52 protein-coding genes (2 of these 52 only partly in view) are annotated in these 57,138 nt (G+C 64.8%); 34 read left to right on the top strand and 18 right to left on the bottom strand.

Annotated elements, in window-relative coordinates; translation table 11 throughout:
- A protein-coding gene (locus PDM29_RS15485; RefSeq protein WP_311190962.1) for an ATP-binding cassette domain-containing protein crosses the window boundary here: on the top strand, positions 1–734 show its end. The gene continues 1,153 nt to the left of window position 1, outside the view; the window shows 734 of its 1,887 coding nt (coding positions 1,154–1,887); its start codon lies beyond the left edge, outside the window; its stop codon occupies positions 732–734.
- A 164-nt stretch (positions 735–898) separates the two neighbouring features.
- Here the strand turns inward: PDM29_RS15485 and PDM29_RS15490 are convergent, their stop codons facing one another.
- Both PDM29_RS15490 and PDM29_RS15495 read right to left on the bottom strand, forming a co-directional pair.
- On the bottom strand, positions 899–1,360 hold the full coding sequence (locus tag PDM29_RS15490) for a c-type cytochrome (RefSeq protein ID WP_282296246.1): 462 nt from the start codon (positions 1,358–1,360) through the stop codon (positions 899–901).
- A gap of 8 nt (positions 1,361–1,368) precedes the next feature.
- Entirely contained in the window at positions 1,369–1,767 is a 399-nt protein-coding gene (locus PDM29_RS15495) for a c-type cytochrome (RefSeq protein ID WP_311190963.1), read from the bottom strand.
- Positions 1,768–1,970: 203 nt separating this feature from the next.
- On the opposite strand from PDM29_RS15495, the gene PDM29_RS15500 reads away from it, so the two are divergent.
- Genes PDM29_RS15500 through PDM29_RS15510 form a run of 3 tightly spaced genes read left to right on the top strand, consistent with a single transcriptional unit; the run spans position 1,971 to position 9,717 of the window.
- Positions 1,971–3,116, top strand: a complete 1,146-nt coding sequence (locus PDM29_RS15500; protein ID WP_311190964.1) for an efflux RND transporter periplasmic adaptor subunit — start codon at positions 1,971–1,973, stop codon at positions 3,114–3,116.
- Positions 3,113–6,625 (top strand): efflux RND transporter permease subunit, encoded by a 3,513-nt coding sequence (locus PDM29_RS15505; protein ID WP_311190965.1) that lies wholly within the window; start codon positions 3,113–3,115, stop codon positions 6,623–6,625. The genes PDM29_RS15500 and PDM29_RS15505 overlap by 4 nt, the downstream gene beginning before the upstream one ends.
- Entirely contained in the window at positions 6,622–9,717 is a 3,096-nt protein-coding gene (locus PDM29_RS15510; protein ID WP_311190966.1) for an efflux RND transporter permease subunit, read from the top strand. Before PDM29_RS15505 ends, PDM29_RS15510 begins: the two co-directional genes overlap by 4 nt.
- A gap of 78 nt (positions 9,718–9,795) precedes the next feature.
- Here the strand turns inward: PDM29_RS15510 and PDM29_RS15515 are convergent, their stop codons facing one another.
- The 6 genes from PDM29_RS15515 to ykgO all read right to left on the bottom strand — a co-directional run bounded on the left by PDM29_RS15515 (position 9,796) and on the right by ykgO (position 14,674).
- Complete coding sequence (locus tag PDM29_RS15515) at positions 9,796–11,016, bottom strand: TraB/GumN family protein (protein WP_311190967.1); 1,221 nt, start codon at positions 11,014–11,016, stop codon at positions 9,796–9,798.
- 4 nt (positions 11,017–11,020) lie between these two features.
- The gene (locus PDM29_RS15520; protein ID WP_311190968.1) at positions 11,021–11,551 is read right to left on the bottom strand and encodes a GNAT family N-acetyltransferase; all 531 of its coding nucleotides are present in this window, start codon (positions 11,549–11,551) and stop codon (positions 11,021–11,023) included.
- A gap of 20 nt (positions 11,552–11,571) precedes the next feature.
- The gene (locus tag PDM29_RS15525; protein WP_311190969.1) at positions 11,572–12,459 is read right to left on the bottom strand and encodes a carbon-nitrogen hydrolase; all 888 of its coding nucleotides are present in this window, start codon (positions 12,457–12,459) and stop codon (positions 11,572–11,574) included.
- A 559-nt stretch (positions 12,460–13,018) separates the two neighbouring features.
- The gene (locus PDM29_RS15530) at positions 13,019–14,056 is read right to left on the bottom strand and encodes an agmatine deiminase family protein (protein ID WP_311190970.1); all 1,038 of its coding nucleotides are present in this window, start codon (positions 14,054–14,056) and stop codon (positions 13,019–13,021) included.
- A 44-nt stretch (positions 14,057–14,100) separates the two neighbouring features.
- Positions 14,101–14,427 carry a hypothetical protein gene (locus tag PDM29_RS15535; RefSeq protein WP_311190971.1) on the bottom strand — a complete coding sequence of 109 codons (327 nt, stop codon included), beginning with the start codon at positions 14,425–14,427 and terminating at the stop codon, positions 14,101–14,103.
- Positions 14,428–14,548: 121 nt separating this feature from the next.
- Entirely contained in the window at positions 14,549–14,674 is a 126-nt protein-coding gene (gene ykgO, locus PDM29_RS15540) for a type B 50S ribosomal protein L36 (protein WP_005409283.1), read from the bottom strand.
- A gap of 193 nt (positions 14,675–14,867) precedes the next feature.
- Between ykgO and cmk the strand changes: the two genes are divergently transcribed.
- The 8 genes from cmk (at position 14,868) to galU (ending at position 23,177) form a co-directional block, all read left to right on the top strand.
- On the top strand, positions 14,868–15,548 hold the full coding sequence (gene cmk / locus PDM29_RS15545) for a (d)CMP kinase (protein WP_125360536.1): 681 nt from the start codon (positions 14,868–14,870) through the stop codon (positions 15,546–15,548).
- 198 nt (positions 15,549–15,746) lie between these two features.
- On the top strand, positions 15,747–17,432 hold the full coding sequence (gene rpsA, locus PDM29_RS15550) for a 30S ribosomal protein S1 (RefSeq protein WP_311190972.1): 1,686 nt from the start codon (positions 15,747–15,749) through the stop codon (positions 17,430–17,432).
- 89 nt (positions 17,433–17,521) lie between these two features.
- Positions 17,522–17,827 (top strand): integration host factor subunit beta, encoded by a 306-nt coding sequence (locus PDM29_RS15555; RefSeq protein ID WP_125360534.1) that lies wholly within the window; start codon positions 17,522–17,524, stop codon positions 17,825–17,827.
- An 84-nt stretch (positions 17,828–17,911) separates the two neighbouring features.
- Entirely contained in the window at positions 17,912–18,202 is a 291-nt protein-coding gene (locus tag PDM29_RS15560) for a LapA family protein (protein ID WP_311190973.1), read from the top strand.
- A gap of 6 nt (positions 18,203–18,208) precedes the next feature.
- Positions 18,209–19,387: a lipopolysaccharide assembly protein LapB gene (gene lapB / locus PDM29_RS15565; RefSeq protein ID WP_311190974.1), complete on the top strand. Its 1,179-nt coding sequence runs from the start codon at positions 18,209–18,211 to the stop codon at positions 19,385–19,387.
- A 3-nt stretch (positions 19,388–19,390) separates the two neighbouring features.
- Complete coding sequence (locus PDM29_RS15570; RefSeq protein WP_311190975.1) at positions 19,391–20,365, top strand: MraY family glycosyltransferase; 975 nt, start codon at positions 19,391–19,393, stop codon at positions 20,363–20,365.
- Between the two features lie 17 nt (positions 20,366–20,382).
- Positions 20,383–22,290: a polysaccharide biosynthesis protein gene (locus tag PDM29_RS15575; protein WP_311190976.1), complete on the top strand. Its 1,908-nt coding sequence runs from the start codon at positions 20,383–20,385 to the stop codon at positions 22,288–22,290.
- Positions 22,287–23,177, top strand: coding sequence for a UTP--glucose-1-phosphate uridylyltransferase GalU (galU, locus tag PDM29_RS15580; RefSeq protein WP_311190977.1), 891 nt, complete (start codon positions 22,287–22,289; stop codon positions 23,175–23,177). The genes PDM29_RS15575 and galU overlap by 4 nt, the downstream gene beginning before the upstream one ends.
- Before the next feature lie 136 nt (positions 23,178–23,313).
- On the opposite strand, the gene PDM29_RS15585 is transcribed toward galU, so the two are convergent.
- The 3 genes from PDM29_RS15585 to PDM29_RS15595 are packed head-to-tail and all read right to left on the bottom strand — an operon-like array spanning position 23,314 to position 27,609.
- Positions 23,314–24,522, bottom strand: coding sequence for an acetyl-CoA C-acyltransferase (locus PDM29_RS15585; RefSeq protein WP_282297742.1), 1,209 nt, complete (start codon positions 24,520–24,522; stop codon positions 23,314–23,316).
- A 16-nt stretch (positions 24,523–24,538) separates the two neighbouring features.
- On the bottom strand, positions 24,539–26,911 hold the full coding sequence (locus tag PDM29_RS15590) for a 3-hydroxyacyl-CoA dehydrogenase/enoyl-CoA hydratase family protein (protein ID WP_311190978.1): 2,373 nt from the start codon (positions 26,909–26,911) through the stop codon (positions 24,539–24,541).
- 47 nt (positions 26,912–26,958) lie between these two features.
- Complete coding sequence (locus PDM29_RS15595) at positions 26,959–27,609, bottom strand: TetR/AcrR family transcriptional regulator (RefSeq protein ID WP_311190979.1); 651 nt, start codon at positions 27,607–27,609, stop codon at positions 26,959–26,961.
- 278 nt (positions 27,610–27,887) lie between these two features.
- On the opposite strand from PDM29_RS15595, the gene ndk reads away from it, so the two are divergent.
- The 12 genes from ndk to guaA all read left to right on the top strand — a co-directional run bounded on the left by ndk (position 27,888) and on the right by guaA (position 42,012).
- The gene (gene ndk / locus PDM29_RS15600; protein WP_311190980.1) at positions 27,888–28,313 is read left to right on the top strand and encodes a nucleoside-diphosphate kinase; all 426 of its coding nucleotides are present in this window, start codon (positions 27,888–27,890) and stop codon (positions 28,311–28,313) included.
- Positions 28,314–28,323: 10 nt separating this feature from the next.
- Entirely contained in the window at positions 28,324–29,529 is a 1,206-nt protein-coding gene (gene rlmN, locus PDM29_RS15605) for a dual-specificity RNA methyltransferase RlmN (RefSeq protein ID WP_311190981.1), read from the top strand.
- Positions 29,516–30,313: a tetratricopeptide repeat protein gene (locus tag PDM29_RS15610; RefSeq protein ID WP_311190982.1), complete on the top strand. Its 798-nt coding sequence runs from the start codon at positions 29,516–29,518 to the stop codon at positions 30,311–30,313. Before rlmN ends, PDM29_RS15610 begins: the two co-directional genes overlap by 14 nt.
- A 6-nt stretch (positions 30,314–30,319) precedes the next feature.
- Positions 30,320–31,195, top strand: coding sequence for a helix-turn-helix domain-containing protein (locus PDM29_RS15615; RefSeq protein ID WP_311190983.1), 876 nt, complete (start codon positions 30,320–30,322; stop codon positions 31,193–31,195).
- Positions 31,196–31,254: 59 nt separating this feature from the next.
- Positions 31,255–31,893 (top strand): YfgM family protein, encoded by a 639-nt coding sequence (locus PDM29_RS15620; protein WP_311190984.1) that lies wholly within the window; start codon positions 31,255–31,257, stop codon positions 31,891–31,893.
- Entirely contained in the window at positions 31,893–33,101 is a 1,209-nt protein-coding gene (gene bamB, locus PDM29_RS15625; protein WP_311190985.1) for an outer membrane protein assembly factor BamB, read from the top strand. Before PDM29_RS15620 ends, bamB begins: the two co-directional genes overlap by 1 nt.
- A gap of 12 nt (positions 33,102–33,113) precedes the next feature.
- The gene (gene der / locus PDM29_RS15630; RefSeq protein WP_311190986.1) at positions 33,114–34,511 is read left to right on the top strand and encodes a ribosome biogenesis GTPase Der; all 1,398 of its coding nucleotides are present in this window, start codon (positions 33,114–33,116) and stop codon (positions 34,509–34,511) included.
- A gap of 188 nt (positions 34,512–34,699) precedes the next feature.
- A complete protein-coding gene (moeB, locus tag PDM29_RS15635; protein ID WP_311193803.1) occupies positions 34,700–35,833 on the top strand; it encodes a molybdopterin-synthase adenylyltransferase MoeB in 1,134 nt (377 codons plus the stop codon).
- Between the two features lie 200 nt (positions 35,834–36,033).
- Positions 36,034–37,866: a monovalent cation:proton antiporter-2 (CPA2) family protein gene (locus PDM29_RS15640; RefSeq protein ID WP_311190987.1), complete on the top strand. Its 1,833-nt coding sequence runs from the start codon at positions 36,034–36,036 to the stop codon at positions 37,864–37,866.
- A 64-nt stretch (positions 37,867–37,930) separates the two neighbouring features.
- Positions 37,931–38,809 carry a bifunctional methylenetetrahydrofolate dehydrogenase/methenyltetrahydrofolate cyclohydrolase FolD gene (gene folD, locus PDM29_RS15645; protein WP_311190988.1) on the top strand — a complete coding sequence of 293 codons (879 nt, stop codon included), beginning with the start codon at positions 37,931–37,933 and terminating at the stop codon, positions 38,807–38,809.
- A 183-nt stretch (positions 38,810–38,992) separates the two neighbouring features.
- Positions 38,993–40,450 (top strand): IMP dehydrogenase, encoded by a 1,458-nt coding sequence (guaB, locus tag PDM29_RS15650; protein ID WP_311190989.1) that lies wholly within the window; start codon positions 38,993–38,995, stop codon positions 40,448–40,450.
- The gene (gene guaA / locus PDM29_RS15655) at positions 40,447–42,012 is read left to right on the top strand and encodes a glutamine-hydrolyzing GMP synthase (protein WP_282296561.1); all 1,566 of its coding nucleotides are present in this window, start codon (positions 40,447–40,449) and stop codon (positions 42,010–42,012) included. Before guaB ends, guaA begins: the two co-directional genes overlap by 4 nt.
- A 75-nt stretch (positions 42,013–42,087) precedes the next feature.
- Here the strand turns inward: guaA and PDM29_RS15660 are convergent, their stop codons facing one another.
- The gene (locus PDM29_RS15660; protein WP_311190990.1) at positions 42,088–42,489 is read right to left on the bottom strand and encodes a type II toxin-antitoxin system RelE/ParE family toxin; all 402 of its coding nucleotides are present in this window, start codon (positions 42,487–42,489) and stop codon (positions 42,088–42,090) included.
- Positions 42,490–42,492: 3 nt separating this feature from the next.
- Positions 42,493–42,792, bottom strand: a complete 300-nt coding sequence (locus PDM29_RS15665; RefSeq protein WP_311190991.1) for a type II toxin-antitoxin system Phd/YefM family antitoxin — start codon at positions 42,790–42,792, stop codon at positions 42,493–42,495.
- A gap of 109 nt (positions 42,793–42,901) precedes the next feature.
- On the opposite strand from PDM29_RS15665, the gene PDM29_RS15670 reads away from it, so the two are divergent.
- The 4 genes from PDM29_RS15670 (at position 42,902) to PDM29_RS15685 (ending at position 45,263) form a co-directional block, all read left to right on the top strand.
- Entirely contained in the window at positions 42,902–43,489 is a 588-nt protein-coding gene (locus PDM29_RS15670; RefSeq protein ID WP_311190992.1) for a TetR/AcrR family transcriptional regulator, read from the top strand.
- Between the two features lie 89 nt (positions 43,490–43,578).
- Positions 43,579–44,070, top strand: a complete 492-nt coding sequence (locus PDM29_RS15675) for a hypothetical protein (protein ID WP_311190993.1) — start codon at positions 43,579–43,581, stop codon at positions 44,068–44,070.
- Between the two features lie 74 nt (positions 44,071–44,144).
- Positions 44,145–44,636 (top strand): helix-turn-helix domain-containing protein, encoded by a 492-nt coding sequence (locus tag PDM29_RS15680; RefSeq protein ID WP_311190994.1) that lies wholly within the window; start codon positions 44,145–44,147, stop codon positions 44,634–44,636.
- A gap of 30 nt (positions 44,637–44,666) precedes the next feature.
- Entirely contained in the window at positions 44,667–45,263 is a 597-nt protein-coding gene (locus PDM29_RS15685) for a nucleotidyl transferase AbiEii/AbiGii toxin family protein (RefSeq protein ID WP_311190995.1), read from the top strand.
- An 87-nt stretch (positions 45,264–45,350) separates the two neighbouring features.
- On the opposite strand, the gene PDM29_RS15690 is transcribed toward PDM29_RS15685, so the two are convergent.
- From PDM29_RS15690 to PDM29_RS15710, 5 genes are all read right to left on the bottom strand, one after another.
- The gene (locus PDM29_RS15690) at positions 45,351–48,092 is read right to left on the bottom strand and encodes a zeta toxin family protein (protein ID WP_311190996.1); all 2,742 of its coding nucleotides are present in this window, start codon (positions 48,090–48,092) and stop codon (positions 45,351–45,353) included.
- Complete coding sequence (locus tag PDM29_RS15695; RefSeq protein ID WP_311190997.1) at positions 48,089–48,433, bottom strand: hypothetical protein; 345 nt, start codon at positions 48,431–48,433, stop codon at positions 48,089–48,091. The genes PDM29_RS15690 and PDM29_RS15695 overlap by 4 nt, the downstream gene beginning before the upstream one ends.
- Before the next feature lie 121 nt (positions 48,434–48,554).
- Positions 48,555–48,899, bottom strand: coding sequence for a hypothetical protein (locus tag PDM29_RS15700; RefSeq protein WP_311190998.1), 345 nt, complete (start codon positions 48,897–48,899; stop codon positions 48,555–48,557).
- A 355-nt stretch (positions 48,900–49,254) separates the two neighbouring features.
- Complete coding sequence (locus PDM29_RS15705) at positions 49,255–49,449, bottom strand: hypothetical protein (protein ID WP_125359860.1); 195 nt, start codon at positions 49,447–49,449, stop codon at positions 49,255–49,257.
- A 92-nt stretch (positions 49,450–49,541) separates the two neighbouring features.
- Positions 49,542–49,811 (bottom strand): hypothetical protein, encoded by a 270-nt coding sequence (locus PDM29_RS15710; protein ID WP_311190999.1) that lies wholly within the window; start codon positions 49,809–49,811, stop codon positions 49,542–49,544.
- 653 nt (positions 49,812–50,464) lie between these two features.
- Here PDM29_RS15710 and PDM29_RS15715 point away from each other — a divergent pair.
- The 6 genes from PDM29_RS15715 to PDM29_RS15740 form a co-directional block, all read left to right on the top strand.
- A complete protein-coding gene (locus PDM29_RS15715; protein ID WP_311191000.1) occupies positions 50,465–50,710 on the top strand; it encodes a hypothetical protein in 246 nt (81 codons plus the stop codon).
- Positions 50,711–51,151: 441 nt separating this feature from the next.
- Positions 51,152–51,676, top strand: a complete 525-nt coding sequence (locus PDM29_RS15720; protein WP_311191001.1) for a DUF3592 domain-containing protein — start codon at positions 51,152–51,154, stop codon at positions 51,674–51,676.
- A gap of 90 nt (positions 51,677–51,766) precedes the next feature.
- Entirely contained in the window at positions 51,767–52,984 is a 1,218-nt protein-coding gene (locus PDM29_RS15725; RefSeq protein WP_311191002.1) for a hypothetical protein, read from the top strand.
- Positions 52,981–55,176 (top strand): hypothetical protein, encoded by a 2,196-nt coding sequence (locus PDM29_RS15730; RefSeq protein WP_311191003.1) that lies wholly within the window; start codon positions 52,981–52,983, stop codon positions 55,174–55,176. Before PDM29_RS15725 ends, PDM29_RS15730 begins: the two co-directional genes overlap by 4 nt.
- 67 nt (positions 55,177–55,243) lie before the next feature.
- Positions 55,244–56,278 (top strand): aminoglycoside phosphotransferase family protein, encoded by a 1,035-nt coding sequence (locus PDM29_RS15735; RefSeq protein WP_311191004.1) that lies wholly within the window; start codon positions 55,244–55,246, stop codon positions 56,276–56,278.
- A gap of 9 nt (positions 56,279–56,287) precedes the next feature.
- Positions 56,288–57,138 carry the 5' portion of a serine hydrolase gene (locus PDM29_RS15740; RefSeq protein WP_311191005.1) on the top strand. Its footprint extends 598 nt past the window's final position, so 851 of the gene's 1,449 nt are visible here — the first part of the coding sequence; it begins with the start codon at positions 56,288–56,290; its stop codon lies off the right edge, out of view.

Raw genomic sequence — 57,138 nt, forward strand, 5'->3', positions numbered from 1 at the left:
ACCGTGCGGTGCTGCGCGAAGACTGGACCGCGATTGAAAACGTGGCTGAAGGCCGCGATTTCCTCGAGTTCAACGGCAAGCGCAAGCATGTGCATGCCTACCTGCAGGACTTCCTGTTCACCCCCGAGCGCGCGCGTGCGCCGATCACCCGTCTGAGCGGCGGCGAGCGCAACCGGCTGCTGCTGGCCAAGCTGTTCGCGCAGCCATCCAACCTGCTGGTGATGGACGAACCGACCAACGACCTGGACGTGGAAACGCTGGAGCTGCTGGAAGAGCTGCTGGCCGATTACACCGGCACGCTGCTGCTGGTCAGCCACGACCGTGACTTCCTCGACAACGTGGTGACCTCCACCATGGTGATGGAAGGCGAGGGTGTGGTGGGTGAGTACGTGGGCGGTTACAGCGACTGGCAGCGTTATGCCGCGCAACGCGCCGCGCAGGCGGTTGCCCCGGTGGCGGCCAAGCCGACCACGCCGGTACCGGCTGCCGCCGTCGCCGCGCCGGCAACGCCGGCCAAGCGCAAGCTCAGCTTCAAGGACCAGCGCGAGCTGGAACAGCTGCCGGCGAAGATCGAGCAGCTGGAAAAGGACGTGGAAGGGTTGACCGCCGCCATGAACGACCCCGCGTTCTACCAGCGCAGCGCGCCGGACATGGCCGCGCACACGCAGAAGCTGACCGCCGTGCAGAACGAGCTGGATGCCGCGTACAAGCGCTGGGAAGAACTGGATAGCTGACCCTGCGAACGGGGCGGCATTCCGCTGGACGCGCATGGCGCGTCCCTACGCGGCGATGCACGGGGCGGTGGGATTCCGTTGGACGCGCATGGCGCGTCACTACGGGGGCGATGGGATGCGTAGTGACGCGCCATGCGCGTCATCGACACACCCACCCCGGGCGATCATTTCAACCCGTGCAGATCCCGCAGCTGGCTCGGCCGCGAACCGAAATACGCGGCCAGGTCCGCAATATCCTGATCGCTCAGATCCTTGGCCTGCGGCGTCATCAGCGCATGCTCGCGATCACCGGCCCGGTAGGCCTGCAACGCATGCGCCAGATAATCCCCGTACTGCCCACCCAGCTTCGGGTAGGTCGGGTCGATCGGGTTGTTGCCGTCGGCTCCGTGGCAGTCGATGCAGCTCTGGTTGGTCGCCTTGCCCTTGACCTGGGCACGCGCCTCACCGGCGGCAATACGGCCGGCAGGCAGGCCGGCGGACGAGCTGGAGCCGTGTTCGCCACTGGCATGGCCAGGGTCGGCGGCGGAATCTGTGCTGTTTTCAACCTGCGACTGCGAACAGGCAGCCATCAGCAGGGCAACGGACAGAGCGATGGCGTGACGCTTGAAGGGCGCGGCTTTCGTCATGAGCGTGCTTATTTGGCGGTGGACAGGTAAACAGCGAGATCGGCGATCTCCTGTTCGCTGAAACTCATCGACTGCGCCTGCATCGTCGGATGCCGGCGCTTGCCCTGGCGGTACTCGGTCAGCGCTTGGGTCAGGTACTGCGCCGACTGCCCGCCAATCTTGGGCACCCGGTAGCTGGGGTAGGCGTTTTTGTAGCCGGTGATGCCATGGCACCCCTGGCAGGTATAGGCCAGGGTGCGCCCGTTGTCGAAATTCCCGGAGGGAGCGGCAGGGGCGGCCGGTGCGGCGGCCGGAGCCGGGGCAGCGGGTACGGCTGGAACAGCAGAAGCAGGTGCGGCCTGGGCGGCAACCCCGAAGGGCAGGAGGACGGCCAGAGCAAGACAAGCGGCGAGCGGCTGCGGGCGCATGATGTCTCCGATAAACGGTTTCTGGTCGTTCCGGCGTGGGGTACGGAACTGTCCGGAGTATAGCCTGCGTTTTCATCTAGCTGAAATCGGAGCGCTTTCAAGACTGACTCTGGTCACCATGACCTTTGGGATATGGTGTTGTCGTGACGTGGTGCATTACTTTGCTACCACACCTGCCCACGCACCTCCTCAGGGACACGACGATGTCGCGACTTTCTTTCCTGCCCGGCCGCACCGGAACCTGCGCCGCCGCGCTGCTGATCACCACCACCTTGTTGCTGAGCGGCTGCGGAGCCGGCGGCCCTGCGGACGCCCAGGCGGCCGAAGGCAAGGACCCCAAGGCAGAGAAGGCCCCCGATGCGGTGCCGGTCGAGGCGGTGGCCGCCAGCCGCCGCGCGGTTGCGGCCAGCTACACCGGCACCGCCGCGCTGGAAGCGCGCGCTGAGTCGCAGGTGGTGGCCAAGACCTCCGGTGTGGCGCTGGCGGTGCTGGTCGAGGAAGGTCAGCAGGTCCGCGCCGGCCAGCCGCTGGTGCGCCTGGACCCGGACCGCGCACGCCTCGCGGTTGCGCAGAGCGAAGCGCAGATGCGCAAGCTGGAGAACAACTACCAGCGTGCCCAGAAGCTGATCGGCCAGCAGATGGTCAGCGCCGCCGACGTCGACCAGATCCGCTTCGACCTGGAAAACGCGCGCGCCCAGTACCGCCTCGCGACGCTGGAGCTGTCCTACACCACGGTGGTGGCCCCGATCTCCGGAGTGATCGCCTCGCGCTCGATCAAGACCGGCAACTTCGTGCAGATCAACACGCCGATCTTCCGCATCGTCGACAACTCGCGCCTGGAAGCCACGCTCAACGTGCCCGAGCGCGAACTGGCCACGCTGCGCCCCGGCCAGCCGGTGACCCTGGTTGCCGACGCGCTGCCGGGCAGATCATTCCCCGGCACCGTGGACCGTATCGCACCGGTGGTAGACGCCGGCAGCGGCACCTTCCGCGTGGTCAGCGGCTTCGGGGAAGACGCCGCCGGTCTGCAGCCGGGCATGTTCGGCCGCATCCGCATCGACTACGACCAGCGTGCCGACGCGCTGGTGGTGCCGCGCCTTGCGCTGCTCGACGACGGCGACCCGGCCGTGTTCCGGGTGCGCGACGGCAAGGTCGCGCGCGTGCCGGTGAAGGTCGGCTACGCCGAAGGCCCGTGGGTGGAAATCCGCGAAGGCCTGGCGGTCGGCGACAAGGTCGTCACCGCCGGCAAGGTGGCCCTGCGTGACGGCACTGCGGTGCAAGTGATCGGCGAGAAGCCGGCCGCCACCGTGGCCAAGGCCGCGCCGAAGAAGGCGGAGAACCGTCAATGAGTTCGCCCGGGCATGACCACGGCAGTGAACCGCACCCGGCCGATGATGGCCGGGGCACCGGCGGCGGCCTGGTGGAATTCGCCACCCGTCGCCGCGTCACCATCTTCATGTGCATGCTCACCCTGGTGCTGTTCGGCCTGATCGCGCTGGGCAACCTCAAGGTCAACCTGCTGCCGGACCTGAGCTATCCGACCCTGACGGTGCGCACCGAGTACACCGGTGCCGCCCCGACCGAAATTGAAACCCTGATCACCGAACCGGTTGAAGAAGCCGTGGGCGTGGTCAAGAACCTGCGCAAGCTGAAGTCGGTCTCGCGTACCGGCCAGAGTGACGTGGTGCTGGAGTTTGCCTGGGGCACCAACATGGACCAGGCCAGCCTGGAGGTGCGCGACAAGATGGAAGCGCTGAACCTGCCACTGGAGGCCAAGGCCCCGGTGCTGCTGCGCTTCAATCCGTCCACCGAGCCGATCATGCGCCTGGTGATCGCATCCAAGGCCGACCCGGCCACGGATGCCGACGCGGTGCGTCAGCTGACCGCGCTGCGCCGTTATGCCGACGAAGACCTGAAGAAGAAGCTGGAACCCGTGGCCGGCGTGGCGGCAGTGAAGGTGGGCGGTGGTCTGGAAGACGAGATCCAGGTCGACATCGACCAGCAGAAGCTGGCCCAGCTCAACCTGCCGATCGACAACGTGATCAAGCGGCTCAAGGAAGAGAACATCAACATCTCCGGCGGCCGCCTGGAAGAGGGCTCGCAGCGCTTCCTGGTGCGCACGGTGAACCAGTTCGCCGACCTGGAAGACATCCGCAACCTGCTGGTAACCACCCAGAGCAGCACCGGCAGCGCCGCCGACGCGGCCATGCAGCAGATGTTCGCAATTGCCGCGTCCACCGGTTCGGACGCGGCCATCGCCGCGGCCTCGGCCGCACAGAGCGCGTCCAGCAGCAGTTCCACCAACATCGCCAATGGCGTGCCGGTGCGGCTGAAGGACGTCGCCACGGTGCGCCAGGGCTTCAAGGAACGCGAAGCGATCATCCGCCTGGGCGGACGTGAAGCGGTCGAACTGGCGATCTACAAGGAAGGCGATGCCAACACCGTGGCTACCGCCGCCGCGCTGCGCACGCGCCTGGAACAGATCAAGTCGCAGATTCCCGGCGATGCCGAACTGACCACGATTGAAGACCAGTCGCGCTTCATTGAACACGCGATCAGCGACGTCAAGAAGGACGCGGTGATCGGCGGCCTGCTCGCGATCCTGATCATCTTCCTGTTCCTGCGTGATGGCTGGAGCACGTTCGTGATCAGCCTGTCGCTGCCGGTATCGATCATCACCACGTTCTTCTTCATGGGCCAGCTGGGGCTTAGCTTGAACGTGATGTCGCTGGGCGGCCTGGCGCTGGCCACCGGCCTGGTGGTGGATGATTCCATCGTGGTGCTGGAAAGCATCGCCAAGGCGCGTGAGCGTGGCCTGGGCATTCTGCAGGCGGCCATCACCGGCACCCGCGAAGTGAGCATGGCGGTGGTGGCCTCCACCCTGACCACCATCGCGGTGTTCCTGCCGCTGGTGTTCGTGGACGGGATCGCAGGCCAGCTGTTCCGCGACCAGGCCCTGACCGTGGCGATTGCGATTGCGATCTCGCTGCTGGTGGCGATGACCCTGATTCCGATGCTGAGCTCGCTGAAGGGCCGCCCGCCGCTGGCGTTCCCGGAAGAAGCCCCGCACGGCACCTGGCAACCGCAGAGCCGCTGGCTGAAGCCGGTGGCCGGCAGCCGCCGTGGCCTGGGCGCGCTGGTGCGCTGGAGTGTGTTCGGCGTGGCCTGGGTGATCGTCAAGCTGTGGCGTGGCCTGACTGCCGTGGTCGGTCCGGTGATGCGCAAGGCCAGCGACGTGGCGATGAAGCCCTATGCGGGTGCAGAGCGCGGTTACCTCAAACTGCTGCCCAGTGCTCTGGCGCACCCGGGCAAGGTGTTGGGTCTGGCCGCCTTGGCCTTCGTCGCCACGCTGGCGATGGTGCCGATGCTGGGCGCGGACCTGATTCCGCAGTTGGCCCAGGACCGCTTCGAGATGACCGCGAAGCTGCCGGCCGGTACGCCGCTGAAGCAGACCGACGCGCTGGTGCGTGAGCTGCAGCTGGCGCATGCCAAGGATGACAGCATCGCGTCGCTGTATGGCGTGAGCGGCAGCGGCACCCGGCTGGATGCGAATCCCACCGAGAGCGGCGAGAACATCGGCAAGCTGACCGTGGTGATGGCCGGCGGTGGTAGTGCAAAGACCGAAGCGGAGATCACCGAACGCCTGCGTGCCTCGATGCAGGGCCACCCGGGTGTACAGGTCGACTTCGCCCGGCCGGCGTTGTTCAGCTTCTCCACGCCGCTGGAAGTGGAGCTGCGCGGCCAGGACATGGCCACGCTGGAACGCGCCGGCCAGGCCCTGGCCGCGATGCTGCGCAACAACCCGCACTACGCCGACGTCAAGTCGACGGTGGAAGAAGGCTTCCCGGAAATCCAGATCCGCTTCGACCAGGAGCGCGCCGGTGCGCTGGGCCTGACCACGCGCCAGATCGCCGACGTGGTGGTCAAGAAAGTGCGCGGCGACGTGGCCACCCGCTACAGCTTCCGCGACCGCAAGATAGATGTGCTGGTGCGGGCGCAGGAAGGTGATCGCGCCAGCGTGGAGAGCATCCGCCGCCTGATCGTCAATCCGGGCAGTGCGCGTCCGGTGACGCTGGACGCGGTGGCGGAGGTGGTCGCGACCAACGGTCCCAGCGAGATCCACCGCGCCGACCAGACCCGCGTGGCGGTGGTGTCGGCCAACCTGCGCGACATCGATCTGGGCGGTGCGGTGCGGGAAGTGCAGGCCATGGTGGCTGAGCAGCCGCTGGGTGCCGGGGTCGGCATGCATATCGGCGGGCAGGGCGAGGAGCTGGCCGAATCGGCACGCTCGCTGATCTTCGCCTTCGGCCTGGCGATCTTCCTGGTGTACCTGGTGATGGCCTCGCAGTTCGAATCACTGCTGCACCCGTTCGTCATTCTGTTCACCATTCCGCTGGCGCTGGTCGGCGCGATCCTCGCGCTGATGCTGACCGGCAAGCCGATCTCGGTGGTGGTGTTCATCGGTTTGATCCTGCTGGTGGGGCTGGTGACCAAGAACGCGATCATCCTGATCGACAAGGTCAACCAGCTGCGCGAGGCCGGCGTGGCCAAGCACGAAGCGCTGGTGGAAGGGGCGCGCTCGCGTCTGCGCCCGATCATCATGACCACGCTGTGCACGCTGTTCGGCTTCCTGCCGCTGGCGGTGGCCATGGGCGAGGGCGCGGAAGTGCGTGCGCCGATGGCGATCACGGTCATCGGTGGCCTGCTGGTGTCCACGCTGCTCACCCTGCTGGTGATTCCGGTGGTGTATGACCTGCTGGACCGTCGCGGCGATGCTTACTACCGCGAACGCGGTCGCCAGCATGCGCATGCGGCCGAAGGCCCGATCAGCGGCGGCAACGCCCAGGAGCCGGCATGAGCGTCGCCGAGTTCTCCATCCGCCGTCCCATCACCACCATCATGTGCTTCGTCTCACTGGTGGTGGTGGGGCTGATCGCCGCGTTCCGGCTGCCGCTGGAGGCGCTGCCGGACATCTCCGCGCCGTTCCTGTTCGTGCAGGTGCCGTACACCGGCTCGACCCCGGAAGAGGTGGAGCGCACCATCATCCGCCCGACCGAGGAAGCGCTGGCGACGATGACCGGGATCAAGCGCATGCGCTCCCAGGCCACGTCGGAAGGGGCCAGCATCTTCATCGAGTTCACCGACTGGGACCGTGACATCGCCATTGCCGCGTCCGACGCGCGCGAGCGCATCGACGCGATCCGTACCGATCTGCCCGACGACCTGCAGCGTTACAACGTGTTCAAGTGGTCCAGCAGCGACGAACCGGTGTTGAAAGTGCGCCTCGCCAGCAGCAGCGACCTCACCGGCGCGTACGACATGCTCGACCGCGAGTTCAAGCGGCGCATCGAGCGTATTCCCGGCGTGGCCCGGGTCGAGATCTCGGGCGCGCCGCCGAACGAGGTCGAGATCGCGATCAACGCCGACCGCCTGACCGCGCACAACCTGAGCATCAACGAGCTGAACGAGCGTCTGCGCGCGCTGAACTTCTCGATTTCAGCCGGGCAGATCGACGACAACGGCCAGCGCGTGCGCATCCAGCCGGTGGGTGAAATCACCGACCTGCAGGAACTGCGCGACTTGGTGATCGACACCAAGGGCCTGCGCCTGGGCGACATCGCCGAGATCCGGCTCAAGCCCAGCCGCATGCCGTACGGACGGCGCCTGGACGGCAATCCGGCCGTGGGCCTGGATATCTACAAGGAGCGCAGCGCCAACCTCGTCGAGGTCTCGCGTGCGGCACTGGCCGAAGTGGAGGCCATCCGCAAGCAACCGTCGATGCGCGACGTCAACATCAAGGTGATCGACAACCAGGGCAAGACGGTCACCTCGTCGCTGCTGGAGCTGGCCGAAGCCGGTGCGGTCGGCCTGCTGCTGTCGGTGACGGTGCTGTTCTTCTTCCTGCGCCACTGGCCGTCCACGCTGATGGTCACCCTGGCCATCCCGATCTGTTTCGTGATCACCCTCGGCTTCATGTATTTCGCCGGGGTCACCCTCAACATCCTGACCATGATGGGCCTGCTGCTGGCGGTGGGCATGCTGGTCGACAACGCCGTGGTGGTAGTGGAGAGCATCTACCAGGAACGCGAGCGCATGCCCGACCAGCCGCGGCTGGCGTCGGTCATCGGCACCCGCAACGTGGCCATCGCACTCAGCGCCGGTACCCTGTGCCACTGCATCGTGTTCGTGCCCAACCTGTTCGGCGAAACCAACAACATCAGCATCTTCATGGCACAGATCGCGATCACCATCTCGGTGTCGCTGCTGGCCTCGTGGCTGGTGGCGGTGAGCCTGATTCCGATGCTGTCCGCACGCATGCAGACGCCGAAGCTGGTGCATTCGCAGACCGGCGTCATCGCCCGCCTGCAGCGCCGTTACGCCAAGGTGCTGCAGTGGACGCTGGAACACCGCGGCTGGAGCGTGTTCGGCATCATCATGGTGGTGCTGATCAGCTTCGTCCCGATGAAGCTGACCAAGATCGACATGTTCGGCGGTGAAGGCGGCACCGACGTGTTCATCGGCTACAACTGGAAGGGGGCCTACACCCGCGCACAGATGTCCGATGAAGTGGCCCGGGTCGAGAAGTACCTGGACCAGAACCGCGAAAAGCTGCACATCACCCAGGTGTATTCCTGGTACAGCGAGCAGGAAGGCAGCAGCACCATCGTGACCCTGGACGAGAAGCACGCCGGCAACATGGCGGCGGTGCAGGAGAGCCTGCGCAAGGGCCTGCCGCGCTCCGCCCGGGCCGACTACATCGTGGGCAACCAGGGCGGTGATGGCGGCGGTGGCGGTGGCAACCAGGGCGTGCAGGTACAGCTGGTCGGCGATTCCACCCAGATGCTGCAGGAAATCGGCGAAGAAGTGGTGCCGTTGCTGGCCCAGCGCAAGGAGCTGCGTGACGTACGCATCGACAATGGCGAGAAGGGCAGCGAGCTGTCCATCCATGTCGACCGCGAGCGTGCGGCCGCGTTCGGCTTCAATGCCGAGCAGGTGGCCAGCTTCGTTGGCCTGGCCCTGCGTGGTGCGCCGCTGCGCGAGTTCCGCCGCGGTGACAGCGAAGTGCCGGTGTGGGTGCGTTTCGCCGGTGCCGAGCAGAGCAGCCCGGAAGACCTGGCCAGCTACACCGTGCGTACCGGCGACGGGCGCTCGGTGCCGCTGCTGAGCCTGGTGGACGTCAGCATCAAACCCTCTGCCACCCGCGTCGGTCGCACCAACCGGCAGACCACGCTGACCATCAAGGCCAACCTGGCCGAGAAGGTGACGGCACCGGAGGGGCGCAAGGCGATGGAGGAAATCCTCAAGCCGATGAGCTTCCCGGCCGGCTACAACTTCACCTTCGACGGCGGCGATTACGGCGACGACGATGAAGCCATGCAGCAGATGATGTTCAACCTGCTGATCGCGCTGGTGATGATCTACGTGGTGATGGCGGCGGTGTTCGAGTCGCTGTTGTTCCCGGCGGCGATCATGAGCGGCGTGCTGTTCTCGATCTTCGGGGTGTTCTGGCTGTTCTGGCTCACCGGTACCGCGTTCGGGATCATGTCCTTCATCGGGATCCTGGTGCTGATGGGCGTGGTGGTGAACAACGGCATCGTGATGATCGAGCACATCAACAACCTGCGACGGCGTGGCATGGCCCGCACGATGGCGCTGGTGGAAGGCTCTCGTGAGCGTCTGCGCCCAATCATGATGACCATGGGCACGGCGATCCTGGCAATGATTCCGATCTCGCTGACCGACACCCAGCTGCTGGGTGATGGCCCGCCGTACTATCCGATGGCGCGTGCGATCGCCGGTGGGTTGGCGTTCTCCACCGTGGTCAGCCTGCTGTTCCTGCCGACCATCTACGCGATGCTGGATGACATGAGCATCGGCGTGGCCCGCATCGTGCGGCGGGCGAGGGGATTGCCGCCGAAGGGCAGCGAAGCGGTGATCGAGCCGGCGTGAACGAAACGGGCCACGCAATGCGTGGCCCGTTTTCATGGCATCCCGGTAGGTACCGACCGTTGGTCGGTACCGGAACCATCACGCCACCTTATGCCACACCTGGAACCCGGTCAGCCACAACCCCAGCATGCTGCCCAGGTTGGTCAACATGAAGGTCAGCACCACCCGGGTGACCCGGTTCCGGTACCAGCCCTTCAGCGTCTGCGCATCATCACGCAGCTTCAGGAAGTCCTCGTACGCCGGCTTGCGCAGCCGCGTTTCTACCAATGCGGCGAACGCGCCGGTGGGAATGCTCAACCGGAACGGCTTGAACGGCGCGACCACGATCGCGGTCAGGATGCTCAGCGGGTGGCTGCCGGCCAGCAGGCAGCCCAGCCCGGCCAGGCCGCCGGTGTACATCGCCCACACTGCCAGCAGTTCCGTCCCCATGCCCAGGCCGCCGCGGTAGAAGCCCACGCCGATACCGGTCAGCACCACGGCCAGAATGCCGAGCGTGATCCACGGAATGTTGCGCTTCGGCGGCACCGCTTCCAGCGACTCACGCAGCGGACCGGGAGCCTCGGTATCGCTTTCCAGATACTTGGCCAGCCCGGCCAGATGGCCGGCACCGACCACCGCCAGCACTTCGCGCTGGGCCGGGTCGTGGCTTTCGCGCAGACGCGTGGCCATGTAGCGGTCGCGCTCGCCGATGATGGTTTCGTACAGCTCGGGGCTTTCGCTGGCGAACTCGCCGAAGCTGGCTTCTAGCATGTCGCCCTGCTTGAGCTTTTCGATCTCTTCTTCGCCCACGTCTTCCGACGCGAACAGACCGGCCCCCAGGCCCATCACCAGCTTGATCTTGCCGAAGAAGCCCAGCCGCTGCGAGGCGCGCTTGAAGGTCAGGCCGACTTCGCGGTCAATCAGGTGCACCGGCAGGTTGCGTTCATTGGCCAGTCCGACCGCGCGCTTGAGTTCGGCACCGGGTTCGATGCCCAGCTGTTCTGCCAGACGGCGCTGATAGGCGGCCAAGGCGAGGTTGGCGGCGAACAGCGCCACGCGGCCCTTTCGGATCACCTCGATCAGGTCCAGCTTGGCCAGCGCGTCAGGGTTGGTCAGCGCCTGCAGGCGCTGCGGGTCCAGTTCAACGGCCACCGCGTCGAAGCGACCGCTTTCGATGGCTTTCTCGACGGCCTGCACACTGGCCTGGGAGACGTGCGCGGTGCCCAGCAGGGTGTAGCGCACGCCATCGCGTTCGACGACCTTGACCGGTTGCCCGGCGAACAGGCTGTCGCCATTGTCTTGCGTTGTAATGTCGGTCATTGCGTCATTCATTGGAGGGGGCGCTGTCGGCACCATCGCCGAGCGCGCGCTGCATCTGCACGGTATCCAGCCAACGGCCGTGCTTACGACCGAGGCCACGGAACACGCCGACCAGATGGAAGCCGAAGCGCTCGTGCAGTTTGATCGAGGCGGTGTTGGAAGGTTCCCCGATCACCGCCACCATCTGCCGGTAACCGCGCGCGACGCAGGCGTCGATCAGGCCCTGCATCAGCGCGGTGCCAACGCCACGCCCCTGGAAGGCGGCATCGACATAGACCGAGTTCTCCACGGTCCACTGGTAGGCGATGCGTGCGCGGTAGGTGTTGGCGTAGGCATAGCCGGCGACCTGGCCGTCGACTATGGCGACGATGTAGGGGAAGCCCCGGCCGACGATGTCGTGCATGCGCCGCAGCATCTCGGTGGCGTCGGGGACTTCGTACTCGTAGGTGTTGACGAAGTCGGTGACTTCCACCGCATAGATGGCGGTGATGGCGACGATATCCTCGTCGCGGGCGTCGCGCAGGTGCACGGTCACGGGGCAGAGGTCCTGTGGGTTCAGTCGATGTAGCGCTTGAGCAGGTCGCCGTAGGCGTCGATGCGGCGGTCACGCAGGAACGGCCAGATGCGGCGCACGTGTTCGCAGCGCTGCAGATCGACCTCGCAGACCAGTACGGTGGCATCGCCACCGGCTTCAGCGATGAACTCGCCCTGTGGGCCGAGCACGTGGCTGTTGCCCCAGAACTGGATACCGGAAGCACCGAGCGGGGAGGGCTCATGGCCGACGCGGTTGCAGCTGAGCACGGGCACGCCGTTGGCCACGGCATGGCCCCGGTGGCTGAGCACCCAGGCATCGCGCTGGCGGTTCTGTTCATCCTGCTGGTCGTCCGGATCCCAGCCGATGGCGGTGGGGTAGAGAAGCAGCTCGGCCCCGGCCAGCGCCATCAGGCGCGCGGCTTCGGGATACCACTGGTCCCAGCAGACAAGCACGCCAAGGCGACCGACCGAGGTGTCGATGGGCTTGAAGCCAATGTCGCCGGGCGTGAAGTAGAACTTCTCGTAGAAGCCCGGATCATCCGGAATGTGCATCTTGCGATACTTGCCGAGCAGGGTGCCGTCCTTCTCGAACACCACGGCGGTGTTGTGATACAGGCCGGCGGCGCGGCGCTCGAACAGCGAGCCGACAATGACCACGCCATGCTTCTTGGCGAGCGCGCCGAGGCGTTCGGTGCTGGGGCCGGGAATCGGCTCGGCCAGGTCGAATTCGTCCACGGATTCGTGCTGGCAGAAGTAGGCGCCGTTATGCAGTTCCTGCAACAGGACCAGCTTGGCCCCCTGCGCGGCGGCCTCGGCCACGCGCGTTTCAATCACAGCCAGGTTGGCCTCGGCATCGCCATGGTTGCGCTCCTGGATCAGGGCGACGGTAAGGGGGTGACGTGGGCTCATCCGATGCGGGTCCTGCGGGCAGAAAAACGCAGTTTATCGCGGATGGGTCAGCGCCGCGTGTTGTCGGTTGAATGCGCGCTAACAGCCTTGATTGCACGGACTGCGTGTCGCCGGGCGTTGCCCGGCTGCTTTTGGATCCATGCGAACAACCCTCGGCTGCCGGTCTACGTGTCTGGGGCCGGCGGGTGGGGGGTACGGGACACGCCTTAAATCTCCCGTTAGGCTCGGGCGGCACATCCATGTGCCTTCACGGTCCCGTACCCCCCACCCGCCGGCCCCTCGATACATGGTCGGTGGCCATGGGAAATGCCATGGGCACGTGCCTTTGATCTTCGGTGGCCACCGGCCAACTGTCTGGGGCGTGCCGGGGTGGGTTTGCGGGACCGTAGAAAACATGGATGTTTTCTACGAGCCCCCATGGATGGGTTTACGGCGTGTCCCGCAAACCCACCCCGGTACGCCCAAACACGGAAACCGATGAACCACAGGCTGTTCGCCCAAAACCAAGAACGCCGGGCAAGAGCCCGGCGCTACGTAGCAGCTCGAATGCCGACACGCTTTACGCGGCCAACACACCCGCAGGCAGCTGCATGGTGATGCAGTGCAGGCTGCCGTTCTGCCAGATCAGCGAGCGGCAGGGGACCTGCACGATCTCGCGGTCCGGGTAGGCCTGGGCCAGCACGTCGCGGGCGGCGTTGTCGGCTTCGTCGCCGTAGGCCGGCATCAGCACCGCGCCGTTGAGGATCAGGTAGTTCGCGTACGACGCGGCCAGACGGCGACCTTCGTCGATCACCGGACGTGCCCACGGCAGCGGGAACAGGCGGTACGGCTGGCCGGCGGTGGTGCGCAGCGCGGCCAGTTCGTTGCCCATTGCCTGCAGTTCGGCATGGTGCGAATCGGTGCTGTCATCGCAGGCCTGGTAAACGATGCTGTCCGGCGAGGCGAAGCGGGCCAACGTGTCGATGTGCGCGTCGGTGTCGTCGCCTTCCAGGTAACCGTGGTCCAGCCACAGCACCCGGTCCTGCGCCAGCCAGGTGGCCATGTCCGCGCTGAGCGACGCGCGATCACGGTCCGGGTGGCGTTCGTGCAGGCACTGCCAGGTGGTCAGCAGGGTGCCTTCACCGTCGGTTTCAATGCCGCCGCCTTCCAGCGCGAACGGAATGCTCTGCAGCTCCGCATTGGCGAACAGGCCCTGGCCGTGCAGCACGCCGACCAGCTGGTCGTCCAGGCTGGCCTCGAACTTGCCGCCCCAACCGGTGAAGCGGAAATCCAGCAGGCGGAAGCCGCCGTCGGCGCGGCGCAGGGTGATAGGGCCCGAATCGCGCAGCCAGGTGTCGTCGTACTGCGCGGTGACGAAACGCACGCGTTCCATGTCGATGCGGTTCGAGCGCAGGCGCGCGTCCGCATAGGCTTCCAGGTCATCGTCAGCCACGATGATCAGCACCGGCTGGAAGCGGGTGATCGCCGCCACCAGCGCGATGTAGGTTTCTTCCACGTCCGCCAGGCGGTCAGCCCAGTCGGTATCGGCGTGGGGCCAGGCGATCAGGATGGCCGACTGGGTTTCCCATTCGGCAGGAAAGCGAAGCTGTTCGTTCATGGTCTCGGTGTAATCGCCCGCGCCTGGGCGCGGGCAGTAATGGGTCAGCGGATCGGCGGCTTGGGACCGACTTCCTCGGCGCTGGCCTTGTTGGCCACCACGTCGATCACCTTCGCCCTTTCAAAGTAGACGGTGAACTGCGGGTAGACCCAACGGTTGATGGTCGGCCACTGGCGCTTCTGGCCGCCACGCGGCTCCAGCTTTTCGCTCGGCTCGCCGAACGTGGCCAGCACCTGGCTGGCGGTCTGGCCGCGCACCGGCACCATCGCAGCAGGCTGCTCCTTGGTGCGGTCGATCAGCAGGGTGTCGGCATGGGCGCTGGCACAGGCCAGCAGGGCAAGCAACGGCAGGGTGGACAGGTAACGCTTCATCTCGATCTACTCCCCAGTGGTCAAGAACTGCGATTACAACAAAAAATGGCAATAAAAAACCGCCCGGAGGCGGTTTTTCATTCAGGTAGGCCGCGACCGATGGCCGTGACCCGCCCAGGGCTCAGCGCTGGCGAGCCTTGAAGCGCGGGTTCGACTTGCAGATCACGAAGATCTTGCCGCGACGACGGACGACCTTGCAGTCGCGGTGACGGGCCTTGGCCGACTTCAGAGAGGACAGGACTTTCATTGCATACCTCGGCGTAAACGTGGATTCAGGTGGAGCGCGGCCGCGATATGCAGATGACAATCGGCAGGTGACGCTCGTTCAAGCCCGCCATTCTACCGGCCTTTTCTCCATCCTTTCAAGTGGTTGCACCAAAAAGGTCTCGGCAGGGGTCGGGCAGGGGCTAGAATGGGGGGTCCATCACACAGGGAAACCCATGAATCCGCATCCCCCCGTGCTTACCATCGACGGTCCTTCCGGGGCCGGCAAGGGCACCGTCAGCCGCATTGTCGCACGTCGGCTGGGCTGGCATTACCTGGATTCGGGGGCGCTGTACCGGGCCGTGGGCGTGGCCGCCAGCTGGGCCGACATCGACACCTCCGATGCCTCGGCGCTGGTCCGGTGCACCTTCGATACCAAGGTCCGCTTCGTCGAAACCGCCGACGGCGCGCTGCGTGTCATGGTCAATGAGACGGATGCCACCGACGAGCTGCGCCTGGAAACCACCGGTGCGCTGGCCTCGGCCATTGCCGCCATCCCGGAGGTGCGCTCCGCGCTGAAAGAGCGCCAGCGCGCATTCAGGGTCGAGCCGGGCCTGGTCGCCGACGGCCGCGACATGGGTACGGTGATCTTCCCCGACGCCCCATTCAAGGTCTTCCTGACCGCCAGTGCCGAGGAGCGCGCCGAGCGCCGGCATAAGCAGTTGAAAGACAAGGGGGTTTCTGTTAACTTTGATGACCTCCTGCGCGAGATCATGGCCCGCGACGCCCGTGATGCCCAGCGCACCGTGGCGCCCCTGAAGCCGGCAGACGATGCCGTCGTCATCGACACCAGTGGAATCGGCATCGACGAAGTCGTTGCCAGGGTTCTGGATCTGCTTCCGGTTTCGGGTGCCTGATCCGTTGCATGGAGGAGGCCGCCAGTGCATCGGCGGTAGTCGCACCAATGTAAAGCGTCACAAGCTCCGTCCCGCAATGATGCGTGGCGGTTTTCCTACTTAACACACGACCTGCGTTTCCGGGGTCGACCAACAGGCGGGCAGTACACGGAACCCTTGAAGGGAACCCCTGCCCATGTGTCCAACAGAGTAAATCTAATGACCGAATCATTTGCCGAACTGTTCGAAGCCAGCCAGGCCAATCTGGCCAAGCTGAAGCCGGGCGCCATCGTCACCGGTACCGTCGTGGAAGTCCGCGGCGACGTCGTGGTGATCAACGCTGGCCTGAAGTCTGAAGGCATCGTGCCGATCGAGCAGTTCCGTAACGATGCTGGCGAAATCGACGTTGCCGAAGGCGACCTGGTCAAGGTTGCCCTTGACGCGATTGAAAACGGCTTCGGTGAAACCGTCCTGTCGCGCGAGAAGGCCAAGCGCGCCATGGTGTGGGACGAGCTGGAAGAAGCTCTGGAAAAGAACGAAACCATCACCGGTCGCATCAGCGGCAAGGTCAAGGGTGGTTTCACCGTGGACATCAAGGATGTCCGCGCGTTCCTGCCGGGTTCCCTGGTCGATGTGCGCCCGGTGCGCGATCCGGCCTACCTGGAAGGCAAGGAGCTGGAATTCAAGCTCATCAAGCTGGACCGCAAGCGTAACAACGTCGTTGTGTCGCGCCGCGCTGTCGTCGAAAGCGAGCACTCGGAAGAGCGCGAGCAGCTGATGGACAAGCTGCAGGAAGGCGCCATCCTGAAGGGTGTGGTCAAGAACCTGACCGACTACGGCGCGTTCGTGGACCTGGGCGGTATCGACGGCCTGCTGCACATCACCGACATGGCATGGAAGCGCGTGCGCCATCCGTCCGAAGTCGTGAACGTCGGCGACGAGCTGGACGTGCGCGTGCTGAAGTTCGACCGCGAGCGCAACCGCGTTTCGCTGGGCCTGAAGCAGCTGGGCGAAGATCCGTGGGACAACATCGCCCGTCGTTACCCGGCCAACAGCCGCGTGTTCGGCAAGGTCTCCAACGTGACCGATTACGGCGCGTTCGTCGAGATCGAGCCGGGCGTGGAAGGCCTGGTGCACGTCTCGGAAATGGACTGGACCAACAAGAACGTCAACCCGTCCAAGGTTGTGCAGGTCGGTGACGAAGTTGAAGTGATGGTGCTGGACGTCGACGAAGAGCGTCGCCGCATCTCGCTGGGCATGAAGCAGGTTGCCGCCAATCCGTGGGAAACCTTCGCTGCCATCCACAAGAAGGGCGACAAGGTGTCGGGCCAGATCAAGTCGATCACCGACTTCGGCATCTTCATCGGCCTGGACGGCGGTATCGACGGCCTGGTGCACCTGTCCGACATCAGCTGGAACACCACCGGCGAAGACGTGGTCCGCAACTTCAAGAAGGGCGACAACCTGGACGCCGTCGTCCTGGCCGTCGATCCGGAACGCGAACGCATCAGCCTGGGCGTCAAGCAGCTGGAGCAGGATCCGTTCGGTCAGTACATGGCTGCCAACCCGAAGGGTTCGAAGGTCGAAGGCGTGGTCAAGGAAGTGGACGCCAAGGGCGCTACCATCGAACTGGCTGACGGCATCGAAGGCTATGTGTCGGCTCGCGACGTTGCCAATGAGCGCGTTGACGATGCGACCCAGTTCCTGAAGGTCGGCGACAAGGTGGAAGCCAAGTTCGTGGGCATGGACCGCAAGGGCCGTACCCTGCAGCTGTCGATCAAGGCCAAGGACGACGCCGAAATGCGCGAAGTGCTGGAGGAATACCAGTCCTCTTCGGCTTCGAGCGGCACCACCCAGCTGGGCGCGCTGCTGCGTGCACAGCTGAACGGTAACAAGTCCGAGTAATCGGCCTTACCCGTTGCAGTAGTTTCCTGAGCGGCCCGGACACCTGTCCGGGCCGTTTCAGGGTTGGAATCCCTCGAAGCGAGTCCGCAATGACCAAATCCGAGCTGATCGAAATCCTGGCGCGCCGGCAGGCGCATTTGAAGTCGGACGATGTCGATCTGGCGGTAAAGTCGTTGCTGGAAATGATGGGAGGCTCGTTGGCCGGCGGCGATCGTATCGAGATCCGCGGGTTCGGCAGTTTCTCGCTGCACTACCGTCCGCCACGCCTGGGCCGTAACCCGAAAACCGGTGAATCGGTCGCGTTGCCGGGCAAGCATGTCCCGCATTTCAAGCCGGGCAAGGAACTGCGCGAGCGCGTCAGCGCCGTGGTTCCGCTGGAAGGCGACCCCGCCTGACTCTGTACGTCTGCCATGCCGCAGGCTGGTAGAGCGGACCGCCGGTCCGCTACTCTTGGTCCCTAACGGAATGGGAGCTGCCACATGAAAGTTGCACGTCTGTTGATCCTGTTGGCCGTGCTGGTCGCCGGGCTCATTGTCGGTGCCCTCAATTCTCAGGAAATGACCCTCAAGCTCGGTTTCACCGAGATCCACTCCAGCACCGGGCTGGCGATCACCGTGGCCCTGCTGGCCGGCGTGCTGATCGGAGCCGGGTTGGTGCTGGTGGGTATGGTCATTCCTTTGTACTCCAGGCTGCGCATGGCGCAGAAAGCGGTTCCGGCCTCGCCGGCCGCGCCGGTTGCACCTTCTACTTCTTCTTTTGACGGACGCTGAGCGCCGATGGAATTCGTCTCCGAGTGGTTCTGGTTTTTCCTGTTCCTGCCGCTGGCAGCGGTCTCTGGCTGGGTGATCGGCCGGCGCGGTGGCCAGCGCCACGGCGACAACCAGGTCAGCCGCCTGTCCAGCACGTACTTCCGTGGTCTGAACTACCTGCTCAACGAGCAGCCGGACAAGGCCATCGAGCTGTTCCTGCACATTGCCGAACTGGACAAGGAAACCTTTGAAACCCAGGTCGCGCTGGGCCACCTGTTCCGCCGCCGCGGTGAAGTCGACCGCGCCATCCGCCTGCACCAGGGGCTGGTCAACCGCACCGACCTGAGCGACGCACAGCGCGTGCAGGCGCTGCTGGCGCTGGGCGAGGACTACATGAAGTCCGGCCTGCTTGACCGCGCCGAAACCGTGTTCACCGAGCTGGCCCAGATCGACCAGCGCGCTCCGCAGGCGCTCAAGCACCTGATCGGCATCTACCAGGCTGAACGCGACTGGGAAAAGGCGATCGACAACGCCACCCGTTACGAGGAAGTCACCGGCGAGCCGATGGGCAAGCTGATCGGGCAGTTCGAGTGCGAACTGGCCGAGCGCTACCGCGGTGCGGGCAAGATCGATGAGGCGAGGGCGGCCATCGCGCGTGCCTATCAGGCTGACGCCATGTCTGTACGTGCCGGCATCATTGAAGGTCGCCTGGAAACCGACTCCGGCAATGCCGAAGCCGCTGTGCGCGCCTTCGAGCGTGCCGCCCGCAACGACCCCGAGTATCTGCCCGAGGTGCTGCAACCGCTGATGCAGAACTACCGCAAGGTCGGTGATCTTGGCGGCGCGCGCGCGTTCCTGTCGGAAATGACCGAACACTACCGCGGCATTGCCCCGGTGCTGGCCTTGACCCAGCTGATGGAAGAGCAGGAGGGTGTTGCCCCGGCGCGCGCCTACCTGGGTCGCCAGCTCAAGGACCGCCCGTCGGTGCGTGGCGAGTCCGCCCTGATCGACCTGACCCTGGCCGAGGGGGCCGATTCCACGGCCACCCTGCACGACCTCAAGCACATCACCGACCAGCTGCTGGTGCGCAACCCCGCCTACCGCTGCACCCGTTGCGGCTTCGGCGCGCGCACCCACCACTGGCAATGCCCCAGCTGCAAGGAGTGGGGGACGGTCAAGCCACTGCTGAACTACGCGGTGCTTTGAGTCATGGCCCTGACAGCCGGGCTGGGGTTGCTGGCGGTGCTGGTGGCCTCGGCGGCGCTCACCTGGGGTGCGCGCCACTACGCGCTTAGGCGCAACCTGATGGACCAGCCCGGCGAGCGGCGCAGCCACGTGGTGGCGACCCCGCGCGGCGGCGGCATTGCCATTGTGCTGACCCTGCTGCTGGCGGCTGCGGTTGCGGCGCTGCTGTGGCCGGACGCCTGGGTCACTCTGGCGGTGTTCGGCCTGGGCCTGGCGTTGGTGGCCGGGATTGGCTGGTGGGACGACCATCGGCCATTACCGGCCGTTCGTCGCCTGCTCGTCCATGTGATAGCCGCCGCGCTGATCGCCGGCCTGGTCTGGCAGGCGACCCACAACCCGGTGCAGGCGCTGCTGGCGCTGCTGTTCACCACGTCCCTGATCAACATCTGGAACTTCATGGATGGGATCAATGGCATCGCGACCACCCAGGCCGTGCTGGCCGGGGTCGCCTTTGCCTGCGTGCTGCCGGGCCCGCTGGCCCTGGCCGGTGCGGTGCTCGCCGCGGCCTGCCTGGGTTTCCTGCCGTTCAACTTCCCGCGTGGACGGATCTTCATGGGTGATGTGGGCAGCGGGGCGCTGGGTTATGCGATTGCGGCACTGGTCTGTCTGGGCAGCGTGGCGACCGACATCTCCTGGTTGCTGCTGCTGGTGCCGCTGACCGCCTTCCTCGTGGACGCAGGCTTCACACTCTTGTCCCGCATGCTTTCGGGACAACGCTGGATGGAGCCCCACACCCAACACGTCTACCAGCGCGCGGTCAAAAGTAGCAAAAGCCACACTTTTGTGACCGGAACGTACTTTGTTTTTGGTCTGTTCAGTATTACAGTGTTTAATGCTTGCACTAATTTGCAGCCGAGGTGGGAGGCTGCCGTGGCCGTTGCGTGGTTGACCCTCGCAACCGGTCTTTGGCTGCTCCTGCGCAAGGGAATGTGCCACTAACAGGATTGCTTGATTTTATGACGCCTTGGCAGGACCGTTTCACCAGTCTGCTTCCGCGCGCTGCCATTGTGGTCCACGACCTGTTCATGGTCTGGGCCTGCTGGCAACTGCTGCACGCCGGCCGCTACTCCATGCTGGCCGAAGCCCCGTCGCTGCCGCTCTGGAATGTGGACACCTCACTGGTGCTGGTGATCCAGGCCATCGTGTTCTGGCGCGTCGGTCTCTACCGTGGCCTGTGGCGCTTCGCCAGCGTGGCGGACCTCCTGCACATCTTCAAAGCCAGCTTCATTGGCCTGCTCGCCATTGTGGTGGTGCTGGCCTACAAGCGCTTTGCAGGCGTCCCGATGTCGGTGCTGGTGATCTATCCGTTCGCGCTGTCGGCCCTGCTGGGCGCGCCGCGCCTGCTGTACCGCGCGTGGAAGGACTACCAGTCGCTGCAGACCGATGCCAGCGCCCGCCGCGTGCTGATTCTCGGTGCTGGCCAGGCGGCCGAGGCGCTGGTCCGCGACCTGCGCCGCTCGGGCGACTTCGAGCCCGTCGGCCTGCTGGACGATGCGCCGCACCTGCAGGGGGCCAAGCTGCAGGGCCTGCCGATTCTCGGCACCCTCGACGATGCACCTTCGATCGTCCGCGAAACCGCCGCAAAGCTGCTGGTGATCGCCATTCCGTCGCTGGATGCCGCGGGCATGCAGCGTGTGGTGGCCATCTGCGAAAGCACCGGCGTGCCGTTCCGCACCGTGCCCAAGATCAACGACGTGCTGCTGGGCCATTCACTGCCCGGCGAGCTCAAGGAAGTGGCCATTGAAGATCTGCTGGGTCGCAAGCCGATCCTGCCGGACTGGTCGCTGATCCGCGGCTGGCTGGGCGGGCGCACGGTGCTGGTCACCGGCGCAGGCGGTTCGATCGGCTCGGAACTGTGCCGCCAGTGCGCGCGCCACGGGGCAGGGCGGATCGTGCTGCTGGAAATGAGCGAGCTGCTGCTGCTGACCATCGAGGCCGAGCTCAAGCGCAGCTTCCCGGAGCTGGAAGTCGAGGCGGTGCTGGGCGACTGTGGCGATCCGGCGGTGATCCGCCATGCGCTGTCGCTGTCGCCGGTCGACGCGGTGTTCCATGCCGCCGCTTACAAGCAGGTGCCGGTGCTGGAGCGCCAGCTGCGCGAAGCGGTGCGCAACAACATCCTGTCCACCGAGACGGTGGCGCGGGCCTGCGTGGAAGCGCATATCGAGCATTTCGTGTTCATCTCCACCGACAAGGCGGTGGACCCGGTCAACGCACTGGGGGCGAGCAAGCGCTACGCCGAGATGATCTGCCAGAGCCTGGACCAGAAGACCACCCAGACCCGTTTCGTTACCGTGCGCTTCGGCAACGTGCTGGCGTCGGCGGGCAGCGTGGTGCCGTTGTTCCGCGAGCAGATCCTGAAGGGCGGTCCGGTCACCGTGACCGACCCCGAAGTCACCCGCTACTTCATGACCATCCCGGAAGCCTGCCAGCTCATCCTGCAGGCCGCCGCATCGGCATCGCACGGGGCGATCTACACCCTGGACATGGGCGAGCCGGTGCCGATCCGGGTGCTGGCCGAGCAGATGATCCGTCTGGCCGGCAAGCAGCCGTACAAGGACATCGCCATCATCTACACCGGGCTGCGTCCGGGTGAGAAGCTGCACGAAACCCTGTTCTATTCCGACGAAGACTATCGCCCAACCGCGCATCCGAAGATTCTGGAAGCCGGGGTGCGCACCTTCGCGCGCGACCAGGTGCTGGGCAACGTGCCGCGCCTGCGCGAGGCGATCGCCAACTACGACACCGATGCGATCAACAGCATCCTGTTCGCGACGATGCCGGAGTTCTCGCCGTTGCAACAAGAAAATCACGTCGAGTCGGCTAATGTGGTGCCCTTTCCGGCACGAGAGGCCAACAGGCAGTGACCCAAAAGCGTATCCGCAAGGCGGTGTTCCCGGTCGCAGGACTGGGAACGCGCTTTCTTCCCGCGACCAAGACCGTTCCCAAGGAAATGCTGCCGATCATTGATCGGCCGCTGATCCAGTACGCCGTCGACGAGGCCATCGAAGCAGGGTGCGACACCCTGATCTTCATCACCAACCGCTACAAGCACGCGGTCGCCGATTACTTCGACAAAGCCTACGAGCTGGAGCAGAAGCTCGAGCGCGCGGGCAAGCACGAACAGCTTGAGCTGGTCCGGCATGTGCTGCCCAACGGCGTGCGTGCGGTGTTCGTGACCCAGGCAGAGGCGCTGGGGCTCGGCCACGCGGTGCTGTGCGCCAAGGCGGTGGTCGGTGACGAACCGTTCGCGGTGCTGCTGCCCGACGATCTGATCTGGAACCGTGGCGACGGCGCGCTGAAGCAGATGGCGGACCTCAACGAGGCCACCGGAGCCAGCGTCATTGCGGTGGAAGATGTTCCGCACGAGAACACCGCCAGCTACGGCATTGTCGCCACCGAAGCCTTCGATGGCCGCAAGGGGCGCATCTCGCAGATCGTGGAAAAGCCCAAGCCGGAAGACGCGCCCAGCGACCTGGCCGTGGTTGGCCGCTATGTGCTGAGCCCGAAAATCTTCGAGCTGCTGGAAGCGACCGGCACCGGTGCCGGCGGTGAGATCCAACTGACCGATGCGATTGCCACGCTGCTGCAGACCGAGGAAGTGGACGCCTATCGTTTTGAAGGCACCCGTTTCGACTGCGGCACCCACCTGGGTCTGGTCGAGGCGACCATTCGGTTCGCACTGGAAAGCCACAAGCTGGGCAAGCCGGCGCGTGAGAAGCTGGCGCAGATGCTGGCTGACGACGAAGGCTGACTGCCGACCAACGGTCGGCAGCTACCGGTAGTGCCGGCCGCTGGCCGGCAACCACGCACAAATGAAACGGGCGGCCCTTGGGCCGCCCGTATTGTTTAGGTAGGTACCGACCGTTGGTCGGTACCCGTTTACCGATTCACAGCGCCTCAAACACGCCCGCAGCGCCCATACCGGTACCAATGCACATCGTCACCATGCCGTACTTCTGCTGGCGGCGGCGCAGGCCGTGCACCAGGGTGGCGGTACGGATCGCGCCGGTCGCACCCAGCGGGTGGCCCAGGGCGATGGCACCGCCCAACGGGTTGATCTTCGACGGATCCAGGCCGCAGTCGCGGATCACGGCCAGCGACTGCGCGGCAAACGCTTCATTGAGCTCGATCCAGTCCAGCTGGTCCTGGGTCAGGCCAGCCTGCTTCAGCGCCTTCGGAATCGCAGCAATCGGGCCGATGCCCATCACTTCCGGGCGCACGCCGGCGACCGAGAAGCTGACGAAGCGGGCCAGCGGCTTCAGGCCGTAATCCTTCACTGCCTGTTCCGACGCCAGCAGCACCGCGGCGGCACCGTCGCTCATCTGCGAGGAGTTGCCGGCGGTGACCGTGCCACCGAACTGGCCGTTGCGGAACACCGGGCGCAGCTTGGCCAGGCCTTCCGCGGACGAATCCAGGCGCGGGCCTTCGTCGGTGTCGACGATGCGGTCGCGGGTGATGATGCGGCGGCCGTCGGCGAGGTCCGGGGTGCGGGTGCGCACGTCGTACGGGCTGATCTCGTCCTTGAACTCACCGGCCTGGATGGCGGCGATGGCCTTCTGGTGCGAGGCCAGGGCGAACGCGTCCTGTTCTTCGCGGGAGACCTTCCATTCCTCGGCGACCTTCTCGGCGGTGATGCCCATGCCGTAGGCGATGGCGACGTGGTCGTTGTCGAACACGCTCGGAGCCATCGCGATCTTGTTGCCCATCATCGGCACCATCGACATCGATTCGGTGCCGCCGGCCAGCATCAAATCGGCGTTGCCCAGACGGATCTGGTCGGCGGCCATGGCCACAGCCTGCAGGCCCGACGAACAGAAGCGGTTCACCGTCTGAGCGGCGATGGTGTTGGGCAGGCCGGCCAACAGCACGCCGATGCGTGCCACGTTCATGCCTTGCTCGGCTTCGGGCATGGCGCAGCCAATGATGGCGTCGTCAATGCGGTTCACGTCCACGCCCGGGGCTTGGGCGACCACGCTCTTGAGCACGTGGGCGAGCATGTCGTCGGGACGGGTGTTGCGGAATACGCCCTTGGGTGCCTTGCCGACCGGGGTGCGGGTGGCGGCGACGATGTAGGCGTCCTGGATCTGCTTGGTCATTGCGGTGATCTCTCTATTAGTTACGCAGCGGCTTGCCGGTTTTCAGCATGTGCGCGATGCGGGCCTGGGTCTTTTCCTGCTGGGCCAGTTCGACGAAGTGCTTGCGCTCCAGGGTCAGCAGCCACTCTTCGTCGACCAGGGTGCCGCGATCCACTTCGCCGCCGCACAGCACGGTGGCGATGCGCACGGCGATCTCGTAGTCATACGGGCTGATGAAACGGCCTTCCAGCATGTTGACCAGCATCATCTTGAAGGTCGCGATGCCCACGTCGCCGGCGACCTGGATGCGACGTGCCGGCATCGGCGGACGGTAGCCGCCTTCGGCCAGCGCACGCACTTCGGCCTTGGCGATGTACAGCGCTTCATAGCTGTTGAACACCACCTTGTCGGTCGGGCGCATCAGGCCCAGCTCCTGGGCGTTGACCGCCGAGTTGGAGACCTTGGCCATGGCCACGGTTTCGAAGGTCTTCTTCAGTTCGGCGAACACGTCGCCGCCCGGACCGGCGGCCTGCGAGGCACGCACCGCCAGTTCCTTGAGGCCGCCACCGGCCGGCAGCAGGCCGACGCCGGCTTCGACCAGGCCGATGTAGCTTTCCAGTGCAGCCACGCTCTTGGCGCTGTGCATCTGGAATTCGCAGCCACCGCCCAGGGCCAGGCCGCGCACTGCGGTCACCACCGGCACCAGCGAGTACTTGATTGCCTGGCTGGTGCGCTGGAAGTTGTGCACCATCTCTTCGAACTGGTCGACCTTGCCGGCCTGCAGCAGGCCCAGTGCACCCGCCAGGTCGGCACCGGCGGAGAAGGGTTCCTTCTGCTGCCAGATCACCAGGCCCTGGAAGCCCTGCTCGGCGCGCTTGATCGCTTCCTGCAGGCCGTTGAGCACGTGGTCGGACACGGTGTTCATCTTGGTCTTGAAGCTGACCACGGCAATGCCGTCGCCGTCGTGCCACATGCGCACGCCGTCATTTTCGAACACGGTTTCGCCCGGGCTGAAGGTTTCGCCCAGCACCGGATCGGGGAAGCGCTGGCGCTGGTACACCGGCAGCGACGAACGCGGCAGCTTGGCGTTGCGCGACGGGCTGAAGCTGCCCTCGGCGGCGTGCACGCCGTCGCGGCCATCGAACACCCAGTCCGGCAGCGGCGCATTGCTCATGCTCTTTCCGGCGACGATGTCGTCGGCGATCCACTGCGCCACCTGCTTCCAGCCAGCGGCCTGCCAGGTTTCGAACGGGCCCAGCGACCAGCCGTAACCCCAGCGGATGGCCAGGTCGACGTCGCGCGCGGTTTCGGCGATGTCCGCCAGGTGATAGGCGCTGTAGTGGAACAGGTCGCGGAAGGTCGCCCACAGGAACTGCGCCTGCGGGTGCTGGCTTTCGCGCAGCTTGGCGAACTTCTCGGCCGGGTTCTTGATCTTCAGGATCTCGACCACTTCCGGTGCGGCGGTGCGGTCAGCGGCGCGGTAGTCCTGCTTTTCCAGGTCCAGCACGACGATGTCTTTGCCGACCTTGCGGAAGATGCCGGCACCGGTCTTCTGGCCCAGCGCACCCTTGGCGATCAGCGCGTCCAGCCACTTCGGCGACTTGAAGAATTCGTGCCACGGGTCGTTGGGCAGGGTGTCGCCCATGGTCTTGATGACGTGGGCCATGGTGTCCAGGCCGACCACGTCGGAGGTGCGGTAGGTGGCCGACTTCGGGCGACCCACCAGCGGGCCGGTCAGGCCGTCCACTTCGTCAAAGCCCAGGCCGAACTGCTGGGTGTGGTGGATGGTGGACAGGATCGAGAACACGCCGATGCGGTTGCCGATGAAGTTCGGGGTGTCCTTGGCGTACACCACGCCCTTGCCCAGGGTGGTGACCAGGAAGCTTTCCAGGCCCTCCAGCACGGCCGCGTCGGTGGTGCTGGCCGGAATCAGCTCGGCCAGGTGCATGTAGCGCGGCGGGTTGAAGAAATGCACGCCGCAGAAGCGGTGGCGCAGCTGCTCGGGCAGCACGTCGGCCAGCTTGTTGATGCCCAGGCCCGAAGTGTTGGAGGCCAGCACCGCGTGGTCGGCAACGAACGGGGCGATCTTCTTGTACAGGTCCTGCTTCCAGTCCATGCGTTCGGCAATGGCCTCGATGATCAGGTCGCAGTCCTTCAGTTGCTCCAGCCCGGTCTCATAGTTGGCCGGGGTGATCGCCTCGGCGTAGGACTTGCTGGCCAGCGGGGCCGGGCTCAGCTTGCCCAGATTGGCAATCGCCTTGAGCACGATGCCGTCGGCGGGACCTTCCTTGGCAGGCAGGTCGAACAGTACTGTGTCGACGCCGGCGTTGGTCAGGTGGGCGGCGATCTGGGCACCCATGACGCCGGCACCCAGCACGGCGGCGCGGCGGACTAGCAGGGAATTGGACATGTCAGTAAGCCTTTGGAGGTCAGTTCAGTCGGGCAGGGGGCCCGGCATTACGGGGTGGAAGCAGGGGAGGCGGCTGCGCTGGCGCGGAAGCCGGCCTCGGCGAAATGGATCAGTTCGTGGGCGGCATGGGCACGATGCGCCGCTTCGGTGACACCTGCGGGTCGCTTGATCAGCCCGAAGTCGGCCATGGCGTAGGTCAGTGACCCGGCCAGGAAGTCCAGCCGCCAGTACAGCTCTTCCTTGCTCAGCTCCGGCACGCAGGCGGCGATGGCCTTGCCGAAGTCGCGCAGCACGTGGCCGTAATGGTCGGACAGGAACTTGCGCAGGTTGTCATTTTTTTCCGCATAGGCGCGGGCGATGACCCGCACGAAGGCACCGCCACTCTGGCGGTCCTGGGCCATGGCCAGCGCCGGCTCAACGAAGGCGGCCAGCACCGGCCGTAATTGACCGGGGTAGTCGCGGCGGGCGGTGTCGAGCTGGGCCAGGCGCGCGGTGGTCATCTCGTCCATGCGGCGGCGGAACACCTCGTTGACCAGGTTTTCCTTGGAGCCGAAGTGGTAGTTCACCGCCGCAATGTTGACGTCGGCCTGGCTGGTCACCTGGCGCAGCGAGGTGCCGGCAAAGCCGTGCTGGGCGAACAGCTCCTCGGCGGCCCCGAGAATGCGGTCCTTGGTGGAGAAGTGGGCGGGCTTGGCCATGGGTCGGGCAGGGTTCAATCAAACGATTGTTTGATATTAGACCCCGGCAGCCGCCGCTGGCATGCTGCGGCGCAACAGGATCTCGCTGGCGTTCAGGGTCTGTCCGGCTGTTCAGGTTCCCTGCGGTTGCCACGCATGGCGTGGCACTACGGCGTAGCGCCGGGCCAGAGGACGTTGTAGAATTGCGCTACGTATATAGGCTAAGCCCGCGTTTTGACGCGGGTTTTTTTCATGTTACTCTCGGGTCGATCAGTGGCCCGCCCAACGGAGAACCTCCCATGGCGCTGGAGCGCACCCTTTCCATCATCAAGCCCGACGCGGTTGCCAAGAACGTCATCGGCGAAATCTACGCCCGCTTTGAAAAGGCTGGCCTGAAGGTCGTGGCTGCCAAGTACAAGCAGCTGTCGCGCCGTGAAGCCGAAGGCTTCTACGCCGTGCACAAGGAGCGTCCGTTCTTCAACGCGCTGGTCGAGTTCATGATCTCCGGCCCGGTGATGATCCAGGCGCTGGAAGGCGAGAACGCCGTGCTGGCCCACCGCGACCTGCTGGGCGCCACCAATCCGAAGGACGCTGCGCCGGGCACCATCCGCGCCGACTTCGCCGATTCCATCGATGCCAATGCCGCCCACGGCTCGGACTCGGTCGAGAATGCCGCGATTGAAATCGCGTACTTCTTCGCCGCGACCGAAGTGGTCTCGCGCTGAGAGTAATGCCGTGAACGAGGTCGTACAGTCCCCCGCCATCCAGCCGCTGCCGAAAACCGCACCGACTGCTGGCAAACAGAACCTGCTCGACCTCGATCGCGAGGGTTTGGAGCGCTTCTTCGCCGAGACCCTCGGCGAAGCGCGCTACCGTGCCCACCAGGTCATGAAGTGGATCCATCACCACTACGTGACCGATTTCGACCAGATGACCGATCTGGGCAAGGCGTTGCGTGCCAAGCTGCACGCACACGCCGAAGTGGTCGTGCCCAACATCGTGTTCGAGAAGCCCTCCAATGACGGCACTCACAAGTGGCTGCTGGCCATGGGCACCGATGGCAAGAACGCCATCGAGGCGGTCTACATTCCGGACAAGACCCGCGGCACGCTGTGCGTGTCCTCGCAGGTCGGCTGTGCACTGAACTGCACGTTCTGCTCCACCGCCACCCAGGGCTTCAACCGCAACCTGTCCACCGCCGAGATCATCGGCCAGGTGTGGGTGGCGGCGCGCCATCTGGGCAACATTCCGCACAAGCAGCGCCGCCTGACCAACGTGGTCATGATGGGTATGGGCGAGCCGCTGATGAATTTCGACAACGTCGTGCGCGCCATGAGTGTGATGCGCGACGATCTGGGCTACGGCCTGGCCAACAAGCGCGTGACCCTGTCGACCTCCGGCCTGGTGCCGCAGATCGACCGCCTCTCCGCCGAAAGCGATGTCTCGCTGGCGGTGTCGCTGCACGCGCCCAACGATGAGCTGCGCGAAACCCTGGTGCCGCTTAACAAGAAGTACCCGATCGCCGAGCTGATGGCCTCGTGTGCCCGTTACCTGCGCGCCAACAAGCGCCGCGAATCGGTCACCTTTGAATACACCCTGATGCGCGGCATCAATGACACGCCCGAGCACGCCCGCCAGCTGGCGCGGCTGATGCGCCAGTTCGACAACGCCGTGCAGACGTCGAACGCGGGCAAGGTCAACCTGATTCCGTTCAATCCGTTCCCGGGCACGCGCTACGAGCGCTCGGACGACACCCAGATCCGCGCCTTCCAGAAGATCCTGCTGGACTCCAAGGTGCTGACCATGGTGCGCCGTACCCGTGGCGACGACATCGACGCCGCCTGTGGCCAGCTCAAGGGCCAGGTGATGGACCGCACGCGCCGACAGGCCGAATTCAACAAGACCCTGCAGGGCGGGAAAAACCGGAATGCCGCTGCCTGACCTTCGATTGCCAGCCGTTGTCTTCGTCGCGCTGGCACTCGCCGGCTGTGGCAAGCAGGGCATCCGTATTCCTGATGACATCCGGGGCGTGGCTCCGGAATACACCGCCCGCGATGACGACAACACGCGTCGTCGGGTGGCCTACGAGAACAATGTCACCCTGGCGGCCGAGGCGGTGCGTCTGGGCGACCTGCCGCTGGCCGAGAAGCGTGGCAGGGCTGCCCTGAAGCTGGATGGCAGCCGCCCCGAGGTCTATCTGTTGCTGGCCCAGGTGGCCGGTGCGCAGGGGCGCGACGCCGACGTGGGCGAGCTTCTGCGCAAGGCGGTCGAGGTTGCACCGCAGCGCGGTGATGCGCTCAACAATTATGGCGCGTGGCTGTGTGGGCGAGGCCGTGCTGCCGAAGCGCTGCCGTATTTCGACAAAGCCCTGGCCGCACCCGGCTACGGCACCCCGTCGGCGGCCCTGGCCAATGCCGGAAGCTGTGCATTGAGTGCCGGGCAGCCCGAACGGGCGGTGCGTGACCTGCGCAAGGCGTTGGCGCTGGCCCCGGACAATGCGTTTGCACTGGAGACGATGGCCCGCAACGAGTACACCCAGGGGCGCTTTTTCGAGGCCCGGGCCTTCGTGCAACGGCGTCTGTCGGCTGCACCGGCCACACGTTCCGTGTTACAACTTGCCTCTGATATCGAGGCGCAGCTGGGCGACGCAGTGGCATCGGGTCGCTATCTGCAGCGAATTCGCGACGAATTTCCGCACGACGCGGCTCCTAATTCCCGGGGTTGAAGCATTGTGATTGACGACCAGACTGTGAACGCTTTTGATGCTGCGGCCGGATGCGGAGCACGACTCCGTCAGGCGCGCGAAGCGGCCGGACTGTCCCTCGAAGCGGTGGGGAAAGACCTGCGCATGCCGGTCCAGGTGGTGAAGTCGCTCGAAGCCGAGCAGTGGGATCGCTTGGGGGCCCCGGTCTTCGTGCGCGGCCAGCTGCGCAGCTACGCCCGCCTGCTCAGGGTTGACCTCGGCGACGCACTGGAACAGGCCCACATCGGTCCGGTGGTGCCGCCGCAGCTGGTCAGCCACACCCACACCCCGCGTGCGCGCCGCATCGCCGAAAGCCTGGGCCGCCGCGCCCTCTATGTCGGTATTACCGCCGTGCTGGCGGTGCCCGTGTGGTTCGCCACCCGCGGCCACTTCGACACCGGCAGCAGCACCCCGAACACCGCGTCGCTGGACGTGATTCCAGCGGCGGTTCCCGTGACCGGTGGCAACGAGCCTGCCAACCCGGCCACCGCGGCTCCGGCAACGGCCGCCCCGGCGTCGCAGCCATCTGCGCCGTACCTGGCCTCGCTGACCCCGGTGCCGCGTCCGGCCGCCAGTGCTGCCACGCCTGCCGCCACGGGCGGCACCCTCAGCCTGCAGTTCAAGGGCGACAGCTGGGTGGACATCTCCGGTCCGGACGGTGCCACGGTGGAAAAGGCGCTGATCAAATCCGGTGAGTCGCGCAGCTTCAGTCCCGGCCAGGTGGCGCGCATGGTGCTGGGCAACGCGTCGGCGGTCGAGGTTCAGCAGGGCGGCGCTATCGTCGACCTTTCGCCGTACCAGCGAGCCAACGTGGCACGCTTTACGGTATCCTCTGACGGCTCCGTGGCTCCGGTTTCACACTGAGCTGCGATTTCCAATTCAATTCAAATGGTCCCTCCTGACGGGCAGGGGCGAGAGTACGCATGGCGATCGACGACCTGCTCGACGAGCACGAACAAAGTGAACGCGTCCGCGGCTGGCTGCGGAAGAATGGTGTGAGCATCATTGCCGGTGTGGCCATTGCCATTGGCGGCATTGCCGGCTGGCAGTGGTGGCAGAAGCAGCAGGGCAACGAGCTGGCCAATGCCAATGTGCAGTACCAGGTGGTGCTCAAGCAGCTGCAGGACAAGAAGCTGGATGAAGCGGCCAAAGGCGTGAAGGCGCTGGAAGGCGGCAAGTCCTCGCTGTATGCGGACCTGGCAGCGATGCAGCTGGCCAAGGCCCAGGTGGATGCCGGCAAGAACGACGAGGCCCTGGCTACCCTGCGTGGCATCCAGGCCGAGCCGGAATTCAAGACCGCCATCGACCAGCGCATTGCCCGCCTGCTCATCGCCGGCGGCAAGGCCGACGAGGCGATCAAGCAGCTGGGTTCGGCCAGCGACAGTGCCAGCCTGGAAATCCACGGCGATGCCCTGATGGCGGCCGGCAAGCGCGACGAAGCGCGCGGTCAGTATGAGAAGGCGCTCAAGACGCTGGACGTGGCGGCGCCGCAGCGGCGACTGCTGGAAATCAAGGTGATGGATGCCGGTGGCACGGTCACCGATCCTGCGGAGTCGGCGTAATGAAGCAGATGGTCATGATCAAGCGCGTTGCCACCCTGGTGCTGATGGGTGTGGCGTTGTCCGGTTGCAGCACCGTCAAGGGCTGGTTCGCGGGCAAGGACGCAGAAGCCAAGAAGGCACAGGAGCCGGCTGAGCTGGTCAAGTTCGAGCCGACCCTCAAGGTCGACAAGATCTGGAGCACCGGCGTCGGCAAGGGTGAAAAGCGCATCGGCGTCCGCCAGGGCCCGGTGGTGGCCGATGGCCGCGTCTACGCTGCCGCCATCTACGGTGGCGTGCAGGCGCTGGACCTGCAGACCGGCAAAACCGTGTGGACCTATGAACCGGCCAAGGTCAAGAAGCAGCCGAAGCTGCGTCTGTCTGGTGGCCCGGGCGTGGGCGAGGGCCTGGTGGTGATCGGCACGCTCAACGGCGAAGTCATTGCGCTGGATGCCAACGACGGCACTGAAAAGTGGCGCGCCAAGGTGCCGGGTGAAGTGATCTCGGCCCCGGCCATTGCCCAGGGCATCGTGTTCGTGCGCAGCAACGACGGCCGGGTCACCGGCTTCGACGCCGCCAACGGCACCCAGAAGTGGTTCAACCCGCGCGAGCTGCCCGCCCTGACCGTGCGCGGCAACGCGCCGGTGGTGGCAGGTCCGGGCGTGCTGTTCATCGGCAACGATGACGGCAGCGTGGCCGCACTGGGCATGCAGGACGGCCGCACCGTGTGGGACCAGATGGTCGCCAACGGCGAAGGCCGTACCGAACTGGAGCGCATGTCCGACGTGGACGGTGCCCCGGTGCTGGAAGGCAATACGCTTTACGTGAGCAGCTTCAAGAACCAGACCATGGCCATTGAAGGCCCGACCGGTCGCCCGCTGTGGGCGCGCGACCACGGTGGTGCCGGTGGCGTGGCCCTGACTTCGGGCAACGTGATCGTCACCGACGCCAAGGGCGGCGTGTTCAGCCTGGACAAGACCAGTGGCACCGCGATGTGGTCGCAGACCGGGCTGGCCCGGCGCACCCTGACCGGTCCGGTCATCCAGGGCGATTACGTTGTGGTCGCTGACTACAAGGGCTACGTACACTGGCTGCGCACCGACGACGGTCAGTTCGCGGCCCGGGCCAAGTCCGGCGGTGACCCTGTCCGGGGCGCGCTGGTGGTGGCCGATGGGATTCTGCTGGTGCAGAACGTTGATGGAAAGCTGACCGCCTTCCGGTTGGCAAACTAAGGAGTTACCGCGATGCTGCCTTTGGTCGCCCTGGTTGGACGGCCGAATGTCGGCAAGTCCACCATTTTCAATGCGCTGACCCGTACCCGTGACGCCCTGGTCCATGACCAGCCCGGCGTCACCCGGGACCGCAACTATGGTGTGTGTCGACTGGACGAGGACAACCATTTCCTCGTGGTCGACACCGGCGGTATCGCCGAGGACGAGGAAGGCCTGGCCGGTGCGACTGCACGCCAGGCCCGCGCGGCGGCAGGTGAGGCCGATCTCATTCTGTTCGTGGTCGACGCCCGTGAGGGTACCTCGGCGCTCGATGACGAGATCCTGAGCTGGCTGCGCAAGCTGTCGCGTCCCACGTTGCTGTTGATCAACAAGATCGACGGCACCGATGAAGACGCGGTGCGCTCGGAGTTCTCGCGCTATGGCTTCAGCGAGATGCTCACCGTTTCGGCCGCGCATCGCCAGGGTCTGGACGACCTGCTCGACGAAGTCGTGCAGCGCCTGCCGGAAGAGGGCAGCGGCGAAGAGCTGGACAACGATCCCGCGCGCATCCGCATTGCCTTCGTCGGCCGCCCGAACGTGGGCAAGTCGACCCTGGTCAACCGCATCCTCGGCGAAGAACGCATGATCGCCTCGGAAGTGCCGGGTACCACGCGCGATTCCATCGCCGTGGACCTGGAGCGCGACGGTCGCCAGTACCGCCTGATCGACACCGCCGGTCTGCGCCGCAAGTCGCGCGTGGACGAAGTGGTCGAGAAGTTCAGCGTGGTCAAGACCCTGCAGGCCATCGAGCAGTGCCAGGTCGCCGTGCTGATGCTGGACGCCAGCGAAGGCGTCACCGACCAGGACGCCAGCGTGCTGGGCGCGGTGTTGGATGCCGGCCGTGCGCTGGTGGTGGCGATCAACAAGTGGGACGGGTTGACCGACTACCAGCGTGAGCAGGCGGAAACGCTGGTGTCGCGCAAGCTCGGCTTCGTGCCGTGGGCGGAAAACGTGCGCATCTCGGCCAAGCATGGCTCCGGCCTGCGCGAGCTGTTCCGCGCCATCCACCAGGCACACGCCTCGGCCACGCATGAGTTCAGCACCAGCGAGGTCAACAAGGCGCTGGAAATGGCGTACGAGTCGAACCCGCCGCCGGCTATTCGCGGCCACGTGTCCAAGCTGCGTTACGTGCACCCGGGCGGTTCCAATCCGCCGACCTTCATTGTGCACGGCACCCGCCTGAAGGACCTGCCCGAGTCGTACAAGCGCTACCTGGAAAACTTCTTCCGCAAGCGTTTCAAGCTGATCGGCACCCCGGTGCAGTTCATCTTCCGCGAGGGTACCAACCCGTACGAAGGCAAGAAGAACGTGCTGACCGAACGCCAGATCGCGCGCAAGCGCCGACTGATGAAGCACGTCAAGGGCAAGTAGTGCCGGCCGCTGGCCGGCAACCCCGCAATATGGGCCACCCGTAGGGACACGCCATGCGTGTCCACGCAATGCCTGATCCAGGCGTAGAGCCACGCCCTGCGTGGCTGAACGTGGCACGGGTTCCCAAGGGCACGCATGGCGTGTCCCTACGCATCGCGCATACGGTCATGGCGGCCGATAATGCCGCCATGAGCATCCCCGAGATATCCCCCGAACAGGCCCGGCAGCGCCACGCCCAGGGCGCACTCCTGATCGACATCCGCGAAGCACACGAACGCGCCACCGGCATGGCAGAAGGCGCTGTCGGCATCGCCAAGGCCGAGCTGGAATCCGATCCCGCCGGTCATCTGCCGACCATCGGGCACGAAGTTCTGATCATCTGCCAGAGCGGACGCCGATCGCTGGCCGCCGCAGAGCACCTGCTTGCCCTGGGTTACTCCAACGTCACCTCAGTCGCCGGCGGCACCAGCGCCTGGAGCAACGCCGGCCTGCCGCTGGTGCAGCCGCTGCAGACCGACGGCGAGCGCGACTTCAACGAGCGCTACTCCCGCCACCTGCTGCTGCCGCAGATCGGCGCGGAAGGTCAACGCCGCCTGCAACAGGCGCGGGTGCTGATACTCGGTGCCGGCGGCCTCGGCTCCCCCGCCGCCTTCTACCTGGCGGCTGCCGGGGTAGGGCACCTGCGCCTCGCCGACGACGATGTCGTGGACCGCAGCAACCTGCAGCGGCAGATCCTGCACACCGACGCCAGTGTCGGCCAGCCCAAGGTCGCCTCCGCACGCGAACGCCTGCTGGCCCTGAATCCGCACCTTGAGGTGGAGGCGGTGCAGGCGCGGGCGACGTCGCAGAACATCGACGCGCTGCTGGAAGGCGTGGACGTGGTGCTGGACGGCTCCGACAACTTCCCGCTGCGCTATCTGCTCAATGACGCCTGCATCAAGCACGCGCTGCCGCTGGTGTACGGTGCAGTGGAGCGTTTCACCGGGCAGGTCAGCGTGTTCGACGCCGGCCGCCAGCGCGGGCACGCACCGTGTTATCGCTGCCTGTTTCCGGAGCCGCCGCCGGCTGAGTTCGCGCCGAACTGTGCCGAGGCCGGGGTGCTGGGCGTGCTGCCGGGCATGGTCGGCCTGCTGCAGGCGACCGAGGTGCTGAAGCTGCTGCTGGGGATCGGTGAACCGCTGGTGGGCCGGTTGCTGAGTTTTGATGCACTGGGCATGCGTTTCCGCGAGGTGCGGCTGCGGCCGGATCCGGGGTGTCCGTTGTGTGCGCCGGATGCCGTGTTTCCCGGGTATATCGACTACGCCGCGTTCTGTGCCGCCTGAGGCGGTGTAGGGACACGCCATGCGTGTCCATGGGAACCTGGCCACGTTCGGACACGCATGGCGTGTCCCTACGCAACAGCCGCCCCTTGATCCGCTTCGTCGTTCCATTTCTGGCACAAACAACCCCTCGATAGTTGCTATGTCCCTGCGTCAATCTGTCCTATCGTGACGGCTGATCGGGGATTCAAGGAACAAACCGCATGGCGGTCGAAGCAGGTGCCAGCAGTGAACTGGTGAAAGTAGTCGCGCTGCTGGGTGCGGCCGTGGTGATGGTGCCGGTATTCCGGCGCCTGGGGCTGGGCTCGGTGCTGGGTTACTTCGCCGCTGGCCTGGCCATCGGCCCCTTCGGCTTCGGCTGGTTCTCCGACCCGCAGGCCATCCTGCACACGGCCGAACTGGGCGTGGTGATGTTCCTGTTCGTGATCGGCCTGGAAATGCGGCCCTCGCACCTGTGGAGCCTGCGCAAGGAAATCTTCGGCCTGGGCACATTGCAGATCGTGGTCTGTGGCGCGGTACTCACCGGCGTGTGCATGCTGTTCGGCTTCCCGCTGCCGGTCGCCTTCATCGGTGCCGCCGGTTTCGTGCTCACCTCCACCGCCGTGGTAATGCAGTTGCTGGCCGAGCGCGGCGACATCGCGTTGCCCTCGGGGCAGAAGATCGTCTCCATCCTGCTGTTTGAAGATCTGCTGATCGTGCCGCTGCTGGCCGTGGTCGCGCTGATGGCCCCGGTGCACGCCGAGCCCGGCGAAGGCTCGCGCTGGATCAGCATCGCCATCGGTGCCGGCTCCATTGTCGGCCTGGTGCTGGTGGGCAAATTCCTGCTCAACCCGCTGTTCCGCGTGCTGGCCGCCGCCAAGGCGCGCGAGGTGATGACCGCCGCTGCATTGCTGGTGGTGCTGGGTGCGGCGCTGCTGATGCAGCTCGGTGGTCTTTCGATGGCAATGGGTGCATTCCTGGCCGGCGTGCTGCTGAGTGAATCCACGTTCCGCCACCAGATTGAAGCGGACATCGAGCCGTTCCGCGGCATTCTGCTCGGTCTGTTCTTCCTCAGCGTCGGCATGGCGCTGGATCTCACCGTGGTCGCCAACAACTGGCCGCTGATCGTCTCCGGCGTGCTCGCGCTGATGCTGGCCAAGGCCGTGTGCATCTACGTGGTCGCGCGCGTGCTTGGCAGTGACCATCGGCAGGCGTTGGATCGCGGCGTGGTGATGGCGCAGGGCGGCGAATTCGCCTTTGTGCTGTTCTCTGCCGCGGCCGCCGCCGGCGTGATCGGGGTGGAAGTCAATGCCAACTTCACCGCCATCGTGGTGCTGTCGATGGCGCTGACGCCGTTGTTCGTGCTGCTGCACGACAAGCTGATGCCGGCACGCGAAGTATCGCTGGATGGGGTGGACACCGCTGAAGGCATGTCCGGCAGCGTGCTGATGATCGGCTTCGGTCGCTTCGGCCAGGTCGCCAGCCAGTCGCTGCTGGCCCGCGACGTGGACGTGACCATCATCGACAACGACGTTGACATGATCCACAACGCCGAGCGGTTCGGCTTCAAGATCTACTACGGTGACGGCACCCGCCTGGACGTGCTGCATGCCTCCGGTGCCGCCAGTGCGCGTGCGATTGCGGTGTGCGTGAACAATGCCGAGGATGCCGACCGCATTGTCGAGCTGGTGTCGCACGAGTTCCCCCAGGCCAAGCTGCTCGTGCGTTCGTTCGATCGTGAGCATTCGCTGCGCCTGATTCATGCCGGGGTGGATTACCAGATCCGCGAAACCTTCGAGAGCGCGCTGATGTTCGGGCAGGCCGCTTTGATGGAACTGGGTGCGGATGAAGATGACGCCCGCGACATCGCCGAGCAGATCCGCGAACGCGACGCCGAGCGTTTCGAGCTGGAAATGGCCGGCGGCGACCTGCGTGCCGGTGCGCACATGGTGTTCGGCAGCGCGCTGCCCGGCGTGCCCACGCCGACCCCGTTCACCGCACCCAAGCGCAAGGCGCGCACGTTGAACGCCGACCAGGTCCCCGAAGAGGAGGAATGACCGGTGTTCCGGACAACGGTAATCGGGGACAATACGCTCCCCGCCGCTTCACGCCCTGCCTTCGATGACTGAGTCCGCCGCCCCCCATTCCGCCCGCATCCTGGACGGCCGCCGCATCGCCGAAGACTTGCTGGACAGCCTGAAGGTCCGCGTGGACGCCCGTCTGGCCGCCGGTGGCAGCCGCCCGGGGCTGGCCGTGGTGCTGGTGGGCGGTGATCCGGCCTCGACCGTTTACGTGCGCAACAAGCGCCGCGCGGCGGAGAAGGTCGGCATCGAAGCGTTCGACTACGACCTGCCGGCCGGCACCACCGAAGCCCAGCTGCTGACCCTGATCGACCAGCTCAACGCCGACCCCAAGATCCACGGCATTCTGGTCCAGCTGCCGCTGCCGGGCATTCCCGACGCCAGCCGCCTGATCCACCGCATCGACCCGCGCAAGGACGTGGACGGCTTCCACCCGGAGAACGTGGGCCATCTGGCCCTGCGTGAATTCGGCCTGCGCCCGTGCACCCCTCGCGGCATCACCACGCTGCTGGGCCACACCGACCAGCCGGTGCGCGGCCGCAACGCCACCATCGTCGGGGTCAGCAACCACGTCGGCCGCCCGATGGGCCTGGAACTGCTGATCGCCGGCTGCACCGTGACCAGCTGCCACAAGTTCACCCCCAAGGACGTGCTGGAGCAGGCCGTGCGCAACGCCGACATCCTGGTGGTGGCGGTTGGCCGCCCCGGCATCGTGCCGGGTGAATGGGTCAAGCCGGGCGCGGTGGTGATCGACGTCGGCATCAACCGCCTGGACGACGGCCGCCTGGTCGGCGACGTCGGCTTTGATGCCGCCGCCGAGCGCGCCAGCTGGATCACCCCGGTGCCGGGCGGGGTAGGGCCGATGACCGTGGCCACCCTCATGCAGAACACCATCGAGGCCGCCGAAGCCGCGGCGTGATGACCCCGGTCACGACCAACGGTCGTGACCTACCGGGTGTCCCGGTAGCGCACGACCGTTGGTCGTGCGGTTCGACCCGCCTGAACCACGCTGGCGGACGCGACACAGCGTCGCATCCGCCCCCTGCCCATCGGGGGCAAATCAGGGTAAAATGTCGCGCTTCCCCACATCTCGGGTATGCCGATGCTGCGCATCCAGGCTGAAGCACTCACTTACGACGACGTCTCGCTCGTCCCCGCTCATTCCACGATCCTGCCCAAGGACGTCAGCCTGGAAACGCGCCTGACGCGCGACCTGAAGCTGAAACTGCCGATTCTGTCGGCCGCCATGGACACCGTCACCGAAGCACGCCTGGCCATCGCCATGGCCCAGCTTGGCGGCATGGGCATCATCCATAAGAACCTCACGCTTGAACAGCAGGCCGCCGAAGTGGCCAAGGTCAAGAAGTTCGAGGCCGGTGTCATCCGCGACCCCATCACGGTCGGCCCGGAAACCACCATCCGTGACGTGCTGGCGCTGACCCAGGCGCACAACATCTCCGGCGTGCCGGTGGTGGGCAGCGACGGCCTGCTGGCCGGCATCGTCACCCACCGCGACATGCGCTTTGAAACCGAGCTGGACGATCCGGTCCGCCACATCATGACCAAGAAGGACCGCCTGGTTACGGTCAAGGAGGGCGCGGCCTCGGACGAAGTGCTGCAGCTGCTGCACCGTAACCGCATCGAAAAGGTGCTGGTGGTCAACGATTCCTTCGAATTGCGTGGTCTGATCACGGTCAAGGACATCCAGAAGAACACCGACTACCCGAACGCCGCCAAGGACATTGCGACCCGCCTGCTGGTGGGTGCCGCTGTCGGCGTCGGCGGTGACACCGACCGTCGCGTTGAAGCGCTGGTGGCTGCAGGCGTGGACGTGATCGTGGTCGACACCGCACACGGCCATTCGCAGGGCGTGCTCGACCGCGTCAGCTGGGTCAAGAAGAACTTCCCACAGGTGCAGGTCATCGGCGGCAACATCTGCACCGGTGAAGCCGCGCTGGCGCTGCTGGACAGCGGCGCAGACGCGGTCAAGGTCGGCATCGGCCCCGGTTCGATCTGCACTACCCGCGTCGTCGCCGGCGTCGGCGTGCCGCAGGTCACCGCCATCGACCTCGTCGCTGAAGCCCTGCAGGACCGCATTCCGCTCATCGCCGACGGTGGCATCCGCTACTCCGGCGACATCGGCAAGGCGCTCGCCGCCGGTGCCTCCACCATCATGGTCGGCGGCCTGCTGGCCGGCACCGAGGAATCGCCGGGCGAAACCGAACTGTTCCAGGGCCGTTCGTACAAGAGCTACCGTGGCATGGGTTCGCTGGCCGCGATGGAGAAGGGGTCCAAGGACCGTTACTTCCAGGATTCGTCCAGCGCCGACAAGCTGGTGCCGGAAGGCATCGAAGGTCGCGTTCCGTACCGTGGTCCGGTCGGCGGCATCATCCACCAGCTGATGGGCGGCCTGCGCGCCACCATGGGTTATGTGGGTTGCGCCACCGTTGATGAAATGCGCACCCAGCCCAAGTTCGTCAAGATCAGCGGGGCAGGGCAGCGCGAGAGCCACGTCCACGACGTGCAGATCACCAAAGAACCGCCGAACTACCGCGCATGACCAACATTCACAACGACAAGATCCTCATTCTCGATTTCGGCGCGCAGTACACCCAGCTGATCGCCCGCCGCATCCGCGAGATCGGCGTGTACTGCGAAATCTGGGCGTGGGACCACGACCCGGCCGAGATCGCCGCGTTCGGTGCCAAGGGCATCATTCTTTCCGGTGGCCCGGAATCGACCACCCTGCCGGGCGCACCCGCCGCGCCGCAGGAAGTGTTCGACAGCGGCCTGCCGATCTTCGGCATCTGCTACGGCATGCAGACCCTGGCCGCACAGCTGGGTGGTGCCACTGAAGCCGCTGATCAGCGCGAATTCGGTCACGCCGAAGTCAACGTCATCAACCCCGATGCGCTGTTCTCCGGCCTGAGCGACCACGGCGGCGAGCCGCGTCTGAACGTGTGGATGAGCCACGGCGACCACGTCTCCAAGGCTCCCCCGGGCTTCACCATCACCGCCACCACCGACCGCATTCCCGTTGCCGCGATGGCCAACGAAGAGAAGCGCTGGTACGGCGTGCAGTTCCATCCGGAAGTGACCCACACCCTGCAGGGCCAGACCCTGCTGCGTCGTTTCGTGGTCGATGTGTGTGGCTGCCAGACCCTGTGGACCGCCGCCAACATCATCGACGACCAGATTGCCCGCGTGCGCGAGCAGGTCGGCGATGACGAAGTGATCCTTGGCCTGTCCGGTGGTGTCGATTCCTCCGTCGTGGCCGCGCTGCTGCACAAGGCGATTGGTGACAAGCTCACCTGCGTGTTTGTCGACACCGGCCTGCTGCGCTGGCAGGAAGGCGACCAGGTGATGGCGATGTTCGCCGAGCACATGGGCGTCAAGGTGATCCGCGTCAACGCGGCTGATCGTTACTTCGCCAAGCTGGAGGGCGTCAGCGACCCGGAAGCCAAGCGCAAGATCATCGGCAACCTGTTCGTGGACATCTTCGACGAAGAATCCAACAAGCTCAGCAACGCCAAGTGGCTGGCGCAGGGCACCATCTACCCGGACGTGATCGAGTCGGCCGGCAGCAAGACCGGTAAGGCCCATGTCATCAAGAGCCACCACAACGTGGGCGGCCTGCCGGAACACATGAAGCTGGGCCTGGTGGAACCGCTGCGCGAATTGTTCAAGGACGAAGTGCGTCGCCTCGGCGTCGAACTCGGCCTGCCGCGCAGCATGGTCTACCGCCACCCGTTCCCGGGCCCGGGCCTGGGCGTGCGCATCCTCGGCGAAGTGAAGCGTGAGTACGCCGAGCTGCTGGCCAAGGCCGATGCCATCTTCATCGACGAACTGCGCAAGGCCGATCTGTACGACAAGACCAGCCAGGCGTTCGCCGTGTTCCTGCCGGTGAAGTCGGTCGGCGTGGTCGGTGATGCCCGTGCCTACGAGTGGGTGATCGCACTACGCGCGGTGGAAACCATCGACTTCATGACCGCTCACTGGGCGCACCTGCCGTATGATTTCCTCGGCACCGTGAGCAACCGCATCATCAACGAACTGCGCGGCGTTTCGCGCGTGGTCTACGACATCTCCGGCAAGCCGCCGGCAACGATCGAGTGGGAATAACGTAGAGCGGGGCTTGCCCCGCTGCTGTGAACCAACAAGGGCACCAAAAGGTGCCCTTGTTGTTTCTGTTGCCCTTTACATAGCATCCCAATGGCCTGCCATGTCGAACGATGTCTGTTGATGGTGGCGGATGGATAGCAATGAGACTGTCCTGTTTACCAACACATACAGGATCAGGTAGTCAGAGGTCAGGTACTCGCGCAGTTCACCCAGCTCGGCGATAGCATTCAGTTTTTCACTCAGCCGCGTTACCGCTTGGACCCCCTGCACCGACCGGGTAGGGTGGCTCAGCAACAATCGCCCCATGCGCGGGAACAGCTCCAAATTTGGAACAATGGTGCCGGTCAATTCGCGAATCAGGACGTGCAGCGCTTCAGTAGATGCATGTTCAATAAGGAATACTTCAATTGCCGAAAGGTTTCGCGTGAAGTTCCTTGTAAGTTCTACTGTGCACGGATCTGTCGAAACATTCGACACCCGTTACCCCTTGCTCTCGGTAAGGCGGCGTTTGATAGCTTCAAGGGCTGTACGCGCATCTTCCACGTTGCCTGCCGCCACGTCGTCCAGACCTCTGCTCGCGTCTTCGAGCAGCAGAAGATGGATGCGTTCCCGCTCCAATTGGTGGTAATAGTCCAGGCGCTGCGCATCGATGATGGCCACGTAGCTTTCTCCATTCTTGGTCACGATTTTTTCTGCGCCGGCCTTCACTTGTTCAGCCAGCTCCGAGAGGTTCGCCCGGGCCTGGGATAACGAGACGACGTCACGTGCTGAGATGGCCATACCGCTCACCGAATGGAATGTGTGCGGAATTGTGTACGCAATAAACGCGTTGCGTCGAGTCTGAGTGTCGGTATTGACCCTCAATCTACCTACTAGTAGAGTGAGCGTCATGCATCCCGAACTGTCCCCCAAAGCCACCGAAATCGTCAGCCACGCCCGGGCCCTGCTCGAGGCGGGGGGCTACAACGGTTTCAGCTACGCCGACATCGCCGAGCGGGTCGCCATCAGCAAGGCCAGCATCCACCACCACTTTCCCAGCAAGGCCGAACTGGTACGCACGGTCGTGGTGCTGTATCGCGCCGAGGCGCGTGATGGCCTGGCTTTGCTGGACAGGCAGCTGGACGATCCCCTGCGCGAACTGCAGGCGTATGTGGGCTACTGGTCGGCCTGTATTGCAGGCGGTACATCCTCGTTCTGCATCTGCGCGATGCTGGCCGCGGAACTCCCGCTGATTCCGCCTGAGATCGCCACCGAGGTGCGTGGGCATTTCGAGGACCTGACCGGGTGGCTGGCACTGACCCTGGAGAAGGGCGCGGCGCAGGGCCAACTGCTGCTGCAGGGGAGCCCGGAAGACGAGGCCAAGGCGTTCATGTCCGCTGTCCATGGTGCCATGCTGGCGGCACGTGGCTTTGGCGACGCCAACACCTTTGCAGCGCTGGCAAAGCTCCAGATCGCGCGTTTGACCCGAGCAAACTGAAGCCACGACGGGCCTGCCATTGGCGGGCCTTTTCTAAAGACGAAGACCCTACCTACTAGTAGGTTTATTGCAGGCAACTGGAGATTCCGATGACTCACCCACTTTCTGCCCTCGGCGTACTGCACACCGCGCTCAGCCTGATCCCCCTGGTCGCCGGCGCTTACGGATTTGTCCGCCATCGTGCGATCGATCCAGCGACCAGGTCGGGCAGGGTCTACCTCGCCGGCCTCGTGCTATCGGTGCTGTCCTCCTTCGCCGTTTCAAGTACCGGAGGACTCAATCCCGGTCATGCGTTCGGTGTGGTGGTGCTGTTGATCGCTTTCGGCGGCGTACTCGCTGCCCGAATGCGCTGGCTGGGCAGACTCGCGCCGTACCTGTCGACGTTCGCGCTGTCTTTCAGTTTCCTGTTGTCACTGGTACCCGGCACCAATGAAACTCTGACTCGCTTGCCTGTTTCGCATCCCATCGCCACTGCCCCGATGGCCCCCGTGGTACTGCACGCGTTGCTGGGGTGTCTCGTGGTCTTCTTGGTGGGTTATTCCGCGCAATGCCGGCGGATCCGCGCCGGCAATGCCAAATAGCCGACACTTGCAGGTAAGGATGTACGGGTATAGGGTGACCAAAATATTGGACACTCAGCGAGTTTGCGCTGCCCATGAACCTCATCGACATCGGTAATGCTGTCCGGACCCGGCGTTCCGAGTTGGGTCTGTCCCAGGTGCAGCTCGCGCATTTGAGCGGGCTGTCGCGTCAGACCTTGGTTGGCTTGGAGAATGGCACCCTGAGCGACCTGGGGGTAAACCGGGTTGGGCAGGTAACGGCCGTGTTGGGCCTGGACAGTCCAAAGCTGGACACGCAGGCACGCCGCAAGAAGCGCGGCCTCTGGATGGCGGCCAAGACGGCTAGCGTCAGTTACACACGTGAGCTGATGCCTGAGGCGCTGGAGGAGGCATTGGTGAGTGGCGAAGTACCTGCTCCATTTGCTCCGCATGTGACATATCTGCTCGACGAGGCGCCCGTACCAGTTGTCGTAATGGCTGTGGAAGAGGCAGCCTCGCATGCGCAGTTGCCACCCAAAAAGATCTGGCGAAACGTGGCGAAGCTGGCCCGTTCCTTGTCTGTGCATCGCCGCGTGCTGTGGGCATGAAGGGAGAAGCTGTTCCCAAGGGCCCTGCAGTTGATTGACGAAATCAGCAGATATGGTGGGATTGCGGATCCGTTCTGGACACTGGGCGGAGGAACGGTGTTGATGTTTCGCTACAACCACCGGTTGAGCAAAGACATCGACATCTTCGTGCCTGACCCGCAGTATCTCGGCTTTGTCACGCCTCGATTGAGCGATGCGGCAGCAGACCTGACTCAGGACTACACAGAGCAGCCCGGCTCTTTTGTAAAACTTCAATTCGAGGAGGGCGAGGTAGACTTTGTTGCCGCCCCGAACCTGCTCGAGGACGCTTGGGACACGTGGGAGATCTGCGGTCGTTCGGTAAAAGTGGAGACTGCGTCCGAGATCATCGCCAAGAAGATGTACCACCGTGGTGACAGGCTGACGGCGCGCGATCTGTTCGACTTTGCTCTTGTGATCGAGCGTGAGCCTCAACAACTTCTAGCTGCGACGCCGTTCCTCCTGCGCCATCGAGAGGCATTCCTGTCGCAGATGCACGCGCCACATGCCAGCGTGCGTGCGGCGTTCGATGCCATCGCGGTCCTGGATTACACGGCAAGTTTCGAGCGTTGCGTGGCCCAGGTCGACGAGTTTCTGAGCGGTCTTTAGCTCGCCTGCGTGTCGCCCTCATAGGATGGGCGGTGCGCGCTTTGGTCGTGAAGGCAACGCCGGCCAACGGCCGGCGCTACCCATTCCTCACATCGACATCGCCGCCGACTTGCTGGCCGACCGCTGCTGCTCCTCACTCTGCTGCCGCTGCTGATCCAACGACTGTTGCTGGTTCTGCGTCTGCAACTGCTCCACACCGCGCTGCAACTCCGGCTGCGGCTGCGACACATCGGTCATTGCCCTAAACCCAGGCGTGTTGCCGACAACAAACAGTCGATCCCCATCCATCGCCACCGCGCTGATCTTGTCGGCCTGATCGATACCGCGCTGCTTGCTGGCGGTCACCGCACTGACCACGGCCTCGTCGGCCACCGATACAGGCGTGCCGGTTCGAATCCGCTCAAACATGGCCTTGTCCGAAGGGGCCATGCGCTGCAACGCCAGCTCCTGCTCCACAGTCCGTGCAGGAGCCGGCGGATTGAGGTAGTGCGGTGAACGATCATTGGCCAGCTCGCGCGAGGTCTCCTCGATCGGACGCGAAGACAACGCCCGAATGTCGATTTCAAAACGCCGCTCACCGGTCTGACCGGGCCGCGGGCGCTCCACCAGAGCGATCTCGCCCTGCGGGGATTTCTCCACGAAGGTGCGGTCCGGGTCCAGGCGCTCACGATTGGCAATAACGGATGTCGATGCTGCCAACCGTTGACTGTGTTCGCCGGTTGGCAAACCCTGTTGCGAGTCAAACAGTGAAACGCGGTCCATCATCTGCATGTACGTGCGGTTGCCCGGATGTCCCGGCTGGCGCATATCGTCGACCGGCATCGCCGCAGCAGTGGCCAACGGCGTGACGGCATCAGGCGTGTTCTGGGCTACCGCCGACACCTGTGCGGGTGCATCCGCCGTACGCGCGTAGTGCGTCTGGACCTGTAGATAGGTGGCGTCAAGTTCGTCACGCAGGTTGCCATTGGCCTTGGAGTCCCAGAACACGCCGTCGTGAGTCCATTCGCCATCCTTGCCGCGCTGGTAAGTACGACCATCGGAGGCCAACACCTGGTCGGTGTGGTCGCGCGCCCAGGTCACCGCGTCCGGCACCTTGCCGTGCTGCTGCCAGCCCAGCTGAGCGTGGGTGTCTTCATAGGTCTTCGCCATGGCGGCAGGGCTGCGCGATGCGTTGTAGGCAATCGTGCCAGCCGCATACTCGTCCAGATGCTTGGCCTTCTGCGAGTCGGCAAACTCGACCTGCACGTTCTTCATGCCGTGCTCCAGCTCCGAAACCACCACCTCGCGACGCCACACGCCGGTTTCGGGATTTCGCTCCCATGAGGCTGGGTAAATGCTGGGCGTATCGCGTGAGTCGCCCGGAATGCTGTAGGGAGGAATGGGACGATCCGGTTCGCCCAGGCGCAGTCCGATGGCTTCGCTGGATGCTTTGTAGTTCAGTTCCTGTGCCAGGGCCGGATCAGCCGTGAACTCCTGAGTGGGGCCGTAGATGGGCCGGTCCACCAGGGTGCCAACGCTGCCGATCACCTCGCGCTCGGTGCGGGTCCAGCCAGCGCTCGGGTTCTCCGGATCGAACGTCCACAGCTTGCCCGTGGCGTCGCGCTGATTGTTGATCTGGTAATTCTCGATCCACTCGACCGCAGCGCTTGCACCCATTGCGCCCACGCCGGCCCCGATGAGGCCGGTCACGATGGCCCCGGGTCCAGATTCGATACCGATCAGGGTGCCGACCTTGGCACCGACCACCGCGCCAGCGAAACCGCCGACACTGCGCGCACCAAAGTCGACGATGGCGGCCTGCGCACCTACCGGATTATCGCGCCCATAAAGGTCGGCGATCTTGCGGCCCTCGGTGACGGCTTCTACAGCGGTAACGGCGGTGCCGCCGATGGCCGCGCCACGGATCATGTTGGGACGGACGCGGACTTGGTGGTCCACCTGGATGGCGGTGGCGGTTTCGCGGGAGACGGCTTCGGCGACTTTGAGTTCTGATCGTTGAATCAAAAGTGCTTCAGCTGCGTTCGGAGAAACTTTGGTATTGTGTTGAATTGTGTCTGGGAGATCCTGATGCCAATTACGCATGGACTTCCAGCCATCGCGAAGCGTGTGCGTCAGGGTCGGGTCCCGGAGGCGGGCATCCCGCTCTGCATCGAGCGCAGTTCCGGGCAATCTTGAATCTTGACGATTGTTGTAGAGTTCTTCGCCTTGCCGATTGAAAAGTCGGATCTGTACGCCTGTCTCCAAGTGTACTTTGTCCAGGTTTCCCGGGAGAGCCTCGTAGACATGCTGCCGGACGGAGTCGGGGACGTAACGGCCGAAACCTAGCTTGTCGAGCTGACCCGCGAAACGGTTGTCGACGCCCAGCTCGCTCTCCAGTCGATGCGCTACCAGCCCGCGAACCTCAACGTCGTATCCCTTTGCCTTCAAATCATTAATTAGGTTTACTGCACCGTCGCCACTCCCCAGCGTGGTATCTACGACAAGATTGCGCCTTCCTTCAATGGCGGCGCTTCGAAGCTCCTTGTTCCATTGGCTTGCGTCCTCGTGAGTGTCGCCTGCCCAGAGGTAGGGGTTTGATTCGCGAAAGCGTTGTACGTTTGGGTGATAGCTACGTAGCTCGTCAGGGTCCAATGTGACAGAGTTTCCGGCAAACTCAACCTCAGCAGAGCTGGTCAGGCCACCCTTTCCTGCCCCCGGCTGTCCCGCAAGAATAATGGCGCGAGGACGTTCAATTGGGCTGGATTCCAATAGGCCGCTTCTGGGGATGATGCTCTCAGCGAGAACTCTCTGATGTTCTTGAGGGCTAAGTCGCGTATCGGGAGAGGTCATGAGAAATCCTTCCCGAAGTAGATGGCCAACGATTCATCGGTGATCCAATGCCTCTTCTGTCTAGCCATCGAGACCGCCAACTCTCTCCGACTTGCGAGATCGATGGCTGAGTCATCCTTGCTCGCTTCGGCCATCGCCAGGTCAGTGCGGGCTTCTGAAATGAACTCTTCAAGCTGGCCTTCTAGCATTGAGACGGCATCGTCGAACGGCATCAGCCTGATTTTTCTGGAGCGCTCGGCCGAGTACACAAGTACATCTTGAATGCGCTCGATCAGGTCCGGATAGGGCGCAAGCATTTCACGCAGCTTGAGGGGGACGGGGGGCAAAGAAGGACGAGACATGCGAAGAGTCCATTTCGTGTGAATGTGGAAATGAGGGGCGTGGTTAACTGGCAACGTGCCCAGAATGTCGTGATTTTGCCGCTATCCTGGGAGGAAGAGAACCTGCGGGCTCAAGCATGGGTTATGTGAAACCGGTAATGAAGTATGCATGGAATTGTTCATCGGTGATCCACAGTTGGGTGACCGCAGCCATGGAAACGGCTGACTTCTTCCGCTTGGCAGCGTCAATCATCCGTTTGTCTTCACCGGCCTCTGCCAACGTCAGTTCGTCGCGCGCCTCGTAGAGGAAGGTGCTGAGCCGTCCGTCGAGCGCAGATATGGCGTCGTCAAAAGGCATAAGAGGGACTCGGCGAGACCTTTCGGCGGAGCTGTTCAGTACTTGCTGAAGCCTCTCAATCAGATCTGGGTAATCCGCCAGCATCTCCTGCAGCCTCTTCGGTACCGGGGGGAGCGGGTAGCCGTGCATCGTCGGGTTCCTTCTCGCGTGCGCTTGGGCCGAACCTTAGCCGGTTTTGGTGTCCGCTGCGAGGAGCCCGATGACAGTACGGAGCCATGGGGCGGTAGAGTCGGTCGCAAGACGACTGTCGTGAACGCTTCAACGCCCGGTAACGCATGACGTTGAGCGCAGCCGTGCCGCCGGCCTTTGGCCGGCCCAGGCGTTGCTGAGGCCGGCCAAGGGCCGGCTTTGCGGTGTCGTTTTAGGGTCATGCCCCACCGAGCGCGGCGTTGTCCATGGCGGTCGTCTGTCGAGCGACCCTACCGGTTGGTCGGTATGTCTGTGTCATCGAACATGCCGGGGTTTCGACGCGCACGGCGCGTCGTTACGGGTGGTTGGGGCAGAGGGACCAGGCGGCTGCGCACTTGGTCAATCCGAACTCGCGGATGGCTTCGGCAGAGATGGGGTCCAGGTGCAGTTCCACGTACATCTCCATCAAGTCGCGCCACACGTAGGCCACGGTGTGCCCTTCGGCCAGCACGGCGTCCTGAAATTCTTCCAGCAGATCCAGTTGGGTCATCGTTCCAATCCTCGCCCGGGCGCAACGTGTGCGCCCGGGATTACGTAAGGTCAGGTGATTCTCGGACGAGTCGAATCGACACGCCGGGCTGATCAGCGCGAGATGTCGATCTCGCCGTCGGCGAAACAGATTTCGGTCTGCAATCCTCGGGCCGAGATCGTGGTCAAACGCTCGAGCGCGCCGTCCACCGTGATCAACACGGACGTCGCTGACGCTTCGACGGTCAGTCGTGCGCCGCTGCTTCTGAGTAACGGCGGGGGCGTGTCGTGCGCAACGGAAAGTGACGCGCTCTCATCGCAATGCGGGCAATGCTGAGAAGGGAAGTGCTGCAGATTGGGCACAGCGGCCCAGAGCTTCGGCATGGAAAGGCCTCCATCGGGGAAATCCCCTCGCCGGGAAGGCGAGGGGGTCGGGAGGTTCGAAGCCAACGCGGCGGTGGCGGGCGTATTTCCCCCGTTTGAGGGTGTTGTATTAGCCACCCTCCCGACCAGGGACGTACAAACAGTACTACCGCGAATGAGCTTCGACGCTCGGGGCGAACAATGCGCAGATTCGCGTCGAAAGAAAAGCCCATGGTTTTCAGACAATTCCTACGTTGCATTGACAATGCTGAGCGAACGTCGCAAATGGCGCGGAATTTTTGTGATTGCCGTTCCATAAATGGGCGAAATGCTGAAGAAGCGACACCGCATTGGCGAAAACGCACATGCGGGAATTCAACGTTTTGCAATTAGTTGCAGCGCCCGTTCCCCCTTAAGTGTCTGGAAGCGTCACGGTGAAATCTGCAGCCGCATTGCGCGACCTCCGTGACATGCGAGAGGTGCGCGGTAGGGTCGGTCGATAGACGACCGCAGTGAAGCTCACAGCGCCCAGTAACGAGTGACCAGTGGCGAAGAGGCGATCTGCAACCAGTTGCATAGGATGCAATCTGATACCGCGATCACATGTTCACTCTCGCAGCGTGAACCAGAATCCACGCAGTCCAGTTCAATTTCTTTCTGATGGGAGCAAGATCATGGAGTACCAGTTCACCCTCATCTATCAGGTCGCCGAAGATGAAGATCCTGGCTTGTTGGTTGAGCGGCTCGGCAAAGCCGGTCTTGACGATGCGCTTGTAGGAACTGCTCGACCGGGGCGGTTGGCGCTAGCGTTCTCTCGGGAGGCGGCAACGGCGTCATTGGCCGTGCGTAGTGCATTGGAGGATGTGGATGCGGCGCTGCCTGAGGCGAGGTTGCTTCAGGTGTTGCCAGTTATCGAGTGATGGTCCCTTGAAACGCGGTTTCGTTTTTTTGTCATGCGTTACCGGTTGGTGCGGCGTTCACGGCGGTCGTCTTTCGACCGACCCTACCGGTCCCACATGTCGCGATCGTGCGAGCGATCAGAGCGATCAGAGCGATCAGAGCGATCAGAGCGATCAGAGCGATCAGAGCGATCGGAGCGATCGGAGTCATCCGAGTCATCCGAGTCATCCGAGTCATCCCGGGCAATCGGGCCGCAGAAGACACTCAGGGCATCCCGGGCACAGTGAATCCCGCGCATGACATTGGGTTGACGTGACCCGCCCACCCCAACTTGACGCATCGTCAACCGTCCAACTCGCCAAGTTGACAGGCTACGGATTCAAGCCCAGCGCCCCAATCCCCACACTTTCCCCACTGCCAAAGCACACCGCTGCCGGCCTTGAATCCACCTGGGGAACCACATGATCAGCATTCCAGTTTCAGCCGCCTCCCACACCCGCTTCGTCCGCGTCTCGCGCTGGCTCTGCATCGTCGGTTACCTCATCGCGACGGCCGTCTTCGCGACCTCGGCGATCAGCGGCCACAACCAGGCGCAGGCGATCCTCAAGGACGCGGTGATGGTGCAGGCCCCGGTGAAGCTGGACATCATCGAGGAAAGCCGCCGCAAGGGCCGCACCACTTTGAAGTACCACTTCAGCTACACCTTCGAAGCCAACGGCGTGCCGTACAAGGGCGAGTTCACGACCGCCGAGGACAGCGCGGACCAATATCTGGATGAAGACGCGCAGGTGCAGGTCGCCTACGCCCGCAGCAACCCTGCCAACTTCGAACGTGCCGACCGCCTGCAGGGCATGCAGGGGCTGGGCGCGGTGCTGGGCCGCCTGTGCGTGGCGCTGGGCATGCTGGCGATCCTGGCCTTCATTGTCCACTTGTTGCTGACCCGCAAGCTGATCGTGCCCCGGGAGCCGGCCCTGCCGGCTGCCTGATCCAGGCAGCAGGAGGCCCGCGCGATGATGGTTGACACGGTTTCCGGCCACGGTAGGGTGGGCACACCTTCACCCTTCTGGTCTGTCTGCATGCCCGTTCCGGAGTTTTCGGACCTGTTGTCCCGCCACATGCGGCGGATCCGGGCCAGTGCAGGTGGGGTGGCCAGCGAAATCGGCATCAGCCGCGAGGCGGTCAACAACTGGCGCGCGGGTACCTCGCGCCCCAGTCGTCGCCATCGCGATCGCGTGTTGGCCTGCGCGAACTACCTGCGCCTGACCGAGGCAGAGTCCAATGCACTGCTGCAGTCGGCCGGATTCGAACCGGAGTTCCCGGCGGAAGGTGCCGAGGAACCCGCACAGTCGCCGCCCCCGCTCACGGTACCGGCCGCAGTCACCGCCTTGTTCGACCGCCTGCAGCAGCTGCGCCCGTACCCGGTGGCATTGCTGCTCACCCAGGCCCACTGGGGCCAGCCACCCGAACGCGCCGCGATGCTGGCCGAGGCCGCGCGCCGCTACGGCCAGGACCGCGTGCTGCACCTGCAGCCGCCGTTCCGGGCAGGCGAGGGCGACGAGGACTACTTCGCATTGCTGGCCGCGCAGTGTGGGCTGGACGGGGTGAGCTCCGATGCCGGCTTTGAAGTCGCACTGGCGAGGAGGCTGCAGCAGCCGGGGCCGCTGTTCTGTCTGGTCAGCCGCTTTGAACAGGGCGCGGCCGGTCCACGCGATGTGCTGGCCGGCATTCTGCGCAGCCTGAGCGAAATGCACAGCGGCAAGCTGCACCTGCTGATCTGTGGCGGTGCGGCGCTGGCCGATCTGAAGTACCAAGGGGGCGATCTGTCGCTGCTCAATATCGCCGCCACCGAAAGCTGGCCCGAACTCCGCGTGGATGACCTGCAACGGCACGCCACCGGCTTGCCCGAGCACGTGCTGCAGCGTGCGCTGCATGTGTCCGGCGGACATCCGCTGCTGGCGCAGGCCGCATTGAATCTGCTGGCGGGGCCGGGTGGTGAGGCGCTGGACGATGCCGCGCTCAACCAGACCTTGTCCACGCATCCCCGCCTGTGGGAAGCGCTGCTGCCGATCCTGCGCGAACCGGGTGCCCGCACTGCGGTGAACAGTTGGCTGCCACGCGAGCGCATCGCGCCAGCACGGCCATACCTGATGGATCCGCTGCTGCGCCAGTTCTACTGGGAGAACCTGCTGGCTTCGCGCAGCCACGCCGACGGTGCCTGGCTGGAATGGCGCTGCGAGGCCATCCGCCTGGCCGTGCAGCAGGTCAACGAAGGGCTGGAGGCCCAACCGGCATGATCGCGCTTGAAGGATGGAGTGCCTGGCGCTGGGTGAAACTGGCGCTGGTGGTGTCGTTCATCGGTTTCTTCGGCACGTTGTTCGTGGCCCCGTGGATCAACCCGTGGGTGCTGTGGAAGGTCAAACACGACGGCGAAAGCATGATGCTGATGCAGTCCGCGCGCATCGACACCACCTTGCTGCGCGAAGAAGCACATGGCCGCTGGCTGATGGACGGGCAGTGGCCGCAAGAGGTCCACGTGCCCGGCGTACACGACCCGGCCGAAGCCACGCTGTCCGCTGAACTGCCGGCCCCGTTCGTGCTGCGCCTGCGCTTCACCAACCGCTTCCCGGAGAACAGTGGCTTGCGCGGCACCGTCCTGGAGCACACGCTGGACCCTCGCACCGAGCGCTGGACCTGTCAGCCCGGCGATCCTTCGCCGCCATCGCGCTGGCTGGCAATGGACTGCCGCAGCAACAAGCCGTGGACGGCGGGGCAGTGGCTGACCTTGATCCTGGTGCTGTGCGTACTGGCCCTGATCGGCCTGGGTGTGATCTGGTGGCGACTGCGACCAGAAGTCGCCGACGTCGCGCGCGAGCCGCGCACGCTGCTGGACCATCCCCTGCAGCGTCTGCCCACCTTCGACCGCCAACTGGGCTGGCTGCGCCTGCGTGACCGCGTGCTGCAGCAGGCCGGCATTGCCGGCACCCGCTGGCGCGATGCACTGCGCCATGTGCAGGCCACGCCCAGCACGCGCGCCATACAGCTGGCGGCACGTATTGGCGCGGTGGACGCCGCCGCGCGCGACTGGCCATTGAACGGCACCGTGCGCGAATGGACGCTGCCGCCCACGCTGCCGATCGCATTGGAGAAGCTGTGGCTGTACCTGCCAGATCCAGCGCTGAGTGGCGAGGCCATCGTGCAGCAGCTGCGCAGCTTGCCCAACGGGCAGGACGTGGTGCTGGTCGTCAGCCCCTCCACCGCAACCGAAGCGGCGCTGATGCAGTACGCCGATGATCCGGCCAACCTGTGTGTCTGCCTCGACCAGGTCATCCAGACCCGATGGCTGCTGCAGCCGCGCGCGCAGGACACACTGGTTAGCCTGCTGGCGCAGCAGCTGAAGGTCACCCGCATTTCGCCCTACCAGACCCACGGTGGCATTACCCGGCCCAACGCTTTCTTCGGTCGCGAATCGCTGTTGGCGCGCGTGCTCAACCGTGAGCCCGGCAACTACCTCCTGGTCGGCGGGCGGCAGCTGGGCAAGACCAGTCTGATGAAAGCCATTGAACGCCGCTTCGACGGGCATCCGCGTGTGCACTGTCAGTACGTGGCATTGCGCGACCATCGATTGACGCCGCGGTTGGCACTGGAGCTTGGGCTGGCTGAAGACACCGGCATCGACGCGCTGGGCGCGGCCCTGTTCGAGCGGGCGCACGGTCGCAGCGTGCTGCTGCTGATCGACGAAACCGATCTGTTCCTGCGCGCCGAGGCCGGCAACGGTTACCCGCAGCTGGCCGCGTTGCGTGCGCTCAGCGAGGAAGGCCGCTGCCATTTCATGCTGGCTGGATTCTGGGATCTGTATGAAGCAGTGACCCTGGACTTCGCCTCGCCCCTGCGCAACTTTGGTGAGGTGATCCATATCGGCGGGCTGGAAGAAGCGGCTTGCCAGGCGTTGGCCACCGAACCGATGGGCCGGCTGGGTGTGCACTTCGCCAACCCGGACCTGCCGCAGCGATTGGTGGCTGCCTGTGGTCGTCGCGCCAACCTGGTTGCCATCGTCTGCCAGTACCTGCTCGGCCAGCTCGGCCGTGGCCAGCGGGTGATCGAGCCGGCGAATCTGCATGCCGCGCTCAGCGCCGAACCGGTGTTCGACGCCTTGGCCGGTTGGGCCCGGCTGAGTCCGGACCCGGTGGCGTGCCGGATCGACCGCATCGTGGTGTACCGCATTGCCAGTGCACAGCTGGGGCCGGGTGGGGCGCAGGGAGTTTCCCTGCTGCAGCTGCTGGCCGGGTTTGATGCTGCTGGAGTGAAGGTGGACCCGGAACAGCTGCGTCATTCGCTGGCGCGGTTGCAGCTGGCCTATGTGATCCGGCGTGAGAACGAGGGCGTGCAGTACGTGTTCGCGGTGCCGTTGTTTGCCACGCAGTTCCAACGGGAAGAAGTGGAGGCGCTGCTGCAGCGTGAGCTGCAGGCGGGCATCGCGCAATCGTGACGGACTGCCTACCTGCCATCCAGCGATTCTGAGATAGTCAGTTCACGCACGTCTCAATTGGAAACACATGCGGCACCCCCAGGAGTTATCCGTCGCGCAGATCACCACCGTCCTGGCCCAGGCGTACGACGTGCACGCCGAACAGGTCGTGCAGCGGCCGGCCGGTGCCGATGCCGGTGCCACCGTGTATCAAATCGTCGCCCAGGACGGCGGACGCTGGTGGCTGAAGTGCCGTCGCTATGCGGTGGGCGATGCCGTCTGGAACGTGCTGCAGTACCTGCGTAGCGAGTTGCAGCTGACTGAAGTCGCCGCCCCCCAGAACACCTGCAACGGCGCACCGGCCGTACTCGCCGACGGCCTGCAATGGACCCTGTTCCCCTACATTGAAGGCCAATCCGGCTTTGAAGCCGCGCTCTCACGTGAGCAGTGGCAGCGGCTGGGGCAAGTGCTGCGCAGCGTGCACGAGGCCGAGGTGCCCGCCGCGCTGCTGGCTCCCTTGGCCCAGCCGCAACTGGAAGAGGAGCCTGCGGTGGAGCGGGTGGGAGCCTGGCTGCTCAACGGTGACACCCACTGGACGGTTTCCGATCCGCTGGCCGAGCGCTTCCGCCAATGCTGGCGTCTGTACCGGCCCCTGATCGCCGATGTCTGGCAGCGCTGCGTCAAGCTGCGCGCGCGGCTGGCCGGGCAACCGGCGAGCAAGGTGCTTTGCCACGGCGACGTACACGCCGGCAATGTCCTGCTGCGCCCGGACGGCGGCCTGTGCCTGATCGACTGGGACGGCATGCTGCGCGCCCCGCGCGAGTGCGACCTGATGTTCATCGGAGCCGGCGTCGGCGGCCGCTGGGGCCGCGACGACCCGCCCGGCTTTGCCGAAGGCTACGGTCCGGTCACGCTCGACCCGGTAAGGCTGGCCTGCTACCGTCACTGGCGCATCCTGCACGACATCCAGGAGTTCCACGACCTGCTGCTGGAGCCGGGCGCGGCGGCACGACCACCCAGCCAGCGGTTGCAGGCACTGCGTTACATGCAGGATCAGTTCGCCCCGAACAACGTAGTAGACGCCGCCGCCCGCAGCTGGGCCGCGGTCAGCGCGGCCCCATAGTGACGCGCCATGCGCGTCATCGCGGTGCCAAATGACATCAGAGACCAAGGAGGGCAGTGCATGAAGTTGTCAGCCATTCTTCTCGCAGCGTTCCTCCTCATCAGCGGCAACGCATCCAGCGCCGAAGAGCGCCCAGACCCCACCCTGCAACAGATATTCGACCACTGGCTGTCCGCCTACAACAGCGGTGAACTCCAGCGCCTGCAGTCAGTAATCTCCACCTACAAGATGGAACACAGCGCGCAGCGCGACATGGAGCTGCGCAGCTCCATGGGGCCATGGCGGCTGCTGGAAATGAGGTCGAACACGCCCTCCATGGCCGAAGCCATCGTCAACGTTGAATCCAGCGAACGCTCGCTGCTGGTGACCGTCAAGGTCGACGCCGCTGATCCCGCCGACGTCAGCTTTTTCCAGATCGAAGGCGTCGAGACACCCACCGCGTATCTTCCGAGTCGCCTTTCACTTCGCGAGCTGAGAGCTGCAGCGAACGAGCGCCTGGATGCACTGGTGGTTTCCGATGTGTTATCGGGTGCACTGCTTGTCTCAGAGCGCGGCAGGGTGGTCTACCAGTGGTGGGGTGGGCTGGCAGATCGTCAGGCGACGCTGGCCATCACGCCGGAGACGCGATTCCGCATTGCGTCGTTGAACAAGATGTTCACTGCCGTGGCCGTGCTTCAGCTGGTGCAGGACGGCAAGCTGTCATTGAACGACAGCATCCGTCGCCATCTTCCCGACTACCCGGACCCAGCCATCGCCGAGTCGATCATGATCCGCCAGCTGCTCAACCACACCAGCGGGCTGGGTGACATCTTCGGCGATGACTTCAGCAGCTACTCGCAGAGGCTGAAGACTCATTCGGA

The sequence above is a fragment of the Stenotrophomonas oahuensis genome (assembly GCF_031834595.1).
GTDB lineage: Bacteria > Pseudomonadota > Gammaproteobacteria > Xanthomonadales > Xanthomonadaceae > Stenotrophomonas > Stenotrophomonas oahuensis.

Bases quoted from the DNA above. Each gene is read 5' to 3' on its own strand.
- PDM29_RS15490 (WP_282296246.1), bottom strand. From the start codon at position 1,360: ATGACGAAAGCCGCGCCCTTCAAGCGTCACGCCATCGCTCTGTCCGTT.
- PDM29_RS15495 (WP_311190963.1), bottom strand. From the start codon at position 1,767: ATGCGCCCGCAGCCGCTCGCCGCTTGTCTTGCTCTGGCCGTCCTCCTG.
- PDM29_RS15500 (WP_311190964.1), top strand. From the start codon at position 1,971: ATGTCGCGACTTTCTTTCCTGCCCGGCCGCACCGGAACCTGCGCCGCC.
- PDM29_RS15505 (WP_311190965.1), top strand. From the start codon at position 3,113: ATGAGTTCGCCCGGGCATGACCACGGCAGTGAACCGCACCCGGCCGAT.
- PDM29_RS15510 (WP_311190966.1), top strand. From the start codon at position 6,622: ATGAGCGTCGCCGAGTTCTCCATCCGCCGTCCCATCACCACCATCATG.
- PDM29_RS15515 (WP_311190967.1), bottom strand. From the start codon at position 11,016: ATGACCGACATTACAACGCAAGACAATGGCGACAGCCTGTTCGCCGGG.
- PDM29_RS15525 (WP_311190969.1), bottom strand. From the start codon at position 12,459: ATGAGCCCACGTCACCCCCTTACCGTCGCCCTGATCCAGGAGCGCAAC.
- PDM29_RS15530 (WP_311190970.1), bottom strand. From the start codon at position 14,056: ATGAACGAACAGCTTCGCTTTCCTGCCGAATGGGAAACCCAGTCGGCC.
- PDM29_RS15535 (WP_311190971.1), bottom strand. From the start codon at position 14,427: ATGAAGCGTTACCTGTCCACCCTGCCGTTGCTTGCCCTGCTGGCCTGT.
- ykgO (WP_005409283.1), bottom strand. From the start codon at position 14,674: ATGAAAGTCCTGTCCTCTCTGAAGTCGGCCAAGGCCCGTCACCGCGAC.
- cmk (WP_125360536.1), top strand. From the start codon at position 14,868: ATGAATCCGCATCCCCCCGTGCTTACCATCGACGGTCCTTCCGGGGCC.
- rpsA (WP_311190972.1), top strand. From the start codon at position 15,747: ATGACCGAATCATTTGCCGAACTGTTCGAAGCCAGCCAGGCCAATCTG.
- PDM29_RS15555 (WP_125360534.1), top strand. From the start codon at position 17,522: ATGACCAAATCCGAGCTGATCGAAATCCTGGCGCGCCGGCAGGCGCAT.
- PDM29_RS15560 (WP_311190973.1), top strand. From the start codon at position 17,912: ATGAAAGTTGCACGTCTGTTGATCCTGTTGGCCGTGCTGGTCGCCGGG.
- lapB (WP_311190974.1), top strand. From the start codon at position 18,209: ATGGAATTCGTCTCCGAGTGGTTCTGGTTTTTCCTGTTCCTGCCGCTG.
- PDM29_RS15570 (WP_311190975.1), top strand. From the start codon at position 19,391: ATGGCCCTGACAGCCGGGCTGGGGTTGCTGGCGGTGCTGGTGGCCTCG.
- PDM29_RS15575 (WP_311190976.1), top strand. From the start codon at position 20,383: ATGACGCCTTGGCAGGACCGTTTCACCAGTCTGCTTCCGCGCGCTGCC.
- PDM29_RS15585 (WP_282297742.1), bottom strand. From the start codon at position 24,522: ATGACCAAGCAGATCCAGGACGCCTACATCGTCGCCGCCACCCGCACC.
- PDM29_RS15590 (WP_311190978.1), bottom strand. From the start codon at position 26,911: ATGTCCAATTCCCTGCTAGTCCGCCGCGCCGCCGTGCTGGGTGCCGGC.
- PDM29_RS15595 (WP_311190979.1), bottom strand. From the start codon at position 27,609: ATGGCCAAGCCCGCCCACTTCTCCACCAAGGACCGCATTCTCGGGGCC.
- ndk (WP_311190980.1), top strand. From the start codon at position 27,888: ATGGCGCTGGAGCGCACCCTTTCCATCATCAAGCCCGACGCGGTTGCC.
- PDM29_RS15610 (WP_311190982.1), top strand. From the start codon at position 29,516: ATGCCGCTGCCTGACCTTCGATTGCCAGCCGTTGTCTTCGTCGCGCTG.
- PDM29_RS15620 (WP_311190984.1), top strand. From the start codon at position 31,255: ATGGCGATCGACGACCTGCTCGACGAGCACGAACAAAGTGAACGCGTC.
- bamB (WP_311190985.1), top strand. From the start codon at position 31,893: ATGAAGCAGATGGTCATGATCAAGCGCGTTGCCACCCTGGTGCTGATG.
- der (WP_311190986.1), top strand. From the start codon at position 33,114: ATGCTGCCTTTGGTCGCCCTGGTTGGACGGCCGAATGTCGGCAAGTCC.
- moeB (WP_311193803.1), top strand. From the start codon at position 34,700: ATGAGCATCCCCGAGATATCCCCCGAACAGGCCCGGCAGCGCCACGCC.
- PDM29_RS15640 (WP_311190987.1), top strand. From the start codon at position 36,034: ATGGCGGTCGAAGCAGGTGCCAGCAGTGAACTGGTGAAAGTAGTCGCG.
- folD (WP_311190988.1), top strand. From the start codon at position 37,931: ATGACTGAGTCCGCCGCCCCCCATTCCGCCCGCATCCTGGACGGCCGC.
- guaB (WP_311190989.1), top strand. From the start codon at position 38,993: ATGCTGCGCATCCAGGCTGAAGCACTCACTTACGACGACGTCTCGCTC.
- guaA (WP_282296561.1), top strand. From the start codon at position 40,447: ATGACCAACATTCACAACGACAAGATCCTCATTCTCGATTTCGGCGCG.
- PDM29_RS15665 (WP_311190991.1), bottom strand. From the start codon at position 42,792: ATGGCCATCTCAGCACGTGACGTCGTCTCGTTATCCCAGGCCCGGGCG.
- PDM29_RS15670 (WP_311190992.1), top strand. From the start codon at position 42,902: ATGCATCCCGAACTGTCCCCCAAAGCCACCGAAATCGTCAGCCACGCC.
- PDM29_RS15675 (WP_311190993.1), top strand. From the start codon at position 43,579: ATGACTCACCCACTTTCTGCCCTCGGCGTACTGCACACCGCGCTCAGC.
- PDM29_RS15680 (WP_311190994.1), top strand. From the start codon at position 44,145: ATGAACCTCATCGACATCGGTAATGCTGTCCGGACCCGGCGTTCCGAG.
- PDM29_RS15690 (WP_311190996.1), bottom strand. From the start codon at position 48,092: ATGACCTCTCCCGATACGCGACTTAGCCCTCAAGAACATCAGAGAGTT.
- PDM29_RS15695 (WP_311190997.1), bottom strand. From the start codon at position 48,433: ATGTCTCGTCCTTCTTTGCCCCCCGTCCCCCTCAAGCTGCGTGAAATG.
- PDM29_RS15700 (WP_311190998.1), bottom strand. From the start codon at position 48,899: ATGCACGGCTACCCGCTCCCCCCGGTACCGAAGAGGCTGCAGGAGATG.
- PDM29_RS15705 (WP_125359860.1), bottom strand. From the start codon at position 49,449: ATGACCCAACTGGATCTGCTGGAAGAATTTCAGGACGCCGTGCTGGCC.
- PDM29_RS15710 (WP_311190999.1), bottom strand. From the start codon at position 49,811: ATGCCGAAGCTCTGGGCCGCTGTGCCCAATCTGCAGCACTTCCCTTCT.
- PDM29_RS15715 (WP_311191000.1), top strand. From the start codon at position 50,465: ATGGAGTACCAGTTCACCCTCATCTATCAGGTCGCCGAAGATGAAGAT.
- PDM29_RS15720 (WP_311191001.1), top strand. From the start codon at position 51,152: ATGATCAGCATTCCAGTTTCAGCCGCCTCCCACACCCGCTTCGTCCGC.
- PDM29_RS15725 (WP_311191002.1), top strand. From the start codon at position 51,767: ATGCCCGTTCCGGAGTTTTCGGACCTGTTGTCCCGCCACATGCGGCGG.
- PDM29_RS15730 (WP_311191003.1), top strand. From the start codon at position 52,981: ATGATCGCGCTTGAAGGATGGAGTGCCTGGCGCTGGGTGAAACTGGCG.
- PDM29_RS15735 (WP_311191004.1), top strand. From the start codon at position 55,244: ATGCGGCACCCCCAGGAGTTATCCGTCGCGCAGATCACCACCGTCCTG.